The organism is Giesbergeria giesbergeri, from assembly GCF_054779375.1.
Genome location: NZ_BAAGYJ010000002.1, coordinates 452,112 through 509,469, shown reverse-complemented (window position 1 = coordinate 509,469; position 57,358 = coordinate 452,112). Strand labels below are relative to the sequence as shown.

54 protein-coding genes and 2 pseudogenes (2 of these 56 only partly in view) are annotated in these 57,358 nt (G+C 54.7%); 40 read left to right on the top strand and 16 right to left on the bottom strand.

All coding sequences use genetic code 11. The annotated features are described in order from the left end of the window. From ACYVB2_RS06495 to ACYVB2_RS06480, 4 genes are all read left to right on the top strand, one after another. Nucleotides 1-1,218, top strand: partial view of a TolC family protein gene (locus tag ACYVB2_RS06495; RefSeq protein ID WP_382430328.1) — the 3' portion only. 216 nt of this gene lie to the left of the window's left edge; 1,218 of the gene's 1,434 nt are visible here — the last part of the coding sequence; its start codon lies off the left edge, out of view; the stop codon is at nt 1,216-1,218. Nucleotides 1,219-1,234: 16 nt separating this feature from the next. Further along, a complete protein-coding gene (locus ACYVB2_RS06490) occupies nt 1,235-2,656 on the top strand; it encodes a multicopper oxidase family protein (RefSeq protein ID WP_382430330.1) in 1,422 nt (473 codons plus the stop codon). A gap of 31 nt (nt 2,657-2,687) precedes the next feature. Then, the gene (locus tag ACYVB2_RS06485; RefSeq protein WP_382430520.1) at nt 2,688-3,182 is read left to right on the top strand and encodes a cupredoxin domain-containing protein; all 495 of its coding nucleotides are present in this window, start codon (nt 2,688-2,690) and stop codon (nt 3,180-3,182) included. 64 nt (nt 3,183-3,246) lie between these two features. After that, on the top strand, nt 3,247-3,600 hold the full coding sequence (locus ACYVB2_RS06480; protein ID WP_382430332.1) for a copper-binding protein: 354 nt from the start codon (nt 3,247-3,249) through the stop codon (nt 3,598-3,600). Nucleotides 3,601-3,607: 7 nt separating this feature from the next. Here ACYVB2_RS06480 and ACYVB2_RS06475 read toward each other — a convergent pair whose 3' ends face one another. Beyond that, nucleotides 3,608-4,696: a tyrosine-type recombinase/integrase gene (locus ACYVB2_RS06475; protein ID WP_382430334.1), complete on the bottom strand. Its 1,089-nt coding sequence runs from the start codon at nt 4,694-4,696 to the stop codon at nt 3,608-3,610. Nucleotides 4,697-4,809: 113 nt separating this feature from the next. Between ACYVB2_RS06475 and ACYVB2_RS06470 the strand changes: the two genes are divergently transcribed. Beyond that, nucleotides 4,810-5,799 carry a DNA-binding protein gene (locus ACYVB2_RS06470; protein ID WP_382430336.1) on the top strand — a complete coding sequence of 330 codons (990 nt, stop codon included), beginning with the start codon at nt 4,810-4,812 and terminating at the stop codon, nt 5,797-5,799. On the opposite strand, the gene ACYVB2_RS06465 is transcribed toward ACYVB2_RS06470, so the two are convergent. From ACYVB2_RS06465 to ACYVB2_RS06430, 8 genes are all read right to left on the bottom strand, one after another. After that, entirely contained in the window at nt 5,778-6,446 is a 669-nt protein-coding gene (locus ACYVB2_RS06465; RefSeq protein ID WP_382430338.1) for a nitroreductase, read from the bottom strand. The genes ACYVB2_RS06470 and ACYVB2_RS06465 overlap by 22 nt on opposite strands. 23 nt (nt 6,447-6,469) lie before the next feature. Next, on the bottom strand, nt 6,470-7,630 hold the full coding sequence (locus ACYVB2_RS06460) for a thiolase family protein (protein ID WP_382430340.1): 1,161 nt from the start codon (nt 7,628-7,630) through the stop codon (nt 6,470-6,472). Further along, entirely contained in the window at nt 7,621-9,093 is a 1,473-nt protein-coding gene (locus ACYVB2_RS06455) for an AMP-binding protein (protein ID WP_382430342.1), read from the bottom strand. The genes ACYVB2_RS06460 and ACYVB2_RS06455 overlap by 10 nt, the downstream gene beginning before the upstream one ends. Nucleotides 9,094-9,098: 5 nt before the next feature. Next, a complete protein-coding gene (locus ACYVB2_RS06450) occupies nt 9,099-9,680 on the bottom strand; it encodes a biotin transporter BioY (RefSeq protein ID WP_382430344.1) in 582 nt (193 codons plus the stop codon). A 29-nt stretch (nt 9,681-9,709) separates the two neighbouring features. After that, nucleotides 9,710-10,303, bottom strand: coding sequence for an energy-coupling factor transporter transmembrane component T family protein (locus ACYVB2_RS06445; RefSeq protein ID WP_382430346.1), 594 nt, complete (start codon nt 10,301-10,303; stop codon nt 9,710-9,712). 1 nt (nt 10,304) lies between these two features. Next, entirely contained in the window at nt 10,305-11,054 is a 750-nt protein-coding gene (locus ACYVB2_RS06440) for an energy-coupling factor ABC transporter ATP-binding protein (RefSeq protein WP_382430348.1), read from the bottom strand. 7 nt (nt 11,055-11,061) lie between these two features. Beyond that, the gene (gene bioB / locus ACYVB2_RS06435; RefSeq protein ID WP_382430350.1) at nt 11,062-12,093 is read right to left on the bottom strand and encodes a biotin synthase BioB; all 1,032 of its coding nucleotides are present in this window, start codon (nt 12,091-12,093) and stop codon (nt 11,062-11,064) included. A 283-nt stretch (nt 12,094-12,376) separates the two neighbouring features. Continuing rightward, nucleotides 12,377-13,258, bottom strand: a complete 882-nt coding sequence (locus ACYVB2_RS06430; RefSeq protein WP_382430352.1) for a LysR family transcriptional regulator — start codon at nt 13,256-13,258, stop codon at nt 12,377-12,379. Nucleotides 13,259-13,388: 130 nt separating this feature from the next. Here ACYVB2_RS06430 and ACYVB2_RS06425 point away from each other — a divergent pair, with 130 nt between their 5' ends. The 13 genes and pseudogenes from ACYVB2_RS06425 to ACYVB2_RS06365 all read left to right on the top strand — a co-directional run. Continuing rightward, a complete protein-coding gene (locus ACYVB2_RS06425) occupies nt 13,389-14,369 on the top strand; it encodes a TerC family protein (protein WP_382430355.1) in 981 nt (326 codons plus the stop codon). Between the two features lie 93 nt (nt 14,370-14,462). Continuing rightward, nucleotides 14,463-16,181: a sensor domain-containing protein gene (locus ACYVB2_RS06420; RefSeq protein WP_460535766.1), complete on the top strand. Its 1,719-nt coding sequence runs from the start codon at nt 14,463-14,465 to the stop codon at nt 16,179-16,181. Nucleotides 16,182-16,203: 22 nt separating this feature from the next. After that, the gene (gene gloA / locus ACYVB2_RS06415; RefSeq protein WP_382430359.1) at nt 16,204-16,617 is read left to right on the top strand and encodes a lactoylglutathione lyase; all 414 of its coding nucleotides are present in this window, start codon (nt 16,204-16,206) and stop codon (nt 16,615-16,617) included. Nucleotides 16,618-16,638: 21 nt separating this feature from the next. Continuing rightward, nucleotides 16,639-17,286, top strand: a complete 648-nt coding sequence (pdxH, locus tag ACYVB2_RS06410) for a pyridoxamine 5'-phosphate oxidase (protein WP_382430361.1) — start codon at nt 16,639-16,641, stop codon at nt 17,284-17,286. A gap of 27 nt (nt 17,287-17,313) precedes the next feature. Beyond that, nucleotides 17,314-17,646, top strand: coding sequence for an STAS domain-containing protein (locus ACYVB2_RS06405; RefSeq protein ID WP_382430363.1), 333 nt, complete (start codon nt 17,314-17,316; stop codon nt 17,644-17,646). Between the two features lie 9 nt (nt 17,647-17,655). Beyond that, the gene (locus tag ACYVB2_RS06400; RefSeq protein WP_382430365.1) at nt 17,656-19,809 is read left to right on the top strand and encodes a chemotaxis protein CheA; all 2,154 of its coding nucleotides are present in this window, start codon (nt 17,656-17,658) and stop codon (nt 19,807-19,809) included. Between the two features lie 13 nt (nt 19,810-19,822). Beyond that, nucleotides 19,823-21,475: a methyl-accepting chemotaxis protein gene (locus ACYVB2_RS06395; RefSeq protein WP_382430367.1), complete on the top strand. Its 1,653-nt coding sequence runs from the start codon at nt 19,823-19,825 to the stop codon at nt 21,473-21,475. Beyond that, nucleotides 21,462-22,040, top strand: a complete 579-nt coding sequence (locus ACYVB2_RS06390; protein WP_382430369.1) for a chemotaxis protein CheW — start codon at nt 21,462-21,464, stop codon at nt 22,038-22,040. The genes ACYVB2_RS06395 and ACYVB2_RS06390 overlap by 14 nt, the downstream gene beginning before the upstream one ends. Nucleotides 22,041-22,058: 18 nt before the next feature. After that, the gene (locus tag ACYVB2_RS06385) at nt 22,059-22,922 is read left to right on the top strand and encodes a CheR family methyltransferase (protein WP_382430371.1); all 864 of its coding nucleotides are present in this window, start codon (nt 22,059-22,061) and stop codon (nt 22,920-22,922) included. Nucleotides 22,923-22,937: 15 nt separating this feature from the next. Beyond that, nucleotides 22,938-23,987 (top strand): site-specific integrase, encoded by a 1,050-nt coding sequence (locus ACYVB2_RS06380; protein ID WP_382430373.1) that lies wholly within the window; start codon nt 22,938-22,940, stop codon nt 23,985-23,987. A gap of 44 nt (nt 23,988-24,031) precedes the next feature. Further along, complete coding sequence (locus ACYVB2_RS06375; RefSeq protein ID WP_382430375.1) at nt 24,032-25,303, top strand: NYN domain-containing protein; 1,272 nt, start codon at nt 24,032-24,034, stop codon at nt 25,301-25,303. A 542-nt stretch (nt 25,304-25,845) separates the two neighbouring features. After that, entirely contained in the window at nt 25,846-26,154 is a 309-nt protein-coding gene (locus ACYVB2_RS06370; protein ID WP_382430377.1) for a DUF3649 domain-containing protein, read from the top strand. Between the two features lie 41 nt (nt 26,155-26,195). Next, nucleotides 26,196-26,834 (top strand): annotated as a pseudogene (locus tag ACYVB2_RS06365) (PepSY-associated TM helix domain-containing protein); the annotation flags it as partial. On the opposite strand, the pseudogene ACYVB2_RS06360 reads toward ACYVB2_RS06365, so the two are convergent. The 4 genes and pseudogenes from ACYVB2_RS06360 to msrA all read right to left on the bottom strand — a co-directional run. After that, nucleotides 26,834-27,811, bottom strand: a pseudogene (locus tag ACYVB2_RS06360) (TonB-dependent receptor plug domain-containing protein); the annotation flags it as partial. The pseudogenes ACYVB2_RS06365 and ACYVB2_RS06360 sit on opposite strands and share 1 nt — an antisense overlap. 194 nt (nt 27,812-28,005) lie before the next feature. Continuing rightward, nucleotides 28,006-28,404: a hypothetical protein gene (locus tag ACYVB2_RS06355; protein WP_382433973.1), complete on the bottom strand. Its 399-nt coding sequence runs from the start codon at nt 28,402-28,404 to the stop codon at nt 28,006-28,008. Between the two features lie 2 nt (nt 28,405-28,406). Continuing rightward, nucleotides 28,407-28,607 carry a hypothetical protein gene (locus tag ACYVB2_RS06350; RefSeq protein ID WP_382434112.1) on the bottom strand — a complete coding sequence of 67 codons (201 nt, stop codon included), beginning with the start codon at nt 28,605-28,607 and terminating at the stop codon, nt 28,407-28,409. Between the two features lie 127 nt (nt 28,608-28,734). After that, on the bottom strand, nt 28,735-29,271 hold the full coding sequence (msrA, locus tag ACYVB2_RS06345; RefSeq protein WP_382433975.1) for a peptide-methionine (S)-S-oxide reductase MsrA: 537 nt from the start codon (nt 29,269-29,271) through the stop codon (nt 28,735-28,737). A gap of 86 nt (nt 29,272-29,357) precedes the next feature. On the opposite strand from msrA, the gene ACYVB2_RS06340 reads away from it, so the two are divergent. Genes ACYVB2_RS06340 through ACYVB2_RS06325 form a run of 4 tightly spaced genes read left to right on the top strand, consistent with a single transcriptional unit; the run spans nt 29,358 to nt 32,510 of the window. Beyond that, on the top strand, nt 29,358-30,050 hold the full coding sequence (locus ACYVB2_RS06340; RefSeq protein WP_382433977.1) for a TetR/AcrR family transcriptional regulator: 693 nt from the start codon (nt 29,358-29,360) through the stop codon (nt 30,048-30,050). A 30-nt stretch (nt 30,051-30,080) separates the two neighbouring features. Continuing rightward, nucleotides 30,081-30,794 (top strand): protein-L-isoaspartate O-methyltransferase family protein, encoded by a 714-nt coding sequence (locus ACYVB2_RS06335; RefSeq protein WP_382433979.1) that lies wholly within the window; start codon nt 30,081-30,083, stop codon nt 30,792-30,794. Between the two features lie 23 nt (nt 30,795-30,817). Next, nucleotides 30,818-31,159: a rhodanese-like domain-containing protein gene (locus ACYVB2_RS06330; RefSeq protein ID WP_382433981.1), complete on the top strand. Its 342-nt coding sequence runs from the start codon at nt 30,818-30,820 to the stop codon at nt 31,157-31,159. A gap of 19 nt (nt 31,160-31,178) precedes the next feature. Then, nucleotides 31,179-32,510 (top strand): TolC family outer membrane protein, encoded by a 1,332-nt coding sequence (locus tag ACYVB2_RS06325; protein WP_382433983.1) that lies wholly within the window; start codon nt 31,179-31,181, stop codon nt 32,508-32,510. Between the two features lie 19 nt (nt 32,511-32,529). Here ACYVB2_RS06325 and ACYVB2_RS06320 read toward each other — a convergent pair whose 3' ends face one another. Further along, nucleotides 32,530-35,868 (bottom strand): AAA family ATPase, encoded by a 3,339-nt coding sequence (locus ACYVB2_RS06320; RefSeq protein ID WP_382433985.1) that lies wholly within the window; start codon nt 35,866-35,868, stop codon nt 32,530-32,532. Nucleotides 35,869-36,325: 457 nt separating this feature from the next. Between ACYVB2_RS06320 and ACYVB2_RS06315 the strand changes: the two genes are divergently transcribed. The 18 genes from ACYVB2_RS06315 to ACYVB2_RS06230 all read left to right on the top strand — a co-directional run bounded on the left by ACYVB2_RS06315 (nt 36,326) and on the right by ACYVB2_RS06230 (nt 56,097). Continuing rightward, complete coding sequence (locus ACYVB2_RS06315; protein ID WP_382433987.1) at nt 36,326-37,171, top strand: type II secretion system protein; 846 nt, start codon at nt 36,326-36,328, stop codon at nt 37,169-37,171. Nucleotides 37,172-37,193: 22 nt separating this feature from the next. Continuing rightward, entirely contained in the window at nt 37,194-38,057 is an 864-nt protein-coding gene (locus ACYVB2_RS06310; RefSeq protein WP_382433989.1) for a type II secretion system protein, read from the top strand. A gap of 39 nt (nt 38,058-38,096) precedes the next feature. After that, the gene (locus ACYVB2_RS06305; protein WP_382433991.1) at nt 38,097-39,023 is read left to right on the top strand and encodes a type II secretion system protein; all 927 of its coding nucleotides are present in this window, start codon (nt 38,097-38,099) and stop codon (nt 39,021-39,023) included. Then, the gene (locus ACYVB2_RS06300; RefSeq protein ID WP_382433993.1) at nt 39,024-39,527 is read left to right on the top strand and encodes a hypothetical protein; all 504 of its coding nucleotides are present in this window, start codon (nt 39,024-39,026) and stop codon (nt 39,525-39,527) included. Beyond that, on the top strand, nt 39,524-40,813 hold the full coding sequence (locus ACYVB2_RS06295) for a hypothetical protein (protein WP_382433995.1): 1,290 nt from the start codon (nt 39,524-39,526) through the stop codon (nt 40,811-40,813). Before ACYVB2_RS06300 ends, ACYVB2_RS06295 begins: the two co-directional genes overlap by 4 nt. 4 nt (nt 40,814-40,817) lie before the next feature. Then, entirely contained in the window at nt 40,818-41,405 is a 588-nt protein-coding gene (locus ACYVB2_RS06290) for a hypothetical protein (RefSeq protein ID WP_382433997.1), read from the top strand. Further along, nucleotides 41,402-42,001, top strand: coding sequence for a hypothetical protein (locus ACYVB2_RS06285; protein ID WP_382433999.1), 600 nt, complete (start codon nt 41,402-41,404; stop codon nt 41,999-42,001). Before ACYVB2_RS06290 ends, ACYVB2_RS06285 begins: the two co-directional genes overlap by 4 nt. Nucleotides 42,002-42,166: 165 nt before the next feature. Continuing rightward, entirely contained in the window at nt 42,167-43,924 is a 1,758-nt protein-coding gene (mshL, locus tag ACYVB2_RS06280) for a pilus (MSHA type) biogenesis protein MshL (RefSeq protein WP_382434001.1), read from the top strand. Continuing rightward, the gene (locus tag ACYVB2_RS06275) at nt 43,921-44,766 is read left to right on the top strand and encodes a tetratricopeptide repeat protein (RefSeq protein WP_382434003.1); all 846 of its coding nucleotides are present in this window, start codon (nt 43,921-43,923) and stop codon (nt 44,764-44,766) included. Before mshL ends, ACYVB2_RS06275 begins: the two co-directional genes overlap by 4 nt. Beyond that, nucleotides 44,756-46,237 (top strand): ExeA family protein, encoded by a 1,482-nt coding sequence (locus ACYVB2_RS06270; RefSeq protein ID WP_382434005.1) that lies wholly within the window; start codon nt 44,756-44,758, stop codon nt 46,235-46,237. Before ACYVB2_RS06275 ends, ACYVB2_RS06270 begins: the two co-directional genes overlap by 11 nt. After that, entirely contained in the window at nt 46,221-47,963 is a 1,743-nt protein-coding gene (locus ACYVB2_RS06265; RefSeq protein ID WP_382434007.1) for a GspE/PulE family protein, read from the top strand. The genes ACYVB2_RS06270 and ACYVB2_RS06265 overlap by 17 nt, the downstream gene beginning before the upstream one ends. A gap of 23 nt (nt 47,964-47,986) precedes the next feature. After that, nucleotides 47,987-49,252, top strand: coding sequence for a type II secretion system F family protein (locus ACYVB2_RS06260; RefSeq protein ID WP_382434009.1), 1,266 nt, complete (start codon nt 47,987-47,989; stop codon nt 49,250-49,252). Nucleotides 49,253-49,255: 3 nt separating this feature from the next. Further along, nucleotides 49,256-49,807, top strand: a complete 552-nt coding sequence (locus ACYVB2_RS06255; RefSeq protein WP_382434011.1) for a hypothetical protein — start codon at nt 49,256-49,258, stop codon at nt 49,805-49,807. Then, the gene (locus ACYVB2_RS06250; protein ID WP_382434013.1) at nt 49,804-50,586 is read left to right on the top strand and encodes a type II secretion system protein; all 783 of its coding nucleotides are present in this window, start codon (nt 49,804-49,806) and stop codon (nt 50,584-50,586) included. The genes ACYVB2_RS06255 and ACYVB2_RS06250 overlap by 4 nt, the downstream gene beginning before the upstream one ends. 231 nt (nt 50,587-50,817) lie before the next feature. Beyond that, complete coding sequence (locus ACYVB2_RS06245; RefSeq protein WP_382434015.1) at nt 50,818-52,821, top strand: hypothetical protein; 2,004 nt, start codon at nt 50,818-50,820, stop codon at nt 52,819-52,821. Beyond that, on the top strand, nt 52,818-54,038 hold the full coding sequence (locus tag ACYVB2_RS06240) for a type II secretion system protein (RefSeq protein WP_382434017.1): 1,221 nt from the start codon (nt 52,818-52,820) through the stop codon (nt 54,036-54,038). Before ACYVB2_RS06245 ends, ACYVB2_RS06240 begins: the two co-directional genes overlap by 4 nt. Further along, complete coding sequence (locus tag ACYVB2_RS06235) at nt 54,035-55,351, top strand: type II secretion system protein (RefSeq protein WP_382434019.1); 1,317 nt, start codon at nt 54,035-54,037, stop codon at nt 55,349-55,351. Before ACYVB2_RS06240 ends, ACYVB2_RS06235 begins: the two co-directional genes overlap by 4 nt. Before the next feature lie 14 nt (nt 55,352-55,365). Beyond that, a complete protein-coding gene (locus ACYVB2_RS06230) occupies nt 55,366-56,097 on the top strand; it encodes a type II secretion system protein (protein ID WP_382434021.1) in 732 nt (243 codons plus the stop codon). Between the two features lie 38 nt (nt 56,098-56,135). Here the strand turns inward: ACYVB2_RS06230 and ACYVB2_RS06225 are convergent, their stop codons facing one another. Both ACYVB2_RS06225 and ACYVB2_RS06220 read right to left on the bottom strand, forming a co-directional pair. Further along, a complete protein-coding gene (locus ACYVB2_RS06225) occupies nt 56,136-56,378 on the bottom strand; it encodes a hypothetical protein (RefSeq protein ID WP_382434023.1) in 243 nt (80 codons plus the stop codon). Between the two features lie 85 nt (nt 56,379-56,463). Further along, nucleotides 56,464-57,358, bottom strand: the 3' portion of a protein-coding gene (locus ACYVB2_RS06220; protein WP_382434114.1) for a 3-deoxy-D-manno-octulosonic acid transferase. 413 nt of this gene lie beyond the right edge of the window; only the last 895 of its 1,308 coding nucleotides appear in the window; the start codon falls outside the window, past its right edge; the stop codon is at nt 56,464-56,466.

Below are 57,358 nucleotides of genomic sequence, written 5' to 3'. Positions count from 1 at the left end.
GTAGGGCAGCAAGAGGCCGTACAGATCGCATTAACCAACAGCCATGCGTTGCAAGCCTTGTTGGCACAGGGATGGGCAGAAGCTGCTGATGCGGCACAAACAGGGCGTATGACCAATCCGCAGTTTACTTTTGAGCGTATGGTGGCTGGCGATGGATTGGAGCTGGGTCGTGCGTTGTCGTTTGGCTTGTGGGATCTTATAACCTTGCCTGCCCGCGCTGGACTTGCAGAACGCCGCATCGAACAGGCGCAGCTGCGTTTATCCATAGAGGTGGTGGATCGTGTGACGCAGGTGCGTCAGGCTTGGGTGAGTGCGGTGGCAGCACAGCAAACGTTGGCTTATGCGCGACAAGTATTCACCAGTGCCGAAGCAGGTGCTGAACTGGCACGGCGTATGCAGTCGGTGGGTAACTTCAATCGCCTCAGTCGTGCGCGTGAACAGTCTTTTTATGCCGAGGCTGCCACCCGACTGGCCACAGCCCAGCACCAAGCCATTGCCCGCAAAGAGGAGCTGGTGCGTTTGCTAGGGCTGGATGAGTCGCAGGCCCAGCAGCTCAAACTGCCCGAGCGTTTGCCCGATCTGCCCCCTGCTGTGCTGGCGCCCGATGTTGTGGGTGCACAGGCCACGCAAGGGCGGCTGGACATCCGACTGGCCCAAAACGCACTGACCAGTGCAGGCAAGGCACAAGGCTTGAACATTGTCACCAGTTTCACAGACATTGAACTGACCGCCCGGCGCAACACCACATTTGACGACATGGCTGGAGGGCATGCCCATCCGCGTGGATGGGAGGTGGCAGTGCGGCTGCCAATTTTTGATGGAGGCGGTATGCAGCGAGATGCTTGGAACGCACAGACCCTGGCAGCAGCCCATCGGCTAGAGGCCACGGTGCGCGCCGCAGGCTCTACCCTGCGTGAGAGCTATTCGGCCTACCGCACGGCCTACGATGTGGCAAAGCACTATCGGGACGAGGTGGTGCCCTTGCGCCGAGTGATCTCCGAAGAAAACCAGTTGCGTTACAACGGCATGTTGATAGGTGTCTTTGAGTTGTTGGCAGACGCCCGCGATCAGGTGGGCACAGTCATGGCTGCTATTGATGCACAGCAGCAATTTTGGCAGGCCGATGCTGCCTTGCAGGCCTCTTTGTTGGGGCGTCCCACGATGACTTCTTTGTCGGTAACGTCCCTTGTGCCCAGCAGTGGTGGCGCTGGGCATTGAATACAAGAGGAACACCATGACATCCAGACGAGACTTTTTCCAATGGGCTGGTATCGCCGGTGGTGCGGTGGCAGCCAGTACCGTCAGCCGTGTGGCACTCGCCGCTTTGCCCGAGCCGGTGTTGCAAACCCATCCCCACACCATGCCTCCACTGTTGCCCAGCACAGGACGCTCTTACAACCCGGTGGTTACACTCAATGGTTGGACGCTTCCTTGGCGCATGAACAACGGCATCAAGGAGTTTCATTTGGTGGCCGAACCCGTGGTGCGTGAGATGGCCCCCGGTTTCAAGGCCCATTTGTGGGGTTACAACGGCCAAAGCCCCGGCCCCACCATCGAAGTGGTGGAAGGCGACCGCGTGCGCATTTTTGTCACGAATAAACTGCCGGAACACACCAGTGTTCATTGGCATGGCCAGCGTCTGCCCAATGGTATGGATGGCGTGGCCGGTTTGACCCAGCCAGCCATCCAGCCAGGCAAAACCTTTGTATACGAGTTTGTGGCACGCCGTCCGGGCACCTTCATGTACCACCCGCATGCAGATGAAATGACACAAATGGCAATGGGCATGATGGGTTTTTGGGTCACACACCCCAAAGGCAAGCACCCCCTGATTGACGAGGTGCAGCGCGACTTCTGTTTCTTGCTCAATGCCTACGACATTGACCCCGGCAGCTACACCCCCAAGACGATGACGATGCTGGATTTCAACTTGTGGGGTTGGAACAGTCGCATCTTTCCTGGCATTGATTCCCTGAATGTTCGCTTGAACGATAAGGTGCGCATTCGCATAGGCAATTTGACAATGACAAATCACCCGATCCACCTGCATGGACATGAGTTTCTCATCACGGGCACCGATGGCGGCCCCACACCCAAAAGCACCCGCTGGCATGAAGTCACCACCGATATCGCTGTCGGACAAATGCGACAACTCGAATTTTTAGCTGATGAGGAAGGCGACTGGGCATTCCACTGTCACAAAAGCCACCACACCATGAATGCTATGGGCCATAACGTGCCCAACTTGATTGGTGTTGATCACCGTGGGATTGCCAAGAAGATCAATGCCTTGATTCCAGACTATATGGTGATGGGCGAGCGCGGCATGGCCGACATGACTGAAATGGAGATGCCCATCCCAGACAACACCATCCCGATGATGACTGGGGATGGCCCATTCGGATCGGTAGAAATGGGCGGTATGTTCAGTGTGTTGAAGGTGCGTCGTGACCAAAAGCCGGGCGACTACAGCAACCCAGGCTGGTTCAAGCACCCCCAAGGCACGATGGCCCACGAATACACCGGCCCACTTGCCGAGCCAGCACGGTTCAAGGCCGAGGGGGGGCAATCGATGCCGCGCCACCAAAAGCCTGTTACCCCGACCGAAGTTAAGGTACGTAAGCCCAGTGCCAGTGGTGGTCATGACCACCACTGACCCAGCCCATCTCATTCTAGGAACAGTGGCAATGATCCATACAAGCCGTGTACTTCATGGTGTGACAGTTGCGGTGGCGCTGGCGCTGTCCGGCACCGCCTTTGCCAGCGCAAGCCATGCAGGTGGCCACGGGCATCACAGCGACGAGACCGCGATCGGCAAGCCTGGCATAACCAGCCAAGCGCGTCAGACCATCACCATCGAGATGGCCGACAACATGCGCTACACACCTGCCAATATCCGCGTCAAGCAGGGTGAGACTGTGCGCTTTATCGTCAAGAACAAAGGACAAGTCAAACATGAACTGAGTTTGGGCACTCAGCGCGAATTGCTCGAACACTTGGAACAGATGAAAAAGTTTCCTGATATGGAACACGACGAGCCTAGCAAAATTACCCTGGCCCCCGGTGAGCAAGGGGAAATCGTCTGGCAATTCACCCAAGCCGGTATCGTGAACTTTGCTTGCCTGATGCTAGGACACTATGAGTCCGGAATGAGGGGGCAGGTCAAGGTCAGCAAACAATAGTCGGCACCCGGCAAGCACAGGATGCAGACGTCATTGCGCTCAACACATACCCATGAGAATCACTATGCACATTGTCCAAACTATCACCACTGTCTCTGCCCTGACCATAGGCATGGCCCTGCCATTGAGCAGCATGGCACAAACCACGGCCACTATGGATCACCACAGCCAGATGGAAATGCCACAGACCACTGCAGCCATGACCGAAGGCGAGGTCAAGAAGGTGGATATGGATGCGGGGAAAATCACGATCAAGCATGGGCCAATTCAGCATCTGGACATGCCCAGCATGACAATGGTCTTTACGGCCCAAGACAAAAGCCTACTTGCCCATGTCAAGCCTGGGGATAAGGTGTTGTTTATGGCGGCGCACCAGGGCGGAAAGATGGTCGTTACCGCCATGACGCCTGTTCGCTAGCGATGGCTCACCGCGTTTCATGTTTTTCTAAAAGTTGTGCCGCCGGGTTCAGTACGCTGGTCTGCGCCCGAAAATAGCCCAGCACCGTGGCCACACTTTGGTGGCCTGTCATTGCCATCGTATCGGCCAAGGGTACGTTTTGGCGTCCAGCCTCTGTGACAAAGCCCGAGCGCAAGGAGTGCGCCGAAAAATCCCCCTCCACACCTGCCAGTGCGCAACGTGTTCGCACAATGTCACGCACCGCTGCGGCTGACAATGCTCCCCCTAGGTGCCCGCCCTTGAGCACCCGCCGAAAAATAGCTCCTGTGGTGATGCCACTGGCATCCAACCAAGATTGCAGCGCCTGCCCTGCCACCCCCAAGAGTGGTTTGTGGTTTTCTGGTCGGTCTTGCCCGCTTTGGTTGGTTTTGGAGTGGTACAGGGTGTAGACGAATTCGCTGGGTCCCAGTCGCCGCAGATGGTGCATTTCGGCCTCTGCTACTTCTGAACGCCTGCGCCCGCCACTGGCCCAGGCAAACAACAGCAGCGCCCGGTCGCGCCGCCCACGCAAGGAATCGTCGCAGGTGGCTAGCAGTGCCTGGAGGGTGTCTTTGGTCAAGGCCGCCTTTTTTTGTGCCAGGGCACCACGCCGAGCATAGGCTTTGCGCGTGCGCGACAGCAAATCGCGCACCTGCACGTCCATGCACGGGTTGGCTAGTCCGCGCAATTGGTGGGCCTTGGACATGACCGCCACACGATGTGCCAAGGTGGCGTAGGCCATCGGGCCACTTTTGCCTTTGTACCCCTCTTGTTGCAATCGTTCGGCAATGGCTGCGGGCAATTCGGCAGCCAAGCCCTTGGCCGTCATGCGCTGAGCGTGATCGACGATGAACTGAAAGATGCAAGCCACAGGCAGCGGCAATTGGATACGGCTGCCATAACGCAAACCGTACCACGCAGCCCAGTAACGCATGGCGGCCCGATAGCTGGCCACAGTGTTTTGCGATTCGCCTTCCTGCATCAGGGCATCTATGGCGTTCTGCGTCAGATCGCTCAAGGTGCTGGGCTGCAAAGGGCTCGCCGTATCGACCAAAGGCATGTTGTTTGGTGTTTCCATTGCTTTATTGTTATATAAATAACATTGTATGTATGATATATTACAAATATTAAAAATAGATCACGATAACCATTTCTTATCGTGGGCTATTTTCCACCAAAGCCCTGATTCTGATGAATACTCCCTTCCCTACGCCCCGAGGCATCCAGTACGAAGATGTAGCCCAAGCAGCTGATGCCTTGTTGCATGAAGGCTTGCGGCCAACCATTGAGCGCATACGCCAGCGCATAGGCCGGGGTTCGCCCAACACCGTGAGTCCGATGCTGGAGCGTTGGTTTGGTGCATTGGGGCAGCGGCTTCAGGGGGGAGAGGCACCGCAGGAGCAGATGCATGGCTTGCCACCTGCCTTATGGCAGGCATCACAAGATTGGTGGCAGCAAGCCCGCCACGAGGCGGAGCAGTTGGCCGCTGCTGCCTACCGTGCTGACCGGGATGCCTTGCTTGCACAGTCCCAACAACTGGAACAAGACCGGGCGCAATTGAATGCCCGCGAAATCGCCTTGGGTGAGCGTTTGCAGGCGATGGAGGAGTCGCTACAACTTTGCACCCAGCAGTTGCAAGAAAGCAATGAGCGTTGGAAAGCCAGCCAGCGCAGTTTGGCCCAGCGGGAAACCGAGATCACGGCCCAGCATGGGCTGCTAGAGAAACTGACGGCCCAACATGCTGCATTGCAGTTGCGTATAGAAGCAGTTCAAGCGCAGGCCGATGCCGAACGCCAAGCCATGGAGGAGCGTCACCACAACCATGAGCGTCGCTGGATGGCGGAAGTGGATCGGGCGCGACAACACACCAAACAAGTAGTGCAGCAACTCCAGGAGCAAGAGCGCCACAGTGCGGGTTTGCAGACGCGGTTGGAGCAACAACTGGCAGCCCAACAACAACAGGATCAGCAGCAGCAAGCACAGGTGGCGGCATTGCGGCAGGAGTTGGCCAATGCCCAAGGGCAGGCAACGCAGGCAGCCTTGTTGTTGGCGCAACGGCAAAGCCAGCCGGAGTTGACTGCTACGGGCCGGAGCTTGTCCGCCCCCTCGCGTGTGCTGCGCCCGGTGCGGCGCAGCCTAGGCAAAGGCCGTATGCCCCTTCAGCATAAGACGCTGAAATAATCAGCCATGTCCAAACGTTGGGTGCGCGTTTGGTTGATGCGGTGCTGCGTGTCTTCCTGGCCCATCGCCAAGCCACACACCGCGATTTGATCGTCTGCCAACCCCAAACATTCTTTGATCAGTTGGGGGTAGCTCGCAAGTGCCCCAATAGCACAGGTTGCCAGCCCTTGGGCCTGTGCTGCCAGCATCACACTGTGCAGGCACATACCCAAATCCATAAAACCACCGCTGCCAAAGTCCCGGTGTATGGTGACTACCAGTGCGACCGGCGCATCGAAAAAACGGTAGTTCTGCTCAAATTGGGCTGCTCTGGCTTGGGTATCGCCCCGCTCCACACCCAAAGCACCATACAGTGCTTGGGCGGCACTCACTTGGCGTTTGCGCAAATGCATGGGCATGGGTTGGGGAAAATAGTCGTATTCCTCCTGCTCACGCACCCCGGCGCGAAAGGCCGCACACAAGGCGTGCGATAAATGCGCTCGTCTCTCGCCTTGCAAGTACCAAAAATGCCCTGGCTGCAAATTGGCACCACTCGGGGCCCATCGGGCCGTGGTCATGATGTGTTGCACAGTGGCTAAGGGAATAGGGTTGGGCAGAAAAGCGCGCACAGAATGGCGGTCACGCACCAAACGCTCGTAGGTATTCATAAAACGTGTCTCTGCATAGAGGATCACCAAGGGGCTAACAGGGTTGCTGTGCCTAACCCGCCTGCTCCAGCCACACAGGCTATGGCCCGAGCCTGCGGGTGGGCGTGTTTGATTTGGCTAAGCGCCCGAACCAAAGCAATAGCGCCTGAGGCACCAATGGGATGCCCTCTGGCCAGCCCGCCACCTTGTCGATTGATGCATCTGGTAGAGATGCCTAACGCATCGCACAAGGCCAATCCTTGTCCGGCAAAGGCATCATGCAACTCAAAAGCACTTAGCTGCTTAGGATGAAGGCGGTGGCGTTGGAGCAAGCTCTTGACCGGGCCAATCACGCTCAGCATGGGCGCTTCGGGGGAGCTGCCTTGGCTCAAAGAATCTAACCACCGAGCCTGTGGCTGTAAATTCCATCGTTCACATGCTTGTGGTGTGGCTAGCACGACAAAAGCGGCACCGTCGGCTTTGGGTGAAATGCCGACCACTGACAGGCTACAGTCCAAACCCGTGTCGTGTAGGCGGTGCTGGATGGCGGGCATACGGGCCACACGTTGCGCCAGCATCAAGCGGGGATAAGTGTCGTTTGCCAGCCCTGCCACGGGCACTATTTCCATAGCTATCCTCTGTGCTGCTTGCATGGCGTGTTGGTGGCTTTGTATGGCGTAGGCATCTTGTTGTTGGCGGCTGATTCCTAGGTGCTGGGCCGTGTCGGCAGCTGCTTCGAGCATGTCTGGATCACGAAAGGGGGGCGGTGCAAATGCAGGCTGCTCATATCTTTGGGCGATCTCGCCTGGTTGCACAGGCCGGTGCATACGTATGGGGGCACGGCTCCAGGCCTCCACACCGCCTGCAATCACCACTTGCGCCTGCCCCAAGGCCAGCAAGCCACAGGCTTGGGTGATGGCATCGAGTCCTGAACAGCATTGGGTGTCGATCGTCATCGCTGGACAGGCTGTGGACAAGCCTGCTGCCAGTGCCACCATGCGTGCTGGGTTGCCGTTGGCCCCCAAGGCGTTCCCCAACACCAGCGCATCAACGGCACTGACCGGAAGCTGGATTTGCGCGAGCAAATGCTGTATCACAGGAGCGGCCAATTCATGAATTGCCAGTTTGGACAAAGCCCCGCCCACTGGAGCGACAGCACTGCGCGCCCCCCCAAGGATGGGCCAGCCGCCACCCGTCAATGCCATGGTGTGATGCCCTCTTGTGTCCAAGAGTCAGGGCTTCCTACTAAGGATGCCAGCGTTTGTGCAATGGCTGCATGGTCGGTTTTGCCATTGCGGGTCAGGGGCCAAGGGCCGTGCCACAGCCACCACCGCCGTGGCGTTTTATACGGTTCTAGGGCATGGCGACACAGATGCGTGAGGGCTGTCTTAGGAACGGGGTGGGCACCTTCCTTGAGTTGCACCACAGCATGGATACGGTAACCACGCAGCCTGTCTGGCAGACCCAGAACACTGGCATGACCCACCTCGCCGTGGGTGAGCAAGCAAGACTCCACTTCTTCTGGGAAAAAGTTCTTGCCCTGCGTCACGAGCATCCGGTTCTCACGACCACACAAATACAACTGCCCTTGTGCATCGAGCCAACCCATATCCCTTACCGACAACCAATCGTGATGGCGTATGGCGGCAGTAGGGTCTTGGGTATGCACGTAATCCATAAACAGCATAGGACTGCGCACCCAAATGCGCCCTGCTGTGCCCGTTGCGCAGGGTGTGCCTACCGGCCAATCTCCAATACGCAGCTCTACATTGCTAAAGGGTTGCCCCACCACCTGCGAGTCATTGGCACCATCGGCCTCTCGCCAAGCAACGTAACTGGTTTCTGATGCCCCATAAAATTCGATCAAACGGGCGTTAGGAAAAAGTGTGTGCAAACGCGGGGTCTGTTCACGCATCCAGCGGGCACCACTGATCAGAATCAAGGTGGTAGAGGCGATGGGGGGGTGTCCTTGGCGTTGTGCGGTATCGAGCATGAGCAGCAGTTGGCTAGGCACCGCCAGCAACACACAAGCCTGCCCTTGGGCCAAGCTCGCCAGCGTTGCCGATGCAGAAAATCGCTCTTGGACGACGGCGCCTGCACCAGTCCATAGTCCCATCATGGCGCCAAACAAAAACAACGAATGCGACAAGCGACCCGGAGCCGCTACTGGGCCTGTGGCACAGGCACCAAAATCTGTCACGCTGGCCCGAAAACTTTCTGTCCAAGACAAATGGTTTCTGCGAAAGCCCTTGGGTTGGCCCGTGCTGCCCGAGGTAAACCCAATATAACAAGGGGCCAACGCGGGGGGGATGGCCGCCGCTGCCCGTAGATGTGCTGGCTGGGGTAGCCCGGCAATGCTGGCGGCCACCTCGGCCAAGATATGCGAGGGCCACGCAGGATCACCAAGGGCGGCACATCGGCCCGAGGCGATCACGGCCAAGAATTCAATCAAGGTGTCGAGCACACCCATCGTGGTAGGCAACAGCACTGTCTCTGGCAGATTTTGGCTGTCTATTGCTGCCCTCCTAGAATGAACCCGCTGATGCAGTTGGGCAAAACTCAGCGCCGTGTGTTCATTGCGCAACGCCACCACTTCTGGGCGTTGGCGCGCCCACCAATCCAGGGGGCCATGCAATGTAGAGAAGGATTCGTGTGGGTGCCCAGACATGGCTCTCAAGGTTGGCCCCCCAAGCGCCAGTCGGGCATGGCTTTGGACACGGTGTGCACAATCAGGCCACACAGCACGCATTTGACCAAGTCACCGGGGACAAATGCCAAATCTACCCACATGGCTTTCATGACATCCATCTGGGCGACGAGCACCAAGCCCGCAATTCCCATGAGATGCAGGACAAAAACTCCACCTACCGCAGCAGCGACAAAAGCACTGACGCCCGCTTGCCGGGGGGTGACGCATGGCAACCACCGCATGACCAACCCCGTGACCAATGCGGCCACAGGGTAACCCAGCAAATAACCGGCAGATGGTGCCATGAACACACCAATCCCCCCCCGCCCCCCTGCCAGCAGGGGCAGCCCCACCGCCACAGCCAACAGAAACAGTGCCACAGACTGAAAGCCCCGGCGGGCACCCAGTAAACAGCCCGCCAGCATGGTGGCTAAAGATTGCAGGGTAATGGGTACGCCAAAGGGCAGATCGATTTTGGGGATCAAGCCCATCACGGCCATCAAGGCAGCAAACAAAGCAATTAGAGTAAAAGAATAAGACTCATTTCGATCAAAGGTGTAGTTCATATTGTTTTTCCAAGTTCAGATCACACAATTTAGGGGCCGAGACGGAGAAAAAGCGCGTCGGCCACACGCCGAGAAGTCTGGAGCAGTTGCACAATCAACGGCGCCAGCAGGTGCCGTCCGCCAGATTGGCCTGTGCGCAAGCGGTAGGTTTGATCAAGCTTGTGCCATTGAACAAAAAAGTGCTCGGCAAAACGAAGCATCAGCGCCAGTTGCAAAGAAATCCGTTCTGGGTGCAGCCCCAGCCATTGGGCAGGGCGTAGCACCTGTTCCAGAACATCGATCAAATCACTGCTGCGGGTGGTCACGGTCAGGGCCATGCCAAGACAAGCGGCGCAAGCCAAGCGCAACGCACTGGTCACCCCAACTTCCCATTGGCCCCAGAGAGCGTGGAACCCTGCAATCAGCAGTGCAGCCAGCCCCAACGATGTCAACAAACCCCGCATGGCACGCATGGCCTGCCCGAGGCTGCACAGCAATCCCATGCAGAACAAAGCCGTAATAACCAGCGGCCCGAGTCCATCTACCCAAAAGATCCCAGAGCCTATGCAGGCGATGCACCAGAGTTTGATACCTGCCGACCAGTGGTGCAGCCAAGTGATGTGCTGGCTGTATAAGCTGCCCATATCAAGTGCTCCTTGGGCTGCTCACGCCCCATGCAGGCGCTTGTGCCTGCACGGCAGACTCGTATGCACGGCATACCTCGTCTCCCGGCCCATCCGCGCAGATACGTCCAGCGTCCAACCAAATCACCCGCTCAAAACCACGCACATGGTCTAACGCATGGGTGGACACAATCACTTGCTGCGCACAGGTGTCGATGGCGTGGGCCAACGCGATTTGGCCCGGCAAGTCCAGGCTGGCAAAAGGCTCGTCCAGTAACAAAACCTGTGGTTGGGCCAGCAACATGGCGAGCCAGCACACCCATTGCCGTTGGCCTTGGCTCAAACTGCCAATGGAGCGCGAAGCCCAGTGCTGCAACCCATAGGTTTCCAGAAAAGCATGGCTACTTTGACGTGCAGCCTTACGACCCAGACCCGACAAAGTTTGCAAGCTCAGCGCCAGCTCTTCTTCTACCGTTGGGAAAATAATTTGATCTTCAGGGTTCTGGAACATCATGCCTATCAACCGGGCGCGAGGCATCGTGGGCTTGTGGGCGTAAATGTCTTGCCCTTGCACCAGCACCTGCCCTGCATGTGGCGTTTCTAGCCCACACAGCAGCCGCAACAGACTGGTTTTGCCAGCACCGTTGTGCCCAATCAGGCCAATCCGATGCTCCTGCAGGTTGACATCCAAACCTTGAAACACCGTGCGGCCACCACGGGTCAGGCTGACAGCCTTGATGGCACAGCCCATGCAATCGTCTGTGACTAGCATGCTGCACTCAGGCCTGTACCGTGGTTTTGCAGGGCACCAGCCCGAGTTTGGACAACAGGGCGGCATCGGCCTCCACATCTGGGTTGCCCGTCACCAGCAATTTGTCGCCATAAAAAATAGAGTTGGCACCAGCCAAAAAACACAGGGCTTGCACTGCGTCTCCCAGTTGTTTTCTGCCAGCCGACAGACGTATGCGGGCTTGGGGCATCGTGATGCGACAGACCGCCACCACACGCACAAAATCGAAAGGGTCTATAGGATCACTCTCTGCGAGAGGGGTGCCTGGCACCCGCACCAGACTGTTGATTGGCACGGATTCGGGGTATGGTCGTAGGTTAGCCAGTTGTGCAATCAGCCCCGCCCGATGCACGGGCATCTCTCCCATGCCCACAATACCACCACAACAGACACGGATGCCTGCTTCGCGCACCGCAGACAAAGTGTTCAGCCGGTCTTGGTACGCACGGGTGGAGACCACCTCTTGGTAATACTCGGGGGCAGTATCCAGATTGTGGTTGTAGTAGTCCAAGCCCGCTGCTTTCAAGGCTTGTGCTTGGTGTGCCTCCAGCATGCCCAAGGTAGCACAGGCTTGCATACCGAGGCTCTTGACGGTGCGGATGAGCACTGCCATTTTCTCAATGTCTCGGTCTTTGGGCGCACGCCAAGCGGCACCCATGCAAAAGCGTGTTGCCCCTGCCTCCCGTGCGGCCAGTGCCGCCTGATGCACTTCTTCTGGGGCCATGAGTTTGTCAGCCTGCACCTCGGTATCGAATGCAGCAGACTGCGGGCAATAACCGCAGTTTTCTGGGCAGCCCCCAGTCTTCACAGATAACAAGGTGGCCAGCTCCACTTCCCCCGCCGGCCAATGGGCATGGTGTACCTGCTGCGCTTGCCACAGCAATGCATGAAATGGCAGCTCTAGCAGGGCTTGGATTTGCTCCAGTGTCCATGCCATTTCGTGTTTGCCTCCTACTGTCGGATCGCTAGGGCGATGGATATGCACTGGGCATACCTGTGGCGCTGGTACCTGCTGCGTCATGGAAATTCACCTTGAAACCGGCAGTCACATCTGCCGTGGGGCGCGATTCTATGCAGCATTTTTCAGATATGAAAAGGCCAAAGCGCAAAATAAACAGATAAAAAGAGATGGCTACAAATGAGTGCAAATTCGGCAAAAAATAACAGGAGATGGCTGTTTTTATGCTGGATTGCATGTGGGTAAGCAACACTCCAAAAGGGTTGCAACGAACATGCCGCCATTTGTCGCTAAATCACCCTTATCTCCCAATCTTGTGCTGTGAGAAGCCAGAAGATAGGCGCATTTACCCTCTGGTATGGGCCAGCAGTTGCTGCACCAAGGGGTGTTGCCGCCCCCGGCGGCCATAAATGGCGTGGATTTCTTCATGGATGTCTTCACAACGGCCCAATAGCAGCAAACCGGGCATCAGGCCAACATCATCAGCACCAAAACGGCTGACAGGAAAAACACCCAAGCCGCGTGCTGCAAATACTGTCATGAGGGCGCTGTCTTCAAATTCCCCAACCACCTGGGGCCGCAGGCCTTGCTCCTCAAACCAGCGATCCAAGCTGCTGCGTAGCACCGAATGGGCAGTGGGCAAGAGCACCGGCACCTGCTCCAACAGGGCCGGAAATTGGGTGGTGTCGCAGGTTTGCACCAAGCTGGCAGGGCCATACCAATCCACGGGGGATGACACCAGGCGCTCACTGCTCAAGCGCAGGTTGGGGTTGGGGGGGGCTGCCTGTCCGGCCAATACCACATCAAGGTGGTGCTGGGCCAATTCACTTTGCAACTGTTCAAACTCGCCCTCATGGCACAACAGCCGCAACGCACCTGTGCGCAGCACGGGCCATAGCAGGGCATGGGCTGCCAGTTTAGAAATCCCATCGGACAGCCCCACAGCCAGCCTAATCGTGGAGCCGGAGCTGGTTTGGCGCACCTCGTCTTCTAGCCGCTGACCAATCTGAAAAATTTCTTCTGCCCGAGCAAAGACGGCCTTGCCCGCCTCTGTCAAGGCCACGCCACGACCCGCAGGTTTTAACAGTTGCTGCCCCAGCGATTTTTCCAATTCACGCACTTGCACGCTGATGGTTTGGATAGCCATATCCAGCCGTTCGGCAGCACGGGCAAATCCCCCTTCCTTGGCAACGATCCAGAAGTAATGCAGATGGCGATAGTTGAGCATAAGACACTTCGTTTTTTACGAACTAAAAATAAACTTATATCTGATTTATTAGAAATAAGAACACCTGAATAATCCGCCAGCGTTAGGTTTTTTCTCTCTTCAACCCAAAAGTTCAACAAGGAACAACACAATGGAAACCATCGGTACTTGGTGGATGTGGGCGGGGTTCTTCACCATCGTCCTTGTGATGCTGGCCATCGACCTGTTTGTGGTCGGTGGTGGCAAACAGCACCGCGTCTCTTTTAAAGAGGCGGCAACTTGGTCTGGCATCTGGGTGAGCGTCTCCATGCTCTTTGCCGCACTTTTGTGGTGGTACCTTGACAGCACCGCAGGGCGCGAGATTGCCAACGAGAAGGCACTGGCGTTTGTGACCGGCTACCTGATAGAAAAATCACTGGCAGTCGATAACGTCTTTGTCTGGCTGATGCTGTTTAGCTTCTTTGCTATCCCGCTGGAATTGCAAAAGCGGGTGCTGGTCTTGGGTGTACTCGGGGCCATCGTCTTGCGCACGATCATGATCTTTGCCGGTGTTTGGCTGATCACGCAATTCCATTGGTTGCTCTATGTGTTTGGCGCTTTTCTGCTGGTCACAGGCATCAAGATGTGGTGGTTTGCGGACAAGGAGCCCGACTTGGCTAGCAACCCCGTCATCCGCTGGATTCGTCGGCACATGAAGGTGACGGACGAGCTGCACGGCGAGCGATTCTTTGTTCAGAAGCAAGTCTGTGGCCCGCATGGTGATGTGCGCTGGGTACGTTATGTCACGCCGTTGTTTTTGGTGCTGGTGCTGGTGGAGATCAGTGACATCATCTTTGCGGTGGACTCCATTCCCGCCATTTTCGCCATCACGACCGACCCGTTTATCGTGTTGACCTCCAATGTGTTTGCCATCTTGGGTTTGCGCGCCATGTATTTCTTGCTGGCTGACATGGCAGATCGCTTCTCGTTGCTCAAGTACGGGTTGGCCATGGTGCTGATGTTCATTGGTGTGAAGATGATGCTGATGGATCTGTACAAGATTCCAGTCGGTGTGTCGCTGGGCGTGGTGGCAGCCATCATCGGTACATCGGTGGTACTGTCACTGAAAAAGGATGCCCATTCCTCCCATTGAGGTCTGTGGTGTGCGGGGGAGCGTATTTCGCTTCCCCGTGATGTGTAAATATATGTACCATCCTCTACAAGCACCCTGTTGAGGAGCCAGTACATGACTTTGGAGACACCCCTTTCTGCTGCTGAATTGCGTCGCTTGGGGTTGGCCATTTTGACCGACCGCATCGAGATGGCAGCGTTTATCAAAGACAGCCACGGCCGCTATGTCTGGATGAACCCTTATGGTTTGCGGTTGTTTGAAACCGGCCTTGACGCGTTGGTAGGGCGTTCACTGTCGGACTTTATTGGCACCGCACAAGCAGAAGCCATGACGGTGGCTGAACAACAGGTGTTGCGTTTAGGAAAACCCGATCAGCGGGTGGAGCACATGGTGCTGCGGGCATCCGATGAGCGGCGCAGTTTTCGTACGGTGCGTATTCCCATACAGCATGCGCAAAGAGTGGTGGGGTTGTGTGGTTATTCGCAAGAGATCACTGGTCACCTGGCCGATGCGGCCAGCTTGTTGGACAGTAAAAGTTTGCTCGACAACATCCTGAACCACCTACCGGCCCTGATCTATATTAAAGACTGGCATGGGGCTTATCTCTATGCCAACCAAATGACACTCCAAGACTTGGGGCATTCGCTGGGTGAAGTCATTGGCAAAACCGATTTTGATCTGGTGGATGTGGCCAGTGCCCAAAGGTTTAGGGCTATGGATGAGGAAGTGCTCACGAGCCGCCAGAGCCTAGAGCGCGAAGAGACCTTGCGCACCAACAATGGCTTGCACAAGCATTACCTGTCGTTCAAGTTGCCCTTAGAGTTGGATGAAAAGAAACCTTTGTTGTTGGGATTTTCGACAGAAATCACCAACATCAAGCGCACCCAAGAAGCATTGGCGCAATCTGAGGCCAGATTCAGGGCTTTGTTTGAAGCCAGCAGTGAAGCCGTTATTTTGATGACGCCCGAACGCTTCATCGATTGCAATCCTGCGGCTTTGCGTCTCTTTGGGCTGCCCGGCAAAGAAGAGTTTTTGGGTTTTACACCAGCCGATTTGGCCCCAGAGAAGCAGGCCTGTGGCACCCCTTCACAAGAGCGGGCCATGCAAATCATTGCCGAAACCGTTGCGCAGCGCAGCTATCGCACGGAAATCATCATTCAACGTTGGGATACGGCGGAACAGATTCCGGTAGAGATTGTGGCGACTGCTTTGGACATTGACCATGAACTGCTGTTGATGGTGACATTGCGGGATTTTTCTGAACACCGCAAGCAGATCGCACTAATAGAACGCATGGCGCTATACGACCCGCTGACCGATTTACCCAACCGCAAACTGTTAAAAGACCGAATGCAGGTAGCCATTGCTGCCTTGCAACGTCAGCACCGCCATGCTGCCTTGATGTTTCTGGATTTAGACAATTTCAAACCACTGAACGACCGTTATGGGCATCAAGCGGGTGATCTGTTGCTGCGGGAGGTGGGCAGTCGGCTCAAGCGCCATTTGCGTGCTGAAGACACGGTGGCCCGTCAAGGGGGAGACGAATTCATTGTGCTGCTGGTAGATTTGGATGAATCACGGTTGCGAGCAGAACTGCATGCACTCAAGGTGGCTGAGAAACTGCGCCATGAATTGCAATATCCCTACTCCATCGAATTGCAGCCGGGGCGGGTGGTAGAACACCATTGCAGTTGTAGCGTGGGCGTGACGGTGTTTGGCCCTGGAGAAACCAGCATCGATGATGTGCTGCAACGTGCAGACCATGCCATGTATCGGGCAAAAGCCAAAGGACGCAACTGCGTTCGCCTGAGCTTGCCATCGTTTCGCTCCTGAGATGGGGGCACAATTGCTAACTATGCGAGTTCTACATACCATGCTGCGCGTTGGTGATCTTCAACGCTCCATCGACTTCTACACCCAAGTATTGGGCATGCAATTGTTGCGTACCTCCGAGAACCCCGAATACCAGTATTCACTGGCTTTTCTGGGCTTTGAAGGCGGCAACCCTGCGCAAGCCGAGATTGAACTGACCTATAACTGGGGCACCGACCATTACGACCACGGCAATGCCTATGGTCATATAGCCATCGGTGTGTCTGACGCCTATGCCGCTTGCGAAAAAATCCGGGCTGCCGGTGGCAATGTCACCCGTGAAGCTGGCCCCGTGAAGGGAGGCAGTACGGTGATCGCCTTCGTTACCGACCCTGATGGCTATAAGATTGAATTGATCCAACGGGCAGATGTGGCCGCTGGTGTGGGTTTGCGTTGATTATTGCTTGGGGATATTGCCATGACCAGCCCTTCCTCAGCGATTGCCAGCTTGCGCAAAAGCTACGAACGTGCCGAACTCAACGAAGAGGCCTCCCATGCCAATCCGCTCGACCAGTTTGCCCATTGGTTGCAAGAGGCCATCCAAGGAGAACTGCCCGAACCCAATGCCATGACGGTGGCCACAGTGGGTAGTGATTTGCGCCCTAGCACCAGGGTGGTGTTGATCAAGGGCTACGACGAGCGCGGTATCGTCTGGTACACCAACTATGACAGCCGCAAAGGCCGAGAGCTGGCGGGCAACCCCTATGCGGCACTGCAATTCCATTGGGTGGAACTGGAGCGTGTAGTGCGTATTGAAGGGGTGATGGAAAAAGTCAGTCCGGCTGAGAGCGACGAGTATTTTCACAGTCGCCCGTTGGATTCACGCATTGGTGCCTGGGCCAGCCCACAAAGCCAGGTTATTGCCGGGCGCAGTGTATTGGTGGCCAATGCTGCCAAGCACGCCGCTCAATTTCTATTGCAGCCGCCCCGCCCTCCCCACTGGGGTGGCTACCGGCTTCGGCCTGAGCAATGGGAATTTTGGCAAGGCCGTAAGAGCCGGTTGCACGATCGTCTGCGCTACCGCCAAGATCAGGGCATGTGGTTGCGTGAGCGTTTGGCCCCTTAAAACTTACTTTTCCTCAAGGGATGTCGTATGGAAGTCATTCAGGAACAATCGGGAGACAAATGCTGTCTGCATCTGCGTGGTGACTGCAATATCTACCACGCAGCCGAGTTGCGAACCGTGTTGATGGAAGCCTTACGCACCCCGGTCTCATTCGATGTCGATCTATCGGGTGTGACCGAAATAGATACTGCTGGCATACAGGTATTGATGGCCGCCAAAAACCATGCGCGTGCGCATGGGGTGGAATTGCGCTTACTGGGCCACAGCCCGCCCGTGCTGGAGTTGATCGAAATCTACGATCTGGCCGCTTGGCTGGGTGATCCCTTGATCGTTGCGGCAGCGCCTAACCACCCGGCATAAAGGCAAGTCATGGATTTGAACGACGCACTGCAAACCTTTTTTGATGAGAGCCGTGGCCTGCTGACCGATATGGAAGCGGCATTGATTTATCTGGAGCAAACCCCCAATGATCCAGAAGCGATCAATGCGGTTTTTCGTGCTGCCCATACCATCAAAGGGGCGGCAGGCCTGTTTGGCCTTGATGACATCGTGCTCTTCACACACCATCTAGAAACTTTGTTGGTGCTGGTGCGCGAAGGGTCGCTGGATTTGAACAGCGACCTGATCGGCCTGTTGTTGCAAAGTGGTGACCATGTAGGGCATTTGCTCGATGCGATGGAAGCGGGCGGTTTACGCAACGACTCCTTGATTCATAAAGAGCAGCAGTTGTTGGCACAGTTGCAACAGGCCTCTGGCAGCGTGGGCGGAGCGGTGCAGGTAGCCTCTTTACCCAAAGTGGATTTCAGCAACCCTGAAAGCCTGAATAGCGATGAGTTATGGCATCTGTCTTTGCGGTTTTCTGCTGGTGTGATGCAAGAGGGCTTTGAGCCAGCGTCTTTTATCTACCACCTGCGCACGTTGGGGCGCATCGTACAGATCAGCACCTTGACCCACGCGCTGCCCGCGCTGAGCGAAATCGAACCAGAAAACTGCTACTTGGGCTTTGAAATTCGTTTTGCCAGCCATGCCAGCAAAAGCGAGATTGAGGGAATTTTCGAGTTTGTGAGCCAAGACTGCGAACTGCGCATTCTGCCCCCTGACAGTCGATTAGAAGATTATTTACGCCTGATTGACGAGTTGCCAGCCGACCGGATGCGGTTGGGCGAGATTTTGCTGGCTTGTGGCGCTGTGACCGAGCATGAGTTGCAACGCGCCTTGCACGAACAAGCCCAAGAGCCTGGGGAGGAGCGGCACCCACTGGGCGAAATTCTGATTGAGGAACAAGCGGTACAGCCTGAATTGGTGCAAGGGGCCATTGGACGGCAAACCGAGTTGCGCCAGCGCCAAGCACAAGAAGCTAAGCTGATTCGTGTGCATTCAGACAAACTCGATGCCCTGATTAACCGGGTGGCTGAACTGATCATTGCCAGCTCGGCAGTAGGGGTGCTAGCCCGGCACAACAAAGACCGGGCCATGCGCGAGGCCGCCTCTATGGTCTCACGCTTGACAGAGCAAGTGCGCGATGGTGCCATGATGCTGCGCATGGTGGAAATAGGCGAGACCTTTAATCGGTTCAAACGCTTGGTACGCGATGTGTCGAAAGAAACGGGCAAAGAGATTGAGCTGCACATTGGTGGTGCCGACACCGAGTTAGACAAAATCCTGGTCGATAAAATTGCCGATCCATTGACGCATCTGGTGCGCAATGCGATTGATCATGGCATTGAGCCTCCGGCCTTGCGTTTGCAACGCGGCAAACCTGCTGCGGGTCGGCTAGAGTTGCGGGCCTACCACGAGGCCGGGATGATTGTGATTGAGGTCTGTGATGACGGTGCAGGTCTTAACCGTGAACGCATTGTGGCCAAAGCCATACAAAAAGGCTTGGTTGCCGCCGATGTAGAACTGACTGATGCCCAAGTGTGGGAAATGATTTTTGAGCCGGGGTTCTCTACGGCAGAACAGGTCAGTAACCTGTCTGGGCGCGGTGTGGGTATGGATGTAGTGAAACGCAACATCGAAGCCTTGCGCGGTAGCATCGACATAGAAAACCGGACTGGGCATGGTGCCAGCTTTCGTATCCGACTGCCATTGACGTTAGCTATTATTGACGGGTTTTTGATGTCGGTCAGTGATTCACATTATGTGGTGCCACTCGATGCCGTGATTGAGTGTATTCAACTCACACCAGATGCCAAAAATTATGTCAGTTTGCGGGGGGAAGTGCTGCCCCTGCTGCGTTTACGACAGCACTTTAACCTGGAAAAACGTGATTTGCGCCGTGAGAATGTGATTGTGGTGCAAGTGGGTGGACGAAAAATGGGGCTGGTCGTGGATCAGCTCAAGGGAGAGTTGCAGGCGGTTATCAAGCCACTGGGGCCGCTGATTGATGGTCTGCCCGGCATTTCTGGGTCGGCTGTGCTTGGTACGGGCGAAGTGGCGCTGATGCTGGATATACAGGAGCTGATCAATCAGGCCTCTTATACGGCTATTGATCATGCCAAAATAGCAATTACAATGCATTAAGAGAGGGGTTTTCATGTTGAATAATCTACGTATTGGCCTGCGCATGGGCTTGGGATTTTTGTCGGTCATTATTGCTACCATGTCTATGGTAGTGCTATTGCTGATAGAGCTCTCTAACTTTAACAGCAGTATGCAGACGCTGTCTGACCGCCGTTTTCCTAACGTGGTCTATTCCAACATGTTGATCGATGGCCTCAATGGCGCAAACATATCGATGCGCAATATGCTTTTATCGCAGGATGATAACACCACAAAAAAAGAACTGGAGCGTATTGCAGGCATTCGGCAGAAGTTTACAGAAACCGTTGCATATTTAGATAAGAGCATTCAATCTGAAGAAGGCAAGCGATTGTTGGCGCGTATCAAGGAAAATAGAGTTCAATACGGTGCCAATCTGGAAAAATTCTTAAAGCTGGTTGCAAGCAACGAGAAGGAGGCTGCCAGGGCACTTTTACTGGGTGAACTGGATGCAGCCCTGACACCCTATCAAGCCTCAGTGGAGGAAATGATTGTTTTTCAGAGCAAGTTGGTAGAAAAGGCAGGAGATGAGGCCAATAACCAATTCCATGCCACAGAAAAATTGATGATTGGGTTGGCCTGTGGCACGGTTTTGCTGGCGCTGCTGGCCGCATTCTTGGTCACACGCAGTGTGACCAAGCCCATCGCCCAAGCTACCCAAGTGGCTGGTTTGCTGGCTGAAGGAGACTTGAGGGTCAAAATTGAAGTGCAGGGCCGTGATGAAGTCGCTCAACTGCTGGAGGCTATGCGCAACATGGCTGATAAGCTGTCGCAAATCATTACCGATGTGCGTGCCGCCTCTGACAATCTGTCCAGTGCTTCAGAAGAAATCTCTGCAACAGCCCAATCGCTGTCGCAAGGTGCTACAGAGCAGGCAGCTAGTGTAGAAGAAATTTCTTCTACGTTGGATGAGGCCAGTGCCTCGGTACAACAAAACTCCGAAAATGCCCGTGTGACAGATGATATGGCTACCCAAGCAGCCCAAGATGCGGGCCAAGGTGGGGATGCTGTGAAGCTCACGGTGCAAGCCATGAAAAGTATTGCCAGCAAAATTGGCATTATTGATGATATTGCCTACCAAACCAATTTGTTGGCCCTGAATGCAGCTATTGAGGCCGCACGGGCTGGCGAGCATGGCAAGGGGTTTGCTGTGGTGGCCGATGAAGTGCGTAAACTGGCCGAACGTAGCCAAGAAGCCGCCCAAGAGATTGGCGAACTCGCTAGCAGTTCGGTCGATCAGGCAGAGCGGGCGGGCAAGTTGTTGGAAGAAATGGTGCCTGCCATTCGCAAAACTTCGGATCTGGTCAAAGAAATCGCCGCCGCCAGTGAAGAGCAAAGCAGTGGCGTGGGACAAATCAATGCGGCGGTGGGGCAGCTGAACCAAACAACCCAGCAGAGTGCTTCTGCCAGCGAGGAGTTGGCTGCCACCTCTGAAGAAATGAGCTCTCAGGCAGAGCAATTGCAACAGTTGATGGCTTTTTTCAAACTCCACGCTCATGAGGTTGGCATGGCCACCAAGCCCCCAGCAGACTATCCTCCGACAAAACCGCCAGTCAAATTTGGCGCTAACAAACCCATGCAAACCATGTCCGCACGCCGCAATACTGCCGCCAAGGGCGCGCCAGGGGCTGATTTTGTCCGCTTCTGACCCCTTGGCATTGGTCGCAGGCACCACACCGGCAGTGCCGAGCCGCAACGCAGCCTTGGCACTGGGGCATGGTGCCCCTCCTCCTAAAAAACACCTGGGCTTTACGCTCAATGGCGAAATCTATGCCATTGCCATTGAACAAATCAAGGAAATCATTGGTTTTCGCCCTATGACCACGGTACCTATGATGCCTGCTTATTTGCGCGGCATTATCAATTTACGTGGCATGGTGGTGCCCGTGATTGATTTGGCGCGGCGCTTTGGTCAGGATCCTACCCCGGTAGGTAAACGCAGCTGCATTGTGATTTTAGAGATTCCTCTTTATCCAGAAATGCCAGAGCAGCGCCATACCATGGGATTGGTAGTGGATATGGTCAATGCGGTATTAGATATTTCTCCCGCCGTTATTGAGCCTGCCCCTAGTTTTGGAATCAATATACGACCTGATTTTTTGCATGGAATGGCAAAAATCAAGGATAAATTTGTTCTGCTGTTAAATATCCAGCGCGTTATTATGTTGGAAGAATTGAATGCCCTGCGCTCCCTTGCCAGAAAAGATGTTTAATTTTGGGGCCATCGTGGCATGTCGATAAAATACACGAAATGGGATGGGGTCAATGCACCTGCGGGCTTGATGCTGTCAGACCACGATTTCAACCAATTTAGGCACTGGATTTTTGATATTTCTGGTATTTCGATGGGGCCGAGCAAAAAGGCACTGGTGGCAGGAAGGTTGGCACGCCGGGTGCAGCACCACGGTTTGCGCAGCTTTCATGCTTATTTTGAGCACTTGCACCGTGATGCTGCCGAACACCAGATCGCTATTGATTTATTGACCACCAACGAGACCCATTTTTTTCGGGAGCCACGGCATTTTGAGTTGCTGCGTGATGTGGTGTTGCCTGCCCATACTGGCCCCCATCCATTGCGCATTTGGAGTGCAGCATCCTCTACTGGGCAAGAGGCCTACAGTATTGCCATGTTGCTGTCCCATGTGCTGGGGCAAGAGGCTTGGGAAGTGCTGGGTTCTGATTTATCTACCAGAGTGCTAGACCAAGCCTGCTCTGCTTTATATGATATGTCGATGGCCCGTGAGATACCCGATGTTTTTTTGCGCAATTTTTGCCTCAAAGGGGTTGGTTCACAAGCTGGTCGTTTCTTGATTTCTCCCGAAGTAACGGCGCGGGTGCGATTTGCCCAAGTCAATCTGAACCAAGAATTGCCCAATGTAGGGGATTTTGATGTCATCTTCTTACGCAATGTGTTGATTTACTTCAATGAAGACACCAAACGTGGCGTGATCGACCGCCTACAAAAAAAACTCCGGCCTGGCGGCTGGTTTTTTGTGGGTCATTCCGAAAGTCTCAATGGCGTCCACCCGGCACTAGAATCTCATGGTTATTCGGTTTACCGCAAACGTGTTTCATCCACAGCATCTAGGGCCTGAGAGGCACCCCTGCCCATGAGCAGTACGCACCACCATTTTCCTACGGGTTCTGCGGTATTTTTGCAATGGTTACAGGCAGAAAGCAGCAAGCCTTCGCGCCGCCTAGGCTCCAATCCTTTGGGGGTGTATCAAGATATTTGGAATGCTTGGTTGGAAAGTCTGCAATCCCCAACCCCGGATGATTGGACTTCTTCACCTTCCCCGTCTTTGCTGCCTGCGGTTGAATGGCACCAGGCACAGAGCGAGGATGTCGCTCGTTTTTTGCGTATCCGGGCAGGCCAACGGGCGCACCACCAGCCAGATCGGCAACTGAGCGAAGTGACTCGCCGACGTTATTGGCGGGTCTTGGATCGGGTGTATGCTTATGCCGTTCAACAAGGCTGGTTGGACACCAGTCCTGTGACGCAATTGCCCAGGGCCGATCGTCCTAAAGCGGTAGATCAGTTGGGCCATTGTCTGCCCCCTGTGCTGTGGGCGCAATTGCCACAGCATTTTCCTGCCAGCCATGGTTTGCAAGGTGCCAGAGACCGGGCTATTTTGCTGCTGCTTTACGAGCTGGCACTGGCTCCAGAAGAAGTGCGTACCCTGACCGATGACAGCCTGCTGGATGCAAACCGGGTGCCATGGCACTTGATGTCAGAGTCTCCGCCCGCAGCTTTACGCATTGATGGCGCTCGCAAGGCGCAACAGCGTATCTTGGCGTTGACACCCCATTTGGGCACGGCGTTGGCCGACTGGTTGCGTTATCGCCATGCCCACGATCCCGAACTGGCCGGATTGATTTTCCACTCCCGTAAGGGTGGGCGTCCGCTGTCTATTCGGGCTCTGTTCCATGTGGCATCTAAAGTGATTCATGAGGCCCATGCTGCTCAGTCGGTAGCACAGCAAACCTACCCTTTGCAAAGGGTGGGGCCACAGGTGATGCGCAACACGGCTGTGGTGAGTTGGCTACGCACAGGTGTGGCAGAGGCCGAAGTAGCACGCCGTATTGGCGTAGATGGCGTGCGGGCTTTAGACCATTTACGCCATCAATGGATGCAGCCACACACGATGTCAGCCCCATGATGCCTCTGCACGGGCACAATTGGCTCCCCCACTGTTCTCTGCCTATGAAAAGCGCTCTTTTTATTGATTTTGATAATGTCTACAGCGCCTTGCGCCGTCTGGATATCCACTACGCTGAACGTTTTGCCCGCCAGCCCTTAGACTGGTTGCATTGGCTGACGGACAGTCTGCCCTTGCCCGCCCATGCTCCTGCGGGTGTCAAGAGCCGACGCCTGCTGGTGCGGCGCTGCTATTTCAACCCGCACGTCTATCAGCGTTTTCGGCCCCACTTTAACCGGGCTGGTTTTGAAACGATTGACTGCCCACCCATGACGACCGAGGGCAAAACCAGCACAGACATTCACATGGTGCTGGACATGGTGGACTTGCTACAGCATGAAACTCGGTTTGATGAGTTCATCGTTTTTTCTGCTGATGCCGACTTCACTCCAGTACTGCGCAAGTTGCGCCGCAGTGATCGGCGCACAACGGTACTGGCAGTAGGTTTTCCCTCTGCGGCTTACCAAGCCTCGGCCGACTTGCTGATCGATACCGATATTTTTGTCCGTGATGCGTTGGGCGAGGCTGAGGAGCACTGTGAGGGCAACCACCCAACACCCATGCGCCACGGTTATCCGGCAGAAATGCACGCACCTGTCCATACCTCGGAATCGATGGAGTGGGAAGACATTCGGGCCTTGGCGACACAAATCATCCGCCACGAGGTAGCCGCCTCGGATTTGGCCGTGCCGTTGGCCCGTATGGCCAGCCGCCTGCCAGCACAGGTGCCGGGGTTGGACAGCAGCAGTTGGGCAGGTTTGGGCAGTTTTCGCCGTTTTGTAGAAACCTTGGTGTTGTCTCCGTTGTTGTTGGATTGGTCGCATTCGGGCGGTTATTTGTACGATCCCCAGCGCCATGCACGCCCTATGTCGCCCGCTGGCCGCGACGGCACACTCGACAGTGCCGATCCCCAATTGTTGCGTCAGATTTGCGATGCTACAGATGCACCACGCCTAGGACGGATGGAGTTTCGGCGGCTTTGGCAGGCCATTGCCACCGATTTGGCCGAACAGCCTTTCCATCTGCGCGACACCGGAAAACGTGTCCGAGATCTGTGCCGTTTGGCCCAGTGCGATATCAGCCGCGAAGATGTGAACTGGGTGCTGCGCGGCTTGTTGATGGGCGGGCACCAATTCGGCCAAGGCCAAGACACGCCACAACAACTGGCATGGCAGATGGCGAATAACTTGGAAAAGCTCTGCGCTCGTGAGGAGTTTTGGCTCGATGAGGGCCAGCGCGCTGCTCTGCACGAGTGGGTGGGAGCCGATCTGGGGTAAGTTGGTAAATAAGAATTAATTCTATTTATTGGAGCGGTAACGAGGCTCCCGATGTTAGAATTTTTCTCAGTGCAACGACGATTCCGAATGCTTTGCCATGAAGCCGTCGGAATCCAGCACGAAAATTTCCAGTAATTCGCCGCCTTGTAGAAGTCCGAGAGGTAGGCGTTTTGCTGCATAAGTCAGCGCCAGCTGATGCGGTCGGGCATGGCCGTCCTATAGAGGAAATCTCCGCCATTCGTGGCGAGGGAAGATGTCCCTTCTTCAGCCAGTAGCGCAGCCCACTGAGACTGAGCATCAGGCCATTTGGCCTGATTGCCCACACGCTCCTTTTCTGCCAGCCAGCTAACGTTTAAACCAAGGTGCTGTATGGCACCTGGCGTCACGTTGAGGCGTGGCATTGGAGGGCTGGGGAGTGAATGATATGCACTGCTATCGATACGGTACGGTATCTGTTGCTGCATTGCTGCCACACGGTGGCGCACAGCATTTGGGCTTTGGTGCGTTGCACAGCACTTGGTGATGCTGGTGGGTGGCTCGCTATGAAGGTGACTCGTCCTATAGGGCGTTATCGTTTGGGTGTTGCATCCCGTACTCTGGCTGCTATGGCTGGGGGTTATGCGCTAGCGGCTGGGTTTTCTGCCGCCGTATCGCTGGGATTGGTGCAGTGGATGCCGCGCGTTGAGGCGGTGCTGACCGCTACCATGCTGGCGTGGTGGGTCTATGCCATAGCCATTGGCTGGGCGTTTTATGCGCGCACGGCCTGGGGTGCTTGGGGTGGAACGCTGTTGCCCGCTTTGGTGTTGGGCGCATGTGCCATGATGCCACGATGGATACAGGCGGCACCATGACCGCTACATCATCGCACAGACCAACCCGGCCTGACACCGACATGCCTGCGCCAGCCCGCCAGGCAATTTCTTCCAAAATGCCCAACGACCGAGAGGGTGTGCGCCAAGCTATGTCGTGGTTGCACACTTGGGCAGGCTTGTTGTTGGGCTGGTTGCTGTTTGCTATCTTTTTTGCTGGCACGCTGTCGTTCTTCAAGAACGAGTTCAATCTATGGATGCGTCCAGAGATGTATGGCTTGCCTGCCGCTGACGCGGAGGTAGCACAGAAGTCGCTGGATGCCCTGACACGCCAGTTTCCTGCACTGACGCAGTGGATCATGCACCTGCCCGATGAGCGCAACCCCGCCGTGGGTATTTTGTGGCGTGACACAGGCAATGGGCGGTTTGAAACCCTGCACATGAATCCGCAAACAGGTGAGGCCATCGCAACACGGCCAACTATGGGTGGTGATTTCTTCTACCGTTTCCACTTTGAACTGCGCACAGCACAGAAGGGGCGTTGGACTCTAGAGGGCCGTTGGTTGGTTGGTGTAGCCACCATGCTGATGTTGGTGGCATTGATCACAGGCGTCATCACACACCGGCGAATTTTCAAGGATTTCTTTACTTTCCGTCCGGCCAAAGGCGGGCAACGGGCGTGGTTGGATGCACACAATGTCAGCGGCGTGTTGGTGTTGCCAAAGCCTGGCAAGGGGTTACGCAATTCACCACGCACATCTACCCGTTCGCTGCGCAAATCAACGACAGGGACACCATGTTCTTCACCGTGATCATGGTCATGTTCGTCGTCATGCTCCAGTGCTGCACCGTGGCTGCCGCAGTGCAGATGCAACCCGTGAACATGGCACCCCTCGTCACTGTGGTTATGGCCCGGCAGACCGTAATATGCATTCTGACGGCTATAGGCTAACCCCAAGTAACCACGCTCACCCACCCAAGAAACCCCTAGGCTGGCGCTGTCTGTGTCATTGAAACTGCCCTCAACCTTGCGCCCAGAAGACCAGCCCCGACCCACACGGTAATCATCGGCCTGGCCCTGACTACCTTCAAGGTGGATGGCGATATTGCCCGCTCCCCCTGTCAGTGAGAAAGCGCCCGCCCGTTCATGGGTAGCACTGCTGGCCCGCAGTTCGGCACTGCCTTCGTAGCCTTTGGCGGGAACAGCCGTAGGCACTTTACCATCCAACACATTGACCACCCCACCGATGGCCCCGCCTCCGTGGATCAGCGCCGCTGGGCCACGCAACACTTCAATTTGTGTGGCTAGCAAAGGATCGGCCACGACCGCATGGTCTGGGCTGATGGTGGACGCATCGTGGATAGGTGCTCCATCGGACAACAACCGAACACGCGGCCCATCCATCCCACGAATAATGGGGCGACTAGCGCCTGCACCAAAATGGCTGGAGTGAATACCCGGCTCGCCATCCAGCGTTTCACCCAAGTTGGACTGGCGCTGCTGAACCAGTGCATCGCCTTCCAGCACGCTCACGGGCATGGTCATATCACTGCTGGTTTGTTGCAGCCCACTGGCCGATACCGTTACATCGGGCAACACCGCCGCAGGCGGGGTAGACACAGGCTGGGATTGGGCATGTGCTGTGCCCACAGCCCCCACCATCCAAGCCACAGCACAAGCCAATGGTTGCAAACGCATGGGGGGAGAAAACTTAAAAAAAGCCGAAGAAGACATAGCAAAGAAAGAAACAGGCACACCACCACCCAACTCCGCTGTCGTAGGGAGTCGGGACGTCTGGAATGCAAAAAACAAGCACCAACAGCAGGTCAACACCTGTCTGGATCAGACAAGGTCAATACCAGCCATTGAAGAGAAGGTTTGGAGCGGGGGATTTAGCCCAACCAGAAGACTGGTGGTGCGCGGGCCTGAAACGCTGCCACCTGAACCATCCCTGTGTGCCAATAAGGCGGTGCAGGGACGGGCGCAACAGGTGCCAGTGGGGGCAGCGTGGGGAGGTGTATGTTTGGCTGTACCCAAGTCCATTGATCGAGCAACAAACAGTCTGCCGAACTGTGTACGCCAAACAGCCGTGGCAGGCCTTCATCATCACCACGGTGGTGCTGTTGCAGATGGGGTGCAGCAGCGGAAAGAGGGGCCACCACACCATGCCCGCCATGCAGGACACGGTGCATTTGCCCCAAAGCAGGGGCCAGCGCCAGCAGCAAGCCACAGACCCACCACAGCACCGTGTGGTGGGTCTGTCGCAGATGCTTGCGGGCCTGCAAACGCATTCTCAGTGGGCGTGTTTCATGCCACAGTACTTGCCAATCGCCAAACCCTTGCAGGCCGATTGCAGTTCTTTCATGCACTGCTCAGCGTCTTTACCAGAGGCCAAACATTGTGCAGCCGCAGTATGTGCAGCCGCCATTGCGCGGTGGCGTTCAATATCTGCCTGTTTTTCTTGCTCCGAATGGGTTTGTGCCTGTGCCAACATCACTGGAGCGCACAGGAGAGTCAAAGTGCAACGAAGCCAAAAACTACGCATAGCCAACCTTTTTGCAAAGCCCAAAAAACCCACCAGTGTAGTGGAGTCGCGCACCCAAACAGTGCCCTGCTAGATATCAGGGCCGTAACCACTGGGCAAAAGTTTGGCGAAATTTGGTCAACTTTGGCGCAATGATGGCCGCGCAATACCCTTGCTCTGGATGACGGGCATAGTATTGGTGGTGGTAGGCTTCTGCGGGCCAAAAACAATCCAAAGGAGCTACTTCCGTCACGATGGGTGCATCCCATAGTGATGGGGCATCGATTTCTGCCAACCACTGCCTCACCTGTTGCTCTTGTTCTGGGCTGTGGCAATAAATGCCGCTGCGGTATTGCGTACCCACATCATGACCTTGGCGATTCAAGGTGGTGGGGTCGTGGGTAGCAAAGAAAACCTCCAGAATCTGCGCCAACCCTATGGTGTCAGGATCAAACGCCAACTGCACAGCCTCTGCATGGCCTGTAGTGCCACTGCATACCTGTTCATACTGGGGATGGGGGGTGTGGCCATTGGCATAACCACTTTGCACGGCTGTAATGCCGCACAAACGGCTAAAAACCGCCTCGGTGCACCAGAAGCAGCCGCCAGCCAAGGTGATGTGTTGAAGAGTCATAGCACCATTGTCCATGCCTACCGATTGACGCTGTGACTGTAGGTGATTACATTACTAACCAGTCAGTCATTAAAAGCAGTTACCGCGTGCCCTCTACCCCTTCCGATTCTTTGCCCTTGAAGACGACACGGATTCGTGTGCGCCGCAAACAGGCGCGTCCTGCCGAATTGTTGGATGCGGCATTGGATTTGTTCGTTGAGAAAGGTTATGCCGCCACCAAGGTGGAGACTGTGGCGGCTCGGGCTGGTGTGTCCAAAGGGACTTTGTTTTTATATTTCCCTAGCAAAGCCGACCTTTTCAATGCCGTGGTGCGAGAAAACATCGGCATCCGCTTTAGGCAATGGAACCAAGAATTTGAAGCTTTTCAGGGCAGCACTGCCGACATGCTGCGCTATTGCTACCACTCTTGGTGGGAACATGTGGGAGCCACCAAGGCATCGGGCATCACCAAACTCATGCTGTGCGAGGCGGGCAACTTTCCTGAGATTGCCTTGTTTTACCAGCGTGAGGTCAGTGAGCCCGGCCACGCCCTGATCCGGCGCATTTTGCAACGGGGCATAGACAGTGGTGAATTCCGATCTGTGGATTTGGACTATGCCGTCCATGCCGTTGTTTCGCCGCTCATGTTTCTCACCTTGTCACAACATGCCAGTCTGGCTTGCGTCCCCGGCTCTTTGACGGTGTCGCCACCGCTGTACCTGGAAAATCAGATCAATATGCTGCTGCACGGACTGCTTCAGCCGGAAGCAGGGCCGGGCATCCTAAAATCGCAGGCTTGACCCTGAACTGCCCTTGCGGAGAACCTTTCCATGAACATGCCCCTGAACACGTCTTCCATCCACACCAACGACCCGATTGAGCAAGCCCGCTACAACATGGTTGAGCAGCAAATCCGGCCGTGGAATGTGTATGACCCCGATGTGCTGGAGCTGCTGCACAGCCTGCGCCGTGAAGATTTTGCGCCTTCGGCATACCGCCATCTGGCGTTCATGGATATCGAAATTCCGCTGTGTGGCACCCCAGAAGAAGGCATCCGCACCGGCCAGTGCATGTTGGCCCCCAAGATTGAGGCCCGTCTGCTCAATGACCTGCAAGTGCGCAAGCATGAAAAGGTGCTAGAAATTGGTTCCGGTTCTGGCTACATGGCGGCCCTATTGGCTCGCTGTGGTGCGCAGGTGTTGGCACTGGAAATCCAACCAGCACTGGCAGAGATGGCACGCATCAACTTGCAGCGTGCAGGCATCAACAATGTGACCGTGCGCCAAGCCGATGGCTCCCGCGATCCCCTGCCCGAAGGGCCGTTCGATGTGATCGTGCTCAGTGGCTCGGTATCAGAAGTACCACAAGAACTGCTGGCCAAACTCAATGACGGGGGCCGTCTGGCTGCCATCGTGGGCGATTTCCCAGTCATGCGCATGACGATTGTGCAACGCAAAGGCGCCCGCTTTGAAACCACCCAGCCGTGGGACACCACTTCACCCCGCTTGCAGGGCTTTACCCAGCCCTCCAGTTTCAAGTTCTGAAGCACCTGAAAGAGCAGCACGGCATGGTCGATCATGTACGCCCCAAGGCTCTACCGGCTTGGTTCGCATCGTTGAGTAGCAGTCATGCGCCGCTGGTACTGGATGTGCGCGAACCTTGGGAGCTTCAGACAGCTTGCATTGCCACAGAGCCTCTGGAGCTATTGGCGATTCCCATGGGCCTTGTGCCCGCGCATCTGAGCCGCCTGAACCCTGAGCGCCCCATCGCCTGCCTGTGCCATCACGGGGTTCGGAGTTTACGGGTAGCCACCTTTCTGGAGCAACAAGGGTTCCAGCATGTGGCCAATATTTCCGGCGGCATCGATGCTTGGTCACAAACCGTTGACCCATCGGTGCCACAGTATTGAAACTTCTGCACAACCTGCCATGCCCATTTTTCCCAGGCTCCTGCCTCTTACTCTGGCCCTCGGGGCCGCATTGGCTGCGCCCGCACAAGCCCAAAGCCTGCGCGCGTTGGTAGAGTCGGCGCGCCAATACGATGCACAGTGGCAATCAGCACAAGCCCAGTTAGAGGCAGCACAGCGGCGAGCCGACCAAGCACGGTCTGGGCTATTGCCCAGTGCCGGTTTGTCTGCAGGAGCATCACGGGCACAAACTGGTGCCAGCCAGCTTCCACGCGATGTCAGCCTGAGCACACAAACCATGGGCATTAACGCATCCCAGCCGCTATACCGTCCTGCCAATCGGATCACTTTAGAGCAAGGCTTGCGCAATGTGGATGCTGCACAGGCCCAGTCAGATGCGGTAGCACAAGAATTGCTGATACGTGTGAGCCAAGGTTACTTTGATGTCTTGGCAGCCCAAGATACCCTCACCTTCGTACAAGCACAAAAAGCAGCCGTGTCAGAACAATTGGCAGCGGCCAAGCGCAATTTTGAGGTGGGGACATCCACAATCACCGACACACGCGAAGCCCAAGCCCGTTATGACTTGGTGGTTGCCCAAGAAATCGCCGCAGAAAATGACCTGCGCGTCAAAAATCTGGCACTCGACCAATTGGTCGGCTTAAACCACACGCAACCATTGCCTTTAGCGCAACCTTTGGCGTTGCCCAGTTTGCCCCTAGACAACAACCCCTTGCCTTGGGTAGAAAAAGCCGAGGCAGAGCAGCCTTTGGTGCGTCAGGCAGCCATCGCCTTGGAAGTGGCCCAACTCGAAACCCGAAAGGCCGCCACAGGGCACTTGCCCACATTGGATGCACAGTTGGGCTACAACGTGCAACGCTCGCCCAGCGGGACTGTCAACGCGCCTGGAATTTCAAGTCGCACCCACAGCACCAGCATCGGGGTGGCACTCAACTGGCCCTTATTTGCCGGTTTTGCCGTACAAAATCGGGTCAAAGAAACCTTGGCACTGGAAGAAAAGGCGCGCGCTGACCTAGACCACTTGCGCCGGACAGTGGCCCAAAATGCCCGTGCAGCCTTTTACGGCGTGCAATCAGGTTGGGGGCAGGTGAAGGCACTGGAAGCGGCTGAAGCCTCTAGCCAAAGTGCGCTAGAAGCCAACCAGTTAGGCTATCAGGTAGGAGTTCGCATCAATATGGATGTGCTCAACGCCCAAAGCCAGTTGTACCAGACCAAACGCGATCTGGCAGCAGCCCGTTACAACGTACTGATGGGCACACTCAAATTGCGTCAGGCCAGTGGCAGCTTGAGCACAGCAGACATAGACGCCATTGACGCCCTGTTGGCCCGATAAGGCCCATCCACTGGATAGGTCAGTCCAATCGCCCACGGTGGTATAACCAACCCTTCATGTGGTGACCCTGCATCAGTGCCTGTTTCAGGGTTTTACATGCTGTGCCATGCTGGTTCATGGATCGCAATGCCAGTGCCTTGACGCGCATCAATTCCATCTGCCACATTGCATCTGTATTGCCCACCATCGTTTGCAATGATTGGTCGGCTAAACGAAGCGCCATTTCAAAGTTTCCACACAGCACCAAGGCTTCGGCAGCAAGCCACTTGGCAATGGGTTCAGCAGCAGGACAAGCTTTTAAAAGGGCATCCACCTGATGGGTGATGTGTGTCCATTCCAGGTTGGGTGCATGAACTGGTTGTTCTAGCATACAAAGCAAAGAGGCAAAACTACCCCATAAAGACAATCCTTCTGTGTTGGCAATATGGGCAGATTGCTGTGCATGTGCCAAACCCGATTGACCGCCTAGCCAATTGAGCAAACCGGCCATTGCATGAAAGATCGCTCGGTCTTGTCGGGTCGAAGAGGCTTGGGCATAGCGTTCTGCCTCATGCAATGCCTGCATAGACAAATCCCAATTGCCATGCAACCACTCTAGGCAGGCCATCTGACAACAGCCCATGACCAGCGGATCAGAAAGAAAATAGCGCCTGCGGCGCTCCGCACTGAGCCGCTGACCAGACCCGAGCAAATGCTTAAACCACACCCTTGCTTCATCACGCTGGCCTAACCAAAATGATGAATTGATCATGGCCCAACACACGGTGTGATAGCTTTCTGCATCGGTAGCCCGATGCACCATACGCAGTGCATGTGCTTTACCCTTGGTGTTGGATTGTGCACTGGCATGAAGGTAAGAAAGAAACAGCGCATCAAAAGCCACATCGGGATGCTCTGGCAAATGCGCAATATTTTGGCAAATAATACGCGTCAGGCGATGGGCCTGCCGACTTCCATAGCCTTGCAGTGCAATCAGACAACGGACATGCTGTGCGCGGGCACGCATTCCTTCAGCATCAGCACCATAGCCTATTTGGCTTATTTTTTCAAAATAACTACAGGCGGTAGATATATCATCTTGCTTTAAAGCACCTTGTGCCGCCATCAGCCAACAATGGCGTGCCATCTCGATATTTTTGGCCTGCAACCAAATGTCTGCTGCAGCGGTATAATTTTCTTGGGATTGCAATAGTTCTGCACATTGCTTAGCATGATCTAAAAAGTCAGATGCAGAAAGTGTAGAGAGAACATAGTCACGCACCAAAGGATGATGAAAGGCAAAATATCCATTTCCTCTATCCAATAGAAATCCAGCAGACTTTCCAAGATCAATAACTTGCGCCGCCTTCAATTCACCGCAAAGAAAAACAAGATTCTGATATTGAAAACTCATCCCCTGCATGGCAGCAAATTGCAGCGCCAATTTGGATGATTGCATACGATTAAGTGTGGCGTTGCAGTATTCAGCAAAGTGGGGGTGCAATTGATCTTCACCCCAAAAATCAGCAATAAGATATAAAGGAATGCCCCGCGAATTTAATATCTTGCCTTTGATTTTTTTGGAATCTTCATCACCATTTTTATTTAAAGCATTGATAATTTCAAAAGCATCACTCTCACCAAGGGGCGACATGATGTAATCATAATGATTGCTATGCCTATAAGCATCTATCAGCGGCTTACTTGTTGTGTTATTAGTACGCCTAGTAGAAACCAAGAGAGACCCCTGCATGCAGGAGGAAATTTTACTGACAACACTCTTGGTAACATCGTCTAGCCAATCCCAGTCATCTACCACAAAACAAATAGCTTTCTTTTGCAGAGATAAAAATGAAGCAAAAATTAACATGGATTCCATCAACGCAGATGAATCCACTTCTTCTAATTCAATGAACTTCGTAATTATCTGACGGTGCTTTTCCTCTAAAAATTCACCTGCTTGCGCCATTAAAAAATGCAATCCACCAGCTATGTTTCCACATACTGAATGCTCTAAAGCACTGATAAAAAGCATCTCTCTTAACCCTTGCCCACGAGTGTGCTGACTTTCTGGCTTGCCTGCAAACCACCAGACATGTAGCCCAGCCTTCTGTGCCCGATGTGCAATCTCCCAAGCAGAACGACTTTTACCAAAACCGTCGTTTCCAATAATGGAAATTGATTGGCACTCGCCTTGCATGGCATGACATATTTTTTGATCTGCCACCTCCAATAATTTACTATGCCCAACAAACCCAGAAAATGGTACCGACACAGGTGGAAAATTTGCACGAAACGAATGTAAATTCATTACATGCAACATAAAATCATGCTTTATGCCCCGAAAACGAATGGGGCCTTTTGCTGGCTTTTCTTTATCGTGCAAAATATCGGAAAAACTTTTACAGCAAACAAATTGACCCACATCTGCATACAAGGCCAACCGATAAACCAATCTTGTACGCCACCCTTGAATACGCCATTGACCCTTTGAGAAAAATACATGTACTTTTCCTGCTGTTGCCCCCATGCGCAACGGCAAAATATCGCCAAAACGCTGCCACAAAATAGCGACAGCCTGAAGAATCTGACGCCGCGCCCCGGTGTGAACATCAAGATGCCCAAAGATTATGGTGCATCCAATATCATCGGTTTCTATGATTTCTCCACCCAATGAGCGCAATATTTTTTGCACCTCGAGAATGACTTCTTCGGGGTCTTTATTTTGCTGTTGATGAAAGACCTCAAACTCATTTCTCTCTATACGCAGCAACCCTAGGGTTGCTACTTCATTGAATTCATAATGAGCAGATAGATTAACCCATCTTGCTGCACTATCAATGTCATTTAAATTATTTTTCTGTGCTACAACAATAAATTCATCAATCGCTTTTCTTCTTAAAGAAATCCAATCATTGAAATCTTCTGATACCACATCATCAAAGCCAGCAAGCCAAGACTCCTCCATCGCATCCCTCATCAAAACTTGTACAAGATTTGATGATTTTTTAGTCTCCCCATGAAAGATAGATTTCAATACAAAAAAATCTGACGCTACTTTTCCCAACGGAATAAATGCAACGTTTTCTCTATCAATCTGAATGGCTGGCGGCAATCCGATTGATTGCCATGTTTTTGTAATATCGGAGATAACAACACGCAAATTGGCCTTGGCTGATGACGCATCTTGGTGGGGCCAGAAATATCTGGCCAAAGCATCTCTAGAAACGAGCCGCCCTGGCTGATAGGCTAAAAACGCCAAAATAGCCACAGATTTTTTATATTTGAATTTAATGGCTGTTTTTTTATTTTCACAAATAACCCCAACCAACCCAAAGAAACTCAGTATTATTTCTGGCGAATAGTCTCTATTATTCATGGCTCTGATTTATTTTTATTTCTTCTGAGTGATTTTTAGCTAAAGAACGGCGTAATAATTCAACATTAAAAATCTATTTTTTAAAAAAACATGGTTTTAAATCATTTTGAGGCCATACTTGATGATAAAAAATGACCAGTTTTGTCCAAGCAAATTTTTTAAGCAAGCAAAAAATTTCCACACAGCTTCCCAAGCTAATTCTATAAAACGCGATCTCACGAAGATTGCAATTTATTTCAATTGGTGCCATGCAGAGGCACCCACCTGCCTCACCACCAGACGTCAAGCCCCCACTCCACAGCACCTTGGCGCTTGGGCCACACAAGCACGAACCATAGCTAAGATGTATCGAGGTGGCAGCTCTGATTGTCTTCTAACGATTCTCTAACGATTGCTGAATAGAGTATGCCCATCGCCCGTTATGGGCATGTACAACTTCTCACCGCTTGAGGTAATCATGCGATCTTTCATTCCTAGGCTGCCAGTACGGCGGTTGCCTCGTTTCGCTGGCTCTCGTGCTGCACAAGGTGGTTTCACACTGGTGGAGCTGGCCATTGTGCTGGCGGTCATTGGTCTCATCATTGGTGCAGTAGCCATTGGCAAAGACGTACAACGCAATGCCGAATACACCAAGATCAAGAACAAGTTCATTGACCAGTGGGAACAGGCCTACAACCAGTACTACCAGCGTACCGGCGTCGTGGTGGGAGACTCTCAAACACAACCACGGTTGATGGTCAATGGTACTGCCTATACAGCCACTGGCAACAACCCCATCTCTGGTGGCAACATGGCCACACTGATCGCTGCTGGTAGTGAGCCCATTCCTGTCTGCGAACGCAATCCAGAAACTGGTGTGATGCGCTCCGATGCACCACGCACCGATCTGCGCAATCTGATGACCAGAGTGGGGGTTCGTATGCCGCCTGGCCGGGCCGAAGGACAAGAAGATTTGTATGTCTATACCGATACCAATGGCTCACCACAAGAAGTTCAGGTGTGTTTCCAGTGGAATCGCCCCACAGTGCCTGAAGGTGCCGGAAACGTCATGGTGATTGCCGGTTTGACCCCCGATTTGGCCCGCATGCTCGATCAAATGATTGATGGCAAGCCCGACGCCCGCGAAGGCCGTTTCCGGTTGCGGGGCATTGGCAACGATACAGCCAATGGCCCCGGTGTTGAATGGTCAGCCAACAACAGTTATGGCCGTGGTGCCACTGGCACAACAGACGTTGGTGCTGGCAACACCCGCGACGAAGAACAGGTCATCACCCTGACCGCCATTTACAAAATGAACCAGTAAATCCGCTTCGGGGAACTCCATCATGAACTCTCTACTTCAACAGCCCCGGCATCGGGCCCGTACGCTGCGCCAACAAGGCTTTACTTTGGTGGAGCTGGCCATTGTGCTGGCGGTCATTGGTCTCATCATTGGTGCAGTGGCCATTGGCAAAGACGTACAACGCAATGCCGAATACACCAAGATCAAGAACAAGTTCATTGACCAGTGGGAACAGGCCTACAACCAGTACTACCAGCGTACTGGTGTCGTGCTGGGAGACAGCCAAACCGCGCCCCAAAACATGGTCAATGGCGCACGGTTTCTGGCAGCAGATGCCGCTAACCGTTCTGGCCGTGACATGACTGGTGTCACACCGCCCAACGCTATTTGCCGGGCGGCTGCAGGGCAGGGCATGCCCCGTGGCTTTACTGCTGGCACCGATCCCGATTTGCGTGTATTGATGAACCGGGTGGGTATCCGTATGCCCCCAGGCCGTGCCGAAGGTTTTGAAGACCGCTATGTATACCTAGACAGCAATGGCAACCCGCAAGAAGTGCAGGTTTGCTTCCAATGGAACCGGCCATTGGCTAACGGTTCAGACAACAGCCTGGGTGATGGTGCTGGGAACGTTATGGTCATTACCGGATTGACCCCCGACTTGGCCCGTTCACTCGACCAGATGATTGATGGTAAGCCTGACGCCCGCGAAGGCCGTTTCCGTCAGCAGGGCATTGCCAACAATGCCGACTCGGCAGGTGGTAACAGTGGTACAGCCAACGCCCCCGGTTCTGAATGGCATGCCAACAACCGCCAGCAAATCACGGCCAATGCAGCCGGTGGCGATGGCCGCACTTTTGACGAAGACCAAGTCGCCATCGTGACCGCCATCTACAAGATGAACCAATAAGCGCCTGATGCGCAGTACCCCATTGCAGGAGATTTCTTCATGAGCAAACCACATTCCATCCACAGACTGCACCGCCAAGTGCAACAGGGCTTTACCCTGATTGAGCTGGCGATTGTGCTGGCAGTCATTGGCCTGATCATCGGCGCAGTAGCCATTGCCAAGGATGTACAGCGCAATGCCGAGTACCAAAAGGCAGTGAACAAGTTTGCCTACCAGTGGAAAATGGCCTATGACCAGTATTACCAACGTACGGGCGTTGTGCTGGGTGACTGTCAGCAAGCACCAACCTATATGGTCAATGGTGCTGAAACCGAGATTCCGACCGGAACCAATGCTTGCACGCGCCCTGGTGGCTCGGGCACGGCTGGCATTCCTGAGAATTTTGCCAACCGTGGTCTGAAAATCTGCAACGGACAAGGCTATGCAGCAGGTCAGGTGGGCTTGGGCGATGCCACACTGGCCACCCAAAACCTGCGTGCTTTGATGACCCGTGCTGGTGTGCGTATGCCCCCAGGCCGTGGTGAAGGGCATGAAGACCGTTTTGTCTACATTGACTCCAACGGAAATGCCGCCGAATTGCAAGTGTGTTTCCAGTGGAACACTTCGGGCACGGCCAGTGGGGCGGGCAATGTGATGGTGGTGCGTGGGCTGACGCCTGATCTGGCACGCTTCATGGATCAAGTCATTGATGGCAAGCCCGATTCGCGTGAAGGCCGGTTCCGTATCCAAAGTCGTCCCTCGCATGCAGCGGCCACTGAAGCCAATGCGCCAGGCACACAATGGGAAGCCAACAATACCCAAGGCAACAATATTGCGACAACCGCCGCTAACAGTGCTATGGGGGGCAGCGACACCCGCCAGACCATTGACAACACCAGCGGTAATACAGCCGGGACGAGCACAGGACGCACCTTTGATGAAGATCGTGTGATTCTGTTGACTGCCCACTGGATCATGGAGCAGTAATTGAACGGCCTGCGCACCTTCAAACTTTTGGCCCTAACCTGTGCAACTGTACTGTTGGGGGGAGGGGCATGGCTGGCCCAGCGCGGGCTGACACAACTGGCCATGGAACGCCAGCAGTCAGCCCAGTTGCAGTCCGAACTGGACAATGCCCGCAGGCTGATGCCTGAAGTGGAAAAGCGCGAACGATTGGTGCGCTCAGTACAAGACATGGCCCGGCAGGTGGATCGCATGGGGTTTGACCCTTCACAGTGGCGTGAACGCCGGTTGCGCCGATTGCCGGGGCCAGCCACCCGTTTGGAGGCCACGCAATTCTTGGCTGAACTGGGGCGCGGCACTGAGCGCACATGGTTTGTGGCCGATGTTTTTGAAATTGCGACTGTGACAAACAATGCAGGGCTGTTCCACCCCCCCCAACCGGGGGATCTGGGCCTGACATTTGGCATCAGCGGCACTTTGCATTTTCATACGGCCTCTGCGTCGCCGACTCCCAAGGTGCTGCCATGAATGTTGAACACGTATACCGCATCACCGATGCTGGGTGGGTGCACTGTCATGGTCATCAGGTGCAAGATGTGCCTGCTTGGCCTAGTTTGAAACACAGCGCACTGGTGGTGCTGGATCTGGATGACATTCCTACCGATGTGTGGCGGTTTGAAGGCAAACCTGAATATGCTTCAGCACTGATTGAAAAGCGTATCCGCACAGAAGGACTGGTTGAAGGTACAGCGCATATCGTCATTCATCGATTGGTCAAAGTTCCGCGTGGCTTTCAGGTATTTTTCTCGGCCATTCCGTTGGATTTTTGGCAACGGGTCAGTCAATGGGCAGAGGAACAGTCCGACCACTGTCTGATCATGACAGTGGCTGGATTGTTGTCGCAGGGGGTGTCGATAGGCAAAGCACGATTGCTCTTGTCACAACGGCGACTGACCTGTTTTGCCCAGACAGATGCTGGCATGGTGTTTAGCTCCACCCAGGCACTGGGTCAGGGCATGTCTGTGATGAGCGGTGCCGCGCGGGTTTTGGTGGCGAACCACAGCGAGTTGTTGACCCGTTTGGGTGCCGGTGCCGTCGAATGGGGCGCACTCTGGAGTACCAACACCACCGACACCAACGATTGTCTGACCATCTTAGAGGCCGTGTTAGGCAATGCACCACGCACCCTGCCTGCGGTAGAGTTGTCTGGTGTGGGTGAACGGATACAAACCGTATTGCCTTTGCTGGCAGTTCAATCCGCCAGCCAGCACGCACTCAATCCTTTGTTGGGGCGGGTGGCTTGGAAGGCAGAGCGTTGGGTTTCAGTCATCACTGCCATCACCGCCATCGCAGGGGTGGGTTTGGCGGGCGTTGGAATGCTCACGAGCCAAAAGGCACAGCAGCAACATGCTGCCAGCCAAGCATCCCGGGCAGAGTTGTCCAAATTGCAGGAGCGTATCCAATCGGTGTCTTCTGTAGATGCTCCCAAGCAACTTTTACCTCTGGCCGATTTTGCCCGGCAATTGGATGAAGGCGCACGGCACGATCCCGTGGCCTTTCTGACCACTCTCAAAGCGGCAGCAGGCAGTGATATTTACATCCATCGTGTGCGTTTGGAGCTGGCAGGACAGTCCCGCCAGCGGTCTTTCCGCGTGGATGGCACCGTCGCTGTCGGGGCATCGGCATCTATGGTGCGCTGGAGCAACCAAATGAGTGCTGCCGGTTGGAAACTGAAGGCGTTAGAGCCTGCCAATCCTGCCCCAGGTGCCTTCTCATACGAACTGGTTGCTATGGCAACTCCATCGGGAACTTGAGGCCATGAAATACGCTGCTTTACTGTTGAACGGTTTGGCCGTCTTATTGTTGGGTTGGGGTACGTATGGGGTGGCCCAATTGGTGCAAGCCCGTGGGCCGGTGGTACGGCCTATCATGGTGGAGCTCGCGCCATTACCCACCGCACTACAAGGGGATCAAACCCGCATGATGGAGGCGTTGGGTGCTATGTCGCGCCTGCAAACGCAGTCCTTCAGCTCCCACGCTGGGGCCGAGAATCTGCTGGCCTTGCCCACGCCAGGCAGCGATGTGGTGGGCAGTGTGCAAATGCCTACACGCTCTTTGTCGGTGCATCTGGAAAATCTGGCCGTAAACACCCAGTCGGTGATGATTGATGGGCGACTCGCGCAACGCGGCACCCGTCTCCACCACGGTGGCCGGGTCTCACAGGTACAACCTAGCGAGGTGGTAGTGACAGAACAGTTGGGGCGCCAAACGCTGTCGCTCCCACTGTCTGAGCTGCGGGTAGGCACTCTCAGATGGGCGGATGGCTCTCCAGCCAGTGTCAACACACAACAGTTCCGCTCGGGTTTGGCTGGCAGTGCACCATCAGCCGTCAAGGTGACCCCATGAGCAAAGCCATTGGGGTGGGGGCCGGCGCTGGCGTCTTGGTGCTGTGTGCCTTGGGCGTTTGGCAACAAGGACAACCGGGTCTGCGAGGTGTGTCTGTCCCTGCGCACCGGGTAGAAGGTATGGCTGTCGTACCAACCCCGATGGCAGACACCACCTACACAGCCCCCGACAAGACCACCACCAACCCCACCACCACGACAGGCCAAGAAACCATATCTGGCGCACCCTCTGCTGTGGCCTATACGGCGGCACAGGCTTCGGCGGGCACGGCCGTGCCCAACCAAACCAATGACACAGTGCTCAAAGCCCAACTTGATGGTTTATCGGCACCAGGCCGGCACCCCAGTCCATTAGAAATGGATCAGTGGTTGGCAAAGCTCCAGCAAAGCCAAGGTAAAGAGGCCTTGGGTGCGGTGGATGTGAACACCCTGCGCCACAACCTACAAGCCACTGCCCGCCTGCATGCTTTAACGCAACAGCTACTGCCCCTGGCCCAAAACCCTACGGTTGAAAACAACCAAAAACTTCAACTGCTGGTGGCCGAGATTCAGCAAGTGCAAGGCGCGTTGCGCACAGACGTATTGGCCCCAAAGTGATCACCATGATGACTAAGACCTGCGATTTTTCCCTGCCTATTCGGGCTTCTGCCTGCGTTGCCCTGATGGGCTAACAGTCCGCCGGATTACTGTGCGATTTGCCGGAACGACATCTTCCTCATGACGAATTTCAAGACTCACCTTAGCAGCGCCAAGGACAGTTCCATGAACAAACAACCCTTTCTTAAGCCCTTGGTGATGGCCTGTGCCGTATTGGTGCTGGGGGGCTGCGCTGGTCAGCCACCACGCAGTGCCAGCAGCCTCCCACCGCCAGATGCTGTGGCGGCCGATCAGCTGCGAGAGCACATGGTGCTGGAATCGCAGCGCCTGCTGGCCCATCAGCAATCCTTGCAAGAGGGGCTGAACAAACCAGCGCCTGCGCCGGTCATTGCCCCAGTGGCCCCAGTGTTTGATCCGCTGGAAGGCAAATTGATCAATATTGCCATGTCCAAGGCCACGATCAGTCAGATACTGGAAGCATTTGCCGATGCAGGAAAACTCAATCTGATTGTTGATCCCGCCGTCCTCAAAGGGGGGCAGCTCGCAGACATGCACCTGCGCCACATCACCTTGCGCGAAGGTTTTAACGAAGTATTACGCACCTACGACGTGGCGGGTGAGTTTCGTGGCAACACCCTGCGGGTGAACTTGACAGAAGAAAAGTTCTTTGCCCTCAACTTTCTGAACACCAAGACGAGTATTCAGATGGGCTCCGGTGGCAACGTTTTTGGCAGCACTACGGGTGGTAATTCGGGCGCCCAACAAGGCAGCCTCACCCTCTCTGGTGGAGGCGGCAGCAACAGTGATCCATACCTAGAACTGGAAAACGCCTTGAAATCGGTGCTGGGTGAAAACACCCAGGCCCGTTCGCCGCAGCAATCGCCTTCCTCGTCAAACCCTTCGCCCGCTGCGGCCCCGACAGCCTTTTCTGCTGGCATGTCAGGGAACTCTTCGGCAACAGCATCCAATGCCCCCTTGGCAGTCACGCCCACTATGGGGGATGACACAGGCTTTACCCTGAACAAGATGACGGGCACGCTCTATGTCAAAGCCCGGCCCTCGAAAATGAGGGCGGTAGAGAAAATGCTAGCCCAAGTACACAAGGTACTGGGCAAACAGGTGTACGTCGAGGCACAGCTGATCGATGTGCAACTGGCAGACAACTTTGAATTTGGCGTAGATTGGACCACGTTGCGCAGCCGTCTGGCGGCTGGGTTTGGTGCCTCTCCCATGCAACTGTCAGGTAGCACAGCCACTTTGCCCAATGCCAGTACGGGCTATGCAGCCAGAGCCCTTTCTATTCCAGCCGCATTGATTGGCAGTGTTTCGGGGCCAGCGGCGGGCCTGTCCTACCAAGGCAGCAACTATGGTGTGGTGATCAACGCCTTGCGCTCCTTTGGCAACCTCAAGGTGCTCTCCAACCCGAACGTGCAAGTGCGCAACGGCACCCCGGCCCTGCTATCGGTTGGCAGCAGCACCCGCTATGTGTCTCAGTCTTCGTCCACGCAAACCGCACCGGGCGGAGGTGCTACCACCACGTCCTCCAGCGTGCAAACCGATACGGTTTTCTCTGGGGTGATGGTGGGGGTCTTGCCCATGGTTCGGGATGATGGGCGCATTGAACTGTTGGTCAACCCCATGCAGAGCGATGTCGATCCCAGCAGCTTGCAACTGGTGGCCGTGGGTGGAGAAAACCTGGTGTCCTTACCCAAGGTCAGTTACAAGGGGCTCACTACCACTTTGAATGTGGCCGATGGCGATGTGGTCGTGGTGGGCGGTCTGATTGATCAGCGCAGCTCTACCAACGACCGGGGGGCTCCAGGGGTCTCTGATGTGCCCCTGCTCGGCAAGCTGTTCAGCAATGAGAACAAAGTGCATGGCAGCCGTGAGTTGGTCATCGTCTTGCGGGTGCGTGTCCTATGAGCCTGATCCATGATGCACTGAAATCGATGGACACCCCTGCTGTGTCTACCCCCGTGGCGTCACGCCCTGCCACCACTGCTGCCCGCCCCGCTTGGTTGGGAGGGGTATTGGCTTTTGTCAGTGTGCTTGGTGCAGGCGGTGTTGGCTGGATGTTGTGGCAGGATCAACTGTCAGACAACATCAACATCCCGCCACAGGCCATGGTGCAGTCTCCCCCCGTGGCGCCACTAGCTGTACCCGCCACGGCAGAGGCACCTACAACGCTCACTGCGCCGCCAGTGGCTGTTGCACCTGCACCACCAGCAGCACAAGCACCGGCCCCGGTGCGCGTGGCAGAGACAGCCCCTCCGGCGGCTCCCGCTGTAGTGACAGCCGCCGTGGCCAAGCCTATGCAGGCATCACCACGGCGTGCCCCAGCAGCCGTGAGTGCAACCAAAGACGCTGCACATTCTGCTCCCTCCGTAGCGGAGACCCCGGTGGAGTTGCTTTTTGCCCGTTTTGTGGCTGCTATGAAAAGCGGGCAGCAGACCGATGCAGAACAGGCATTGGCCGCATTGAAGCAACAACTTCCTGCGGGTGCCATTGGGTTGGTACGCGCGCAAGCCTGGTTTGATCTTCAAGCAGGGCGGGACACGGCTGCTGCCGAAGGCTACCGCACCATTCTGGATCGTATGCCTGGTGATGAAGAGGCGGCTATCAATCTGGCCAGTATTCAAAGTCGGCAACACCAATCCGAAGAAGCTCGGGCCACCCTGGATGCGGCTGCACGGCTGCAACCCGACTCCACTGCACTGCGTGCTGCCCTGAGCCACTTTACCCCTGCCATTCGCCATGACCGCTAGCACGGTGTACGCCGCTCTGGGGCTGGTGCGCAACCCTTTTCCACCCACGCCAGATGCAGGCTCTTACTTCTTCACCCCACGGTTGGAGGAGGAGTTCACAGAAATCCGCCATTGCATTGAGACGCGCAAGGGCTTTGCCCTGTTGACGGGGGAGGTAGGGCTGGGCAAAAGCACCATGGTGCGGCGTTTGTTGGACACCTTGCCACCGGGGAAATGCCATTCCGCCCTGATTCTGAACACCTTTTTGCAAGGTGAGGCGCTGTTGTCGGCCATTCAAACAGATTTTGGCCTGCCTCCCGCCGAATCAGTGGGGCAAGGTTTGACGCAATTGACAGAGTTTTTGATCGCTCAGCACCAAGCCGATCAAATCAGTCTGCTGGTCATCGACGATGCACAAAACCTGACCGTGGAATCTCTGGAGCTGGTGCGGTTACTGTGCAATTTAGAAACAGGGCAAGAAAAACTGTTGCAGATTCTTCTGGTAGGACAGCCAGAGCTGGAACAAACCTTGGCATCGCCACAACTGCGCCAACTCAAAAGCCGCATTGTGAAACACACCCGTCTGACGGGTCTGAAAAAAGACGAGTTGACTCGGTATTTTGATTTTCGTGTCAATGCTGCCAATGCGTCGGGACGCTTATCGATCCACCCCGCCGCTGTAGAAAAACTGTACCAAGTCACGCAAGGTAATTTACGACAGGTTCACTTGGTGTTGGATCGCTGTCTTTATGGTTTAGCCAGTCATCGCCAATCGGTGATTGATGTGGCCCTGATTGGCCGTGCGGTGGCCGACCTCCCGGATCTGGGAATGGCACCAGGCGCAACAGCACCAGAACATCGCACGCAGCGGGCCTGGCTTGCCGCGGGTTTACTGGCAGGTACAGCCACAGTAGCCGCCGCAGGCTGGTACTGGACTGCACAACAAGCAGAACCTTTGCCTGCAGCGCCTGCCAACACAGTTCCAGCTCCGGCAGCCCCAGCAGCTCCAGCCACACAGGCATGGACTGAGCCCCCCAAGGCAGTAACCCCAGAACCGTCCGAGCAAACAACGCCCCAAAGCCATCCACAAGATGTGGCCCTTTCTCCGCGTCAAGTATGCGAACAAAAATTGAAGGCCGTTGCCGAAGCGGATGATGTGCTGCAAGTGCAACGCCTGCCCACCGGTGTTGCAGACATGTTGCGCCCTTCCAATCGGGTGTGTTCTTTCAAGGCAGACGAAGAGACTTGGGCAGCTTGGCTCAGTCGTAATCAAGTGCGCCACATTCTGACCGCCCAGCAGGCCACTCGCAGCGTGCAAAGTGTGCTCAAAAGCCAAGGCCTGCTTGATATTCCTGCCCCTGATGGCCTTTTCGGCCCCAAAACGGGAGAGGCTTTGTCCCGTTTTCAGCAGCAACACCGTCTGGCCCCAACAGGACAACCAGACGAACTGACTTTCTTGCTTTTGGAGAATTTAAATGTACCAGCCCGCTGAATCCGTGTTGGCGACTTCGCTGCGCCCACAGCATGCTGTAGATCCCAGCACAGATCGATTGGCCGTTCTGAAAGACAAGAGTCCTTCACTGGGTGCGGCATTGGTACAAGCCGGGGTGGTGTCTCACGTCGCCATCGATTACGTACTCCAGAAGCAGAAAATTGAAAAAGTGCCTATGGGTAACTTGCTGGTAGAACTGGGGTTTGCCAGCGCCAGAGAGGTGGCCTTGCACTTGGCCGGTCAACGGGGTTTGAGTTTTGTGAACCCCAATGAAATGCCCGAACCTGATACGGCAGTAGCAGGCGTTTTCAACCGTGCGCTGTGCCTGACATACGGCTTCTTGCCAGTGCGAGAAGCCGATGGGCTGATTGAAGTGGTGCTGGGCGATGCACAGCCAGACGTGGTCACGGAGCTGGTGCGGCGCAAACTGGGCAAAGACTGCCGTTTCTTTCAGGGTGAGTTTGACCGGGTGGCGCAGGCTATCCAACAGCACTATTACTTTGCAGACAACCCACCGGCCCGGTTGATCGAAAGTGAAGTGCGCAAACTCGAGGCCGACATTGACCGGGCTTACAGTCCAGCACGTCTGCTGGAACACATGCTGCACTTGGCTGTGCGCGAACGGGCTACCGATGTCCATTTGGCACCCACTGCCCGCAGCCGTTCGGTATTGATGCGGGTCGATGGTGTGCTGCGCCCCATCTTTGCGTTGTCACCCGCGCTGGATCGGTTGGTGGTCTATGTGAAGTTGCAGGCAGATATGGATGCCAGTGAGCAACGATTGCCACAAGACGGCAGCTTTACAGCCCAGGTGATGGAGCAAAACTTCACTATTCGGGTCTCTACGCTGATTTCAGAGTTTGGCGAGCGGATGGTGCTGCGTATGTTGCCCGAGCGCAGTAGTCTGGACAAACTCGATGACCTCGGCTTTTTGCCTGAAGACGTGGCCGCCATGTCCAAGGCATTCTCCAAACCGCATGGACTGATCCTGATTACCGGGCCCACCGGCTCTGGCAAAAGCACCACACTACATGCTGCCCTGCGTATGCAGCCTTTGATTGAGCGCAATGTGCTCACCGTAGAAGATCCTGTGGAATACCGGGTTCCTGTGGCTTGCCAAACAGAAGTCAATCGCCGTGCCGGTTACGAGTTTGCCAATGCCATGCGCCACTTTCTGCGCCATGACCCCGACATTATTTTGGTGGGGGAAATTCGAGACCCTGAAACGGCCAGAGCGGCATTGGACGCCTCCTCCACAGGGCACTTGGTGCTGTCCACATTGCACGTAGGCAGTATTTTCGGGGTCATGCCCCGACTGAAGCTGCTGGGGGTAGATGCAGAAACCATTGCAGAAAACTTGGTCGCCGTCATTAACCAACGGCTGGTGCGGCGTATTTGTCCACACTGTGCGGCACCACGCTTGGCTACTACCGAGGAGCGCCGGTGGTTAGGACAGGTAGAACCCGACGAAGCTTTGCATGTTTACCACGGCACCGGTTGTCACCACTGCCGTGATACGGGTTATCTCGGTCGTTTGCCTGTGTATGAAATGCTGGTTGTCAGCCGCGACTTGGCCGATGCCATTGCATCGGATTCCAACCGAGCAGAAACACGCCAGCGGGCATTGGCCGCAGGAATGCGCCCGATTCTGACGCTGGCCCGACACCGTGTATTGGCTGGTGAAACCACGATGGAAGAAATCCTGCGCACCGTGGGTGAAGACTGAACCTCGCCTAGACAAAGCACAAGATGGCTACTCTCAACACTTATTACTACCGTGTGTTGTTACCACATGGTGCCTTGAAGTCTGGTCTGCTGCGTTTGGCAGTAGAACGAGACCTCTCGGCGCGTTTGCGCTTAGAGGCAGAAACAGATGGCACAGTCGTTCATCTGTGGCGTTTGCCCGCATGGTTGGCTGGTGCAACAGACATGGTGTTGCGCTTGTTTCGCCATCAGGTGCGTACCGAGGATTTGGCTGGATTCTTGCGCGATCTCGGTTTGATGATGCGGGCGGGTGTGCCGGCCTTGGAGGGTTTAAAAACCCTCATTGACGAAAGTGATGTGGGAGGTAATCAGGCCGTCGCCACGGTGGCGCGTCACATGTGCGATGACCTCAATGCTGGTGTGAGCATGACGGAAGCCTTTAACCGCCACCCCAATATATTTCCTGAAACAGTGCGCAATCTGGTGGCGATTGGTGACCAGTCTGGCACATTAGATCGAATGCTAGGAGAATGTGCAGACCATGTAGAACGTATGATGAATATCAAACGTGACATTAAAACTGCACTAATTTACCCAGCATTTGTTTTTGCCACTATTTTTGGTGTGGCAGGCTTCTGGATTTATTATGTCGTGCCCAATATGGCACGGCTTTTCAAGCAATTACAAGCCAAATTGCCACCTTTGACTGAATGGTTGGTATCATTTGCCGATGCTTTATCCAATCATCTTCCTTGGGTAGTATTGGTTTTGGTCGTCTTGAGTATAGCTGTGACCATATTATTCAAGCGATCTGAGCGGTTTCAGGTGGGCACTTATTCATTTTTGCATCGCTTGCCGATTGCCCGTACATTGTTGGTATCCTCTGGTATGGCGCACATGACAGAGCATTTGTCTATCTTGGTACGTGCGGGGGTAGATTTGGTTTCCAGCTTGCGTATTTTAGGACGTGCCACCAAAGATCGTTACTACCGAGTGCGTTTGCTACAAATCTCTGAATCAGTGTCCAGAGGTGAATCGGTATCATCATCCATGCGCCGTGTAGGTGGGTTTCCGGCAATGGCCGTACGCATGATTGCTGTAGGGGAGGAATCTGGTAGTTTAGATGACCAGCTATCGCATTTGGCTGCTGAATACCGTAAACGCTTGGAAGTATTGGTAAAATCGCTGGCAGAAATTCTGAAGCCTGTCATTATTTTAGTGGCAGGTGGTTTATTCCTATTTTTGATAGTTGCGCTGCTTCTGCCAATTTATGACTTGGTTCGGCAATCTGTCAGCCAGACTATGGGGTAAATCATGGAAAAACCATTATTGGTAGGCGGTGGGGTACTTTTGCTTGGTTTGCTAGGGGCCACAGGGTTTGTGGTGCCCACCCTCAAAGCCAATAACCCCCCGGTATCCACAGGGGTGATACCAAAAAGATCAACACCCACAAGCCCTTCTACCGAGTCTATTGCTGCAAAAACTCCAGTAGCCTCATGGAGCAAAGAAGATCGTCGTAAAAAATTAACGCAGCTGCGTACAGAGATGTCCGCTGTTTTGGCACAAGGCCATCGTGCGTCTCCTCAAAAATCTTTGGCCTTATTAAACGAGCTAGAACAACTGTCTCAGGGAGAAGTTGATCCCCGGTATTTTCAGACTTTACGCAATATCCTGAATGAGAGTATCACGGTTCAGACACTCAACCTTGAGCTTCAAAAGCTTTCCAGCAGCACTGCACCACAGGACGTTGCCCGTACACAGGCTGTGCTTGATGAGATTCGTGCAGCCAGTCAACGTATTAATCATGAGGCGATGCTGCTAAAAACCTATGCTTCAGCGCCATTGCCAGGTAAAAAAATACCATGAAATGCACTGTAGCCAGCATATCCTGTCCTGCCCGTACAGCACAGACTGGATTTTCTCTGCTGGAGGTTGCTGTAGCCTTGGTTGTTGCTGGGCTATTATCATGGGCTACCTTCAGTGGCTACGAAACAGTGTCAGCCCAGCAAGAGCGAGAAAGAGCACAGGCAGTGGGACAACAACTTCAATCCATGCTGCGAGCCTTTTCTATGCGACATGGCCGGTTGCCTTGCCCAGACACCAATGCAACAGCCAACGGTTACGAATCCATGACTTCTGGGGCATGCACTGCCGGTAATCAACTAGGATGGTTTCCATATATTAGCCTAGGGTTAGATATTCCACCGCCGCTGCACCGTGCACGGTATGCCGTTTTTCGCTCTGCGCATGCAGATCCACTGCAAGACGCAGATTTGGCAGTGATTAAGGAGCGCACAGACGATTCGCCCAGCGAGCCAGATTATCTGGATGTCACAGATCTGGTCGTTGGTTTGAACAACGCATCCAAATTGTCTTTGTCCACAAGTCATCCCTACCTGACAGGCGATGGCGGGCCGTCTGGAGCAATCGACTGTGGCGCTAATCCTGTCATGGCGGCGGCCTATTGGCTGGTGATTCCACTACAAGACAAGGACGCAGACAACAACCGCCTTGATACACCACAGACAACATCTGGCCTGTGTGCTGCCAACCCTGCTGCACCTTTACGCGTCCACTCCGATGACATCGTGCTGGCAGAATCTCCAGCACAACTGGCGGGGTGGTTACGCAAAAGTATGCCGTGATTGGTGGCACCCATGGTGAGCACCGTTCTGTCTTTTGTCCCTCTTGCTGAGGTTTTTCCATAAATGATGCCGCATTCCGTTCATCGACCATCCTTTGGATTTGGCTTGGTCCAAGTGCTGCTATTGATTGCGGTACTCAGTGGCCTTGCCACTATGGGCTATCTCCAATGGCGCGAACGCTCTGCCATCGATGCTTCTCAGCAAGAGCGCCAAGCACTGGCACAAGCAGATTTGGCCATTCTGACTTTTGCCACCGTCCTGAAACGGCTGCCATGCCCTGACACCAACCGCGATGGTCTGGAAGACTGTGGCGGTGGTACGCAAAAGGGTTGGCTCCCTTCTCTCACTTTGAGTCTAGCGGGTGCAGATGCTGGAGTGGATGTAGGCCAACTCAGATATCTGATTCAACGCGGTGGCGGTGCTTTTGATTTGACAGTGTTGGATGATGCTTGGCGTCCATTGGAATACGATGACACAGGCAAGACTTTTGCCTCTATGAGTGCCTCCAATGGTGCTCTCACCTTGGCTGATTTATGCCAGCGCCTCAATGAAGGCGGGAAAGCCAGCTATACCGCAGGTATGGCAGAGGTGCGCTCAACCCCCGTACGGACTGTGGCCTATGCCTTGGTACACCCTGGAATCAATGATGCCGATGGGGATGGTTCGCTGTTTGATGGCGTCAATGCCAGTGCAGACAGTGCAGTAGAAGACCCCATCCGCAGACCTCTGCTGGCAAGTTATAACGATATCGTATTGGAAAAATCGTTTGCCAATTTGTATTCCACTTTCCACTGTCAAACGCTGATCGACTCTATCAATACTGTTGCATTGGGCTTGGATGTTGTGCAACAAGTAGAAGATTTACGCCAAGATAATATTGACTCCGCTAAACGGGCAGTGGCTTTTGCAGCATTGGGCGCAGGCATTACAGCGATTGAAACCACTTCCACCGCCATGGAAGCTGGGTCAGATGGCGGCAATGCTGCGGCTGAATGGGCTACCTGTGCTGCCAGTTTGGGTTTGGCCGTGAATGCCTGTGCCGCCGCTCCCCAGCATACAACTACAGCCACGGTACTAACGGCTGGAGTTATTGCGGCCAATGTAGTCTCGATTGGTCTGAATGTGACGGCAGCCGTGATGGCGGGCAATGCCTTGGCACTGGCCGATAGTTCAAAACCTGCTTCCTCCTTAAGTTGTCCTGCTGTGGATATGTCACAGGCAGTCAATGCCGCCAAGGCCGAATGGGATACCGCCAAAACAGACAAACAAACCATCAGCACAAAAATCACCCAAAAGCAAACGGATTTGGCCATAGCCAATACAGCCAAAACCAATGCGATGAACACGCTATGGGCACAAGTTCGGTCGTTTGGATCGACTACAACGATTGATAATCGTATTCAAACTGTTTTTGATGCTGCATCTAATTGGCAAACCCAATCTTCTAGTGTAAGTGCTGCTTCGTTGCGAGTGACGAATTATCAGACGGCTGTAACCAGTTGGGACAACCAAATCACATCCTATACTAACAAAATAGCCAATCGAACCACCATGATCACCCAACTTCAAGGTGAGATCGCCACCTTGGATGCCCAAATTGCCGCCACTACCAACCCATCAACCAAAGAATCATTGCAAAAACAACGACTGGAAAAAACATCAGAGTTAACTCTGCTGAATGATCCTGCCACATTGCAATCTGAATACAACAAGGCAGTGGTTGAAAAAACAAATGCCCAGAACAATCTGAATACGGCACAAAGCGATTTGATTGCGGCCCAATCCAGCCTTGGTTCTGCACAAACGAGCTATCAATCTGCTTACAATAGCCTGCTCAATGCCGGCCGATACAGTATTCTCAATGCATCAGGCGCAGTCATTGCTACAGGGTGCAGCACCTCATCAAGTGGTATTTGTCAAGCAGGCGATACCAGCACCTACTCTGGAATTAATGCTGCATTGCGTGATTTATTTGGCACATCCACCACCAGCCCCGATCCAGATGGGAAGTATCTTTTGCCATCCAAAATTGAGAAAGAAATCGCAGCCTTACAGGCCCAACTAGACAAAGCTTCTGATCGTGAAACCAATGCCAAAAGCCAATATGACACGCTCAAAGCACAGGCCGACAATCCACCACCGTGCAATATCACTGGTTCCGGTGTTACGCCCATGTCACCCAATGCTGCCGAAAACATCTTGAAAACAGTAGATCAAAAGGGAGGTACAAGATGAAAAATATCTTCCGCTCCCAACGCGGGTTTTCATTGGTTGAATTGGGCGTGGCAATGGCCGTCATGGGCATGATGGGCATCTTTGTTTGGCGCTGGGTAGAAACCACCCGAGCCCCCATGGAGAGACCAGAAATGCAACGACAGCTCAATGAAGCGCAGGCTGCATTAGAAGGGTTCTTGTTGGCCCACCATCGGCTTCCATGCTCTGCCACTACCACCAATGGCAATGAATCTTGTGTAGATGCTGCAGCCGTACATTTTCCTTGGCGAACCTTGGGTATGAGCAGTGAATTGGGGCAACTGCATTATGGGGTCAATCGTGGTGCTGGTATGGATTTGGCAGCATTGCCCTCTGCATCGGTATCACCCGACTTGAATATTAATTTCACCGATATGCCGGTGTTGCCCACCTACACAGGCTCCCTGTCTGCCTCGGCAGCAGTCACCGCCGCAGCGGCCAGAGCACAAGCGGCCATCACCCAAGCCAACACCCGCCGTGCTGCAGTCAACGGCTTGGACTGGTGCCGCACCTTGCGCGGGTATGCCGCCAACCTTTCTGCGGCAGGCGCACTCACAGCAGGCAATGTGTCTAGCAGCTTGCCCGTTGCTTATGTGCTTGTCCACCCCGGAAGCAATAACCAATTTGAGGGAAACAACGCCATTGGAGCCAGTGGCACTTGGCGATTTGACCTTCCGGGGCAGGCACAACAACATGATTTTGACGATATAGCTTTGGCGGTGGGGCCAGCCGACCTTGGCACCCGTTTGGGCTGTGTGGGCCGCTTGGGGGCCATGCAAGCCAGCGCCCAAGGCGCCTATGCTGCCTATGACAATGCACGGGTGATGCAACAGTACTGGTCTTTGCGGGTATTTGACATTGCCACAGCAGAATCAGCTTTAGAGTCTGCGGAGGCTGGGGTCACGATGGCTGCCATGGGTTTGGCCTTGGCAACCACCAGTGCCGTTTTGAGTATTGCCTCTGCCGCCAATACCGAAGGTGTCACAGCGTTTATTGTGGCGATGGCGGCGGTCAATGTGGGTGTAGCCGTGGCTGAAACGGTACTTGCCGCCCAAGACCTGACCGATGCCCAAGAGGCCTTAGAGGACTCTAAAGACAAGTTGGCAGCAGCCGACACGTACGCCGTTCAGGTCTACGACACCTTCACTCAGGCACTGACCCAAGCCATCCGGCTGGATACAAAGGGATTGAACCCATGAAAATGCGGCGTCGAATGGCGGGCTTTACCTTGGTGGAGATATCTGTAGCTCTGCTGGCTTTGGGTTTGATTCTGCCCGGTGCGGTGGTTTATTGGCAACTTTCTGAACGGCAACGTGTATCTGCCTCACAAGCCAATGTGCAACAGCAGGCACGGGATGCTGTGGTTGGTTTTTTGCACGCCAACTACCGTTTACCCTGTCCGGCAGCAGACGCTCTGGGGGTGGAGTCTTGTACTGAAGGCACAGGGTTGCGCCAAGTGGGGTTTGTGCCTTGGCGCACGCTAGGACTGCCCCGGCCAGAAGCGGGGGCATTGCGTTATGGGGTCTACCGAGAAGATTCGGCTGTGGCACACGAAGATCGTGATTTGGCCGCGATCAAAGACCGCATGAATCCATTGCGGGTGCGCACACCAAATCCAACGCCCCAAAACGGTAATGCCCCTAATGCGAACGCACCACCTGTGCCTTCTGTCGCTGCGGGTTTATTGGGGGCTACCCAGTCTGGTGATCCAGCCAATCCCCTCAATACGGCCTGCAATGCTGCCAACAGCCCTCCGTGCCCACTGGGGGGAGCACAATCCGTCAATCAGATAGATGTGTGTTTGGCCTTGAATACGGCCAGCGAAGCTCTGGTTGCACCAGCAGGGCAACTGGCGGTAAACATGCTTGCAGGCCGTCGGCCTGTGGCGTTTTTAATTGCAGCACCTGGTTTGTTGGATGCCGATGGCAACGGCCAAAATTTTGATGGCGCCAATGCCAGCGCCAGCAGCAGTGCGCCTACCTTTGAGGCGCCTGGGATGGCCGTTTCCAACGCCTATGATGATGTGGTGCTGGCTGCCAGCCATGCTGAGCTTTTTTCAGAGTTGCAATGTGCGGGTGCGTTGTCTGCAGCCTCCCATGCCCACTTTAACGCCGCCACTGGTGCCTTTGTGCTGGAGCGGGCGCTGTATGACTACCGAGACCAACTGTATGTCAGTGTCAAATTGGCAGAAGCGGATGTGGCTGCCGCTGGCGCAGGGGTGGCAGGGGCTGCCAGTGGCGTATTGGACGCAGCAAAAGAAATGCTCTCAGCCACTGCAGACACCACCATGTCTGTAGGGGCACGCTCTTTCCAAATCGGCTTGGCCGCAGCCGGTATTGTGGCTGCCGCCGCAGGGGGCGTTGCTGCAGGGCTGGCAATGGCCGACAGCATTTCCTCATTGGCTGAAGCGGAGGATGTACACAGCGACTTTGCCACCCGCACTACGGCCATGACCAACTTGGCGATCTCTGTCAACCGCAATACCTTGACGGCTGATGCCCTCGGTTTTTGAATTTTCTACCCACCATGACCCCATCAACATCACATCCTATTGGTACCATAATCCGCCGCCAAAAAGGCTTCTCGTTGCTGGAACTGAGCGTTACTTTGGTCGTGATTGGCTTGTTGCTAGGGGCAGTAGCCATTGGGCGTGACCTGCAACGTACCGCAGCCAATCAGCGCCTGTCCACCGATTTCATCCAAGGCTGGCAACTGGCCTATGAAACCTTTGTCAATGGAGTGGGGTATCCCCCAGCAGACAGCCCAACCAATCCCACAGGCCGTGTCAATGGCAGCAGTGCAACGGCAGGCACCGAGTTGTGTGGCAATGCCATGATCAACGCTTTTTTAGCTGCCGGTGTTCGGTTACCAGAGGGCAGAGCTGAAGGGCAAGCAGATCGGTATGCTTATCTCGACAGCAACGGCAATCCACAAGAAGTGCAAGTGTGCTTCCAAAGTGTAAATTGGGCTGAGCCTGGCGCATCAGTCGCAGCATACGACTCACGTCCGCGCAATGTGATGGTAGTCCGTGGCGTTACCTATTCGTTGGCGGCCATGTTGGATCAACAAATTGATGGTCACGGCGACGCTCGTTTTGGCCGGTTGCGTGCCCAATCACTAGCCAACGACACCACCGCAACAACCACTGGCGCTGATTGGCCGGTGGATGAGCGCATGGCCTTTGGCAGCTCTACAGCAACTTCGCTGGATGAGTCCCAAATTGCCGTGACCACTGCTTACTTCAAAATGATGCGCTAATGCAGCACGGCCCATCTGCAACCAACGGCACCCTGCATTCAAAAGTCTTTTTTCGCCAAGGTACGCAGGTGGGGGTAGGCATCAAGATGGTCTTCAGACAGATGGTGCAAGGCCATAAACACCGCGGGCGGAAACCCCTTACGGCCTCCATCGCGGGTGTCGTAGATGAGTCTGTCCACATAGCGAACAAAATCCAAATGGCCCCAGAACATCTCTAGCTTATCGCCAATGTGGGGATAGGCACTGTTGATGGTGTTGAAGTGAATGTTTTCTTTCAGCATGGCGGGGCATCATCGGGCAGATGATGGGGTTTTTCCAGTTTCAAATCGTTAATGGGACGCATTTCTAATCTGAAAGTGATTTTGATCAACCTACTTTGGACAGTACCGACTCCACCGCGGTTGCGGTTGCTTGGGCGGCACCCCGGTGTTCTTGGCTGAGCAAGAGGGCAGCCGCTTGCGCTTTTTCCAACAAAGCCCCCTCCTGAATCCAAGTCTCAGCAATCGCAATGGCTTGTGCCATATCGGCAGCAGGGCGGGCCACTTCTTGCCTGAGTGCCAGTGTGGCCGCCTCGGCAAAGTTGAAAGTATGCGGGCCCAACACAAGAGGACAGCCACAGGCTACCGCTTCAATCAGATTCTGTCCACCCAAGGGGGCAAAACTCCCCCCCAGCAATGCCACCGTAGCCAAGCTGTAGTAGAAAGCCATTTCGCCAATGGTGTCTCCTATCCAGACATCTGCAGGCTCAGGATAGTCTTTCCACTGGCTACGCCGTGACACGCGCAATCCTGCCTGCTCCAGCACAGTGGCCACTGCATCAAAACGTTGTGGATGGCGGGGCACAATGAGCCACTGCACATTGCGGTGGGTTTGAGCCTGTGCCGCCCATGTTTGCCATGCCTGCAACCACAGCTCCTCTTCTCCTTCACGGCTGCTGGCTAACAGCAATACTGGTTTGTTGATATGGCTACGCCAAAGTCGGCCTTGGGTGATTTGCGCTGCATCGGGTATGGCATCAAATTTCAGGTTGCCAAACACCCCTTGCACGGGAGCGCCCAGTGCACACAAGCGTTTGGCATCCGCATCACTCTGGGCATAAACTGCGGTCAGTCCTGCATAGGCTGGACGGGCTAGCCAACCGAGGCGCCGTGCTTGTTGGTACGACTTTTCATTCAATCTGGCATTGGCCAGTACCAAGGGCACATGGTGCTGCTGGCACATGGCGATCAGGTTAGGCCAAATTTCTGTTTCCAGCAAAATA

What these genes read in the sequence shown, in the direction of transcription:
- ACYVB2_RS06490 (WP_382430330.1), top strand. Translation starts at nt 1,235, where the DNA reads ATGACATCCAGACGAGACTTTTTCCAATGGGCTGGTATCGCCGGTGGT.
- ACYVB2_RS06485 (WP_382430520.1), top strand. Translation starts at nt 2,688, where the DNA reads ATGATCCATACAAGCCGTGTACTTCATGGTGTGACAGTTGCGGTGGCG.
- ACYVB2_RS06480 (WP_382430332.1), top strand. Translation starts at nt 3,247, where the DNA reads ATGCACATTGTCCAAACTATCACCACTGTCTCTGCCCTGACCATAGGC.
- ACYVB2_RS06475 (WP_382430334.1), bottom strand. Translation starts at nt 4,696, where the DNA reads ATGGAAACACCAAACAACATGCCTTTGGTCGATACGGCGAGCCCTTTG.
- ACYVB2_RS06470 (WP_382430336.1), top strand. Translation starts at nt 4,810, where the DNA reads ATGAATACTCCCTTCCCTACGCCCCGAGGCATCCAGTACGAAGATGTA.
- ACYVB2_RS06465 (WP_382430338.1), bottom strand. Translation starts at nt 6,446, where the DNA reads ATGAATACCTACGAGCGTTTGGTGCGTGACCGCCATTCTGTGCGCGCT.
- ACYVB2_RS06460 (WP_382430340.1), bottom strand. Translation starts at nt 7,630, where the DNA reads ATGGCATTGACGGGTGGCGGCTGGCCCATCCTTGGGGGGGCGCGCAGT.
- ACYVB2_RS06455 (WP_382430342.1), bottom strand. Translation starts at nt 9,093, where the DNA reads ATGTCTGGGCACCCACACGAATCCTTCTCTACATTGCATGGCCCCCTG.
- ACYVB2_RS06450 (WP_382430344.1), bottom strand. Translation starts at nt 9,680, where the DNA reads ATGAACTACACCTTTGATCGAAATGAGTCTTATTCTTTTACTCTAATT.
- ACYVB2_RS06445 (WP_382430346.1), bottom strand. Translation starts at nt 10,303, where the DNA reads ATGGGCAGCTTATACAGCCAGCACATCACTTGGCTGCACCACTGGTCG.
- ACYVB2_RS06440 (WP_382430348.1), bottom strand. Translation starts at nt 11,054, where the DNA reads ATGCTAGTCACAGACGATTGCATGGGCTGTGCCATCAAGGCTGTCAGC.
- bioB (WP_382430350.1), bottom strand. Translation starts at nt 12,093, where the DNA reads ATGACGCAGCAGGTACCAGCGCCACAGGTATGCCCAGTGCATATCCAT.
- ACYVB2_RS06430 (WP_382430352.1), bottom strand. Translation starts at nt 13,258, where the DNA reads ATGCTCAACTATCGCCATCTGCATTACTTCTGGATCGTTGCCAAGGAA.
- ACYVB2_RS06425 (WP_382430355.1), top strand. Translation starts at nt 13,389, where the DNA reads ATGGAAACCATCGGTACTTGGTGGATGTGGGCGGGGTTCTTCACCATC.
- ACYVB2_RS06420 (WP_460535766.1), top strand. Translation starts at nt 14,463, where the DNA reads ATGACTTTGGAGACACCCCTTTCTGCTGCTGAATTGCGTCGCTTGGGG.
- gloA (WP_382430359.1), top strand. Translation starts at nt 16,204, where the DNA reads ATGCGAGTTCTACATACCATGCTGCGCGTTGGTGATCTTCAACGCTCC.
- pdxH (WP_382430361.1), top strand. Translation starts at nt 16,639, where the DNA reads ATGACCAGCCCTTCCTCAGCGATTGCCAGCTTGCGCAAAAGCTACGAA.
- ACYVB2_RS06405 (WP_382430363.1), top strand. Translation starts at nt 17,314, where the DNA reads ATGGAAGTCATTCAGGAACAATCGGGAGACAAATGCTGTCTGCATCTG.
- ACYVB2_RS06400 (WP_382430365.1), top strand. Translation starts at nt 17,656, where the DNA reads ATGGATTTGAACGACGCACTGCAAACCTTTTTTGATGAGAGCCGTGGC.
- ACYVB2_RS06395 (WP_382430367.1), top strand. Translation starts at nt 19,823, where the DNA reads ATGTTGAATAATCTACGTATTGGCCTGCGCATGGGCTTGGGATTTTTG.
- ACYVB2_RS06385 (WP_382430371.1), top strand. Translation starts at nt 22,059, where the DNA reads ATGTCGATAAAATACACGAAATGGGATGGGGTCAATGCACCTGCGGGC.
- ACYVB2_RS06380 (WP_382430373.1), top strand. Translation starts at nt 22,938, where the DNA reads ATGAGCAGTACGCACCACCATTTTCCTACGGGTTCTGCGGTATTTTTG.
- ACYVB2_RS06375 (WP_382430375.1), top strand. Translation starts at nt 24,032, where the DNA reads ATGAAAAGCGCTCTTTTTATTGATTTTGATAATGTCTACAGCGCCTTG.
- ACYVB2_RS06370 (WP_382430377.1), top strand. Translation starts at nt 25,846, where the DNA reads ATGAAGGTGACTCGTCCTATAGGGCGTTATCGTTTGGGTGTTGCATCC.
- ACYVB2_RS06355 (WP_382433973.1), bottom strand. Translation starts at nt 28,404, where the DNA reads ATGCGTTTGCAGGCCCGCAAGCATCTGCGACAGACCCACCACACGGTG.
- ACYVB2_RS06350 (WP_382434112.1), bottom strand. Translation starts at nt 28,607, where the DNA reads ATGTTGGCACAGGCACAAACCCATTCGGAGCAAGAAAAACAGGCAGAT.
- msrA (WP_382433975.1), bottom strand. Translation starts at nt 29,271, where the DNA reads ATGACTCTTCAACACATCACCTTGGCTGGCGGCTGCTTCTGGTGCACC.
- ACYVB2_RS06335 (WP_382433979.1), top strand. Translation starts at nt 30,081, where the DNA reads ATGAACATGCCCCTGAACACGTCTTCCATCCACACCAACGACCCGATT.
- ACYVB2_RS06330 (WP_382433981.1), top strand. Translation starts at nt 30,818, where the DNA reads ATGGTCGATCATGTACGCCCCAAGGCTCTACCGGCTTGGTTCGCATCG.
- ACYVB2_RS06325 (WP_382433983.1), top strand. Translation starts at nt 31,179, where the DNA reads ATGCCCATTTTTCCCAGGCTCCTGCCTCTTACTCTGGCCCTCGGGGCC.
- ACYVB2_RS06320 (WP_382433985.1), bottom strand. Translation starts at nt 35,868, where the DNA reads ATGAATAATAGAGACTATTCGCCAGAAATAATACTGAGTTTCTTTGGG.
- ACYVB2_RS06315 (WP_382433987.1), top strand. Translation starts at nt 36,326, where the DNA reads ATGCGATCTTTCATTCCTAGGCTGCCAGTACGGCGGTTGCCTCGTTTC.
- ACYVB2_RS06310 (WP_382433989.1), top strand. Translation starts at nt 37,194, where the DNA reads ATGAACTCTCTACTTCAACAGCCCCGGCATCGGGCCCGTACGCTGCGC.
- ACYVB2_RS06305 (WP_382433991.1), top strand. Translation starts at nt 38,097, where the DNA reads ATGAGCAAACCACATTCCATCCACAGACTGCACCGCCAAGTGCAACAG.
- ACYVB2_RS06295 (WP_382433995.1), top strand. Translation starts at nt 39,524, where the DNA reads ATGAATGTTGAACACGTATACCGCATCACCGATGCTGGGTGGGTGCAC.
- ACYVB2_RS06290 (WP_382433997.1), top strand. Translation starts at nt 40,818, where the DNA reads ATGAAATACGCTGCTTTACTGTTGAACGGTTTGGCCGTCTTATTGTTG.
- ACYVB2_RS06285 (WP_382433999.1), top strand. Translation starts at nt 41,402, where the DNA reads ATGAGCAAAGCCATTGGGGTGGGGGCCGGCGCTGGCGTCTTGGTGCTG.
- mshL (WP_382434001.1), top strand. Translation starts at nt 42,167, where the DNA reads ATGAACAAACAACCCTTTCTTAAGCCCTTGGTGATGGCCTGTGCCGTA.
- ACYVB2_RS06275 (WP_382434003.1), top strand. Translation starts at nt 43,921, where the DNA reads ATGAGCCTGATCCATGATGCACTGAAATCGATGGACACCCCTGCTGTG.
- ACYVB2_RS06270 (WP_382434005.1), top strand. Translation starts at nt 44,756, where the DNA reads ATGACCGCTAGCACGGTGTACGCCGCTCTGGGGCTGGTGCGCAACCCT.
- ACYVB2_RS06265 (WP_382434007.1), top strand. Translation starts at nt 46,221, where the DNA reads ATGTACCAGCCCGCTGAATCCGTGTTGGCGACTTCGCTGCGCCCACAG.
- ACYVB2_RS06260 (WP_382434009.1), top strand. Translation starts at nt 47,987, where the DNA reads ATGGCTACTCTCAACACTTATTACTACCGTGTGTTGTTACCACATGGT.
- ACYVB2_RS06255 (WP_382434011.1), top strand. Translation starts at nt 49,256, where the DNA reads ATGGAAAAACCATTATTGGTAGGCGGTGGGGTACTTTTGCTTGGTTTG.
- ACYVB2_RS06250 (WP_382434013.1), top strand. Translation starts at nt 49,804, where the DNA reads ATGAAATGCACTGTAGCCAGCATATCCTGTCCTGCCCGTACAGCACAG.
- ACYVB2_RS06240 (WP_382434017.1), top strand. Translation starts at nt 52,818, where the DNA reads ATGAAAAATATCTTCCGCTCCCAACGCGGGTTTTCATTGGTTGAATTG.
- ACYVB2_RS06235 (WP_382434019.1), top strand. Translation starts at nt 54,035, where the DNA reads ATGAAAATGCGGCGTCGAATGGCGGGCTTTACCTTGGTGGAGATATCT.
- ACYVB2_RS06230 (WP_382434021.1), top strand. Translation starts at nt 55,366, where the DNA reads ATGACCCCATCAACATCACATCCTATTGGTACCATAATCCGCCGCCAA.
- ACYVB2_RS06225 (WP_382434023.1), bottom strand. Translation starts at nt 56,378, where the DNA reads ATGCTGAAAGAAAACATTCACTTCAACACCATCAACAGTGCCTATCCC.